The following is a 57671-nucleotide window of genomic DNA, read 5'->3' on the forward strand; positions in this document are numbered from 1 at the left end:
GCGATGCGCCCGCAGCCGCATCGCGACGCCGTAGCTGTCCGCGCAGTCGAGGCACGGCGCGGCCCCGCTGCCCTGCGGCGCCAGCGCGTCCGGATTGGCGCTGAGGTTCGAATAGGATACGGGCTCGCCGGTTCCGCGGCCCAATCGCGTCCCGACGGCCATTTCGCCCAGCAAAGCCCCGCCGGTCACCCCGGCGAGCGCGAGCGCCCACCAACGGAACAGGCGCGCACCCGTGCGGCGACTCGCAGCGAAAGATAATTTCCTCGCCATCGGTCAATTTGGCCATGAACATGCGCCGGATGCAAGCCCGGCGCCATGATATTGCCCCGCAGCCGGCCATTCGTCGACGGATCGACGCGCTTCGTCTGTCAATCGAGCGGCTGTCCGCCCCGATCGATCCAAAGGCGATTCTCATGACGTCCAGGGGGTATCACCCCTTTGCGGGATATCGGAAGACGGTCTCCCCGGTCCGCCAACCGGTATCCCGCATCCTTTTTGAAGAGAGGACTCCCCCATGGCGAAATTTTCTTTCCTGCTGGCAGCGCCGGTTGCGCTGGCCGGTTTTGCGGTTCCGGCCGCGGCCGAAGACGATGGCGAGCGGCATACCGTCGTCGTGCGTTACGATGACCTGAACCTGTCGAGCGCCGACGGCCGCGAGCGGCTGAACGCCCGCGTCAAATTTGCCGTTCAGAAAGTGTGCGGCACCCGTCTGCACTACCGGCAGGGCCTTCGCGAACGTGCCGTTGCCAATCGCTGCGAGGACAGCGCGATGGCTGACGCCGATGTGAAACTGGCCGGCCTGTTCAACGGCGAAAGCGCCCGCCTGGCCGATCGCGGCCGGATTGTCGTCGCCGCCGCGCCCTGACCAACCCCGCCGTATGTTTGTCCCGAAAGGCGGTCATGCCCTTGCGGCATGGCCGCTTTTTTTTTGTTCAGGCGTGCATGATAGCCTTTACATCGTGGAGATAGGTGCGTCCGATGCGGTGGACGCCGCCTTCGCCCAGGTCGACGCTCCACGCGCCGTCGCCATGGTGCTTCAATCCGACGATGCCTTCGCGGCGGATCATTTTCGACCGGTGGATGCGCATGAACTGATCGGGGTTCATGCGCGCTTCCAGCGATTTGATCGTCTGATGGATCAGCCAGCTGCGGCCGCCGACATGCAGGCGCATATAGTCGCGCTCGGCCTCGATCAAATCGACCTGTCCGGCATCGATGCGCAGCATCTCGCCGCGGTTCTGGACCCAGAATTCATTGATCCATCTGCTTTTTTGCGCCGGCGCGCGCTCGGTCGCGCGCCATTCGCGCACGCGCGACAGCGCGCGGGCGAGGCGGTCGGGCGACACGGGCTTGAGCAGATAATCGACCGCGGCAACGTCGAACGCCGCCACCGCATAACGATCGAAGGCGGTAACGAAGACGACCGCGGGTGGGTTGTCGAGCCCCTCGATCGCCGCGGCGACCTCCAGCCCGTTGAGATCGGGCATCGCGATATCGCAGAGCACGAGGTCGGGCGCGAGGGCATCGACCATGCGGAGCGCCGAGGCGCCGTCGCTCGCGGTGCCGACGAGCGATACGCCGTCCTGCTGCCCGGTCAGGATCTGCAATCGTTCGATCGCCAGCGGTTCGTCATCGACGATCAGGGTGCGAAGAGTCTGGATCATAAGGGTCAGGCCCCACTAATTGCACGTTCGAGGCGTCGAAATGGCGAAGATATCGGGTCCGGGTGGACGCAGCGGGTAGCATCGCTACCCGCAAGGCCGCGCGGGCTCGAGATCGAAGCCATTTCGACGTCCCTTCGGGATTTGACCGATTTTGTCCAGTGCCTCGTCGACAAGTCTTGAAATATCGACATATTACTGCGCCTTGCCTCCTCACACTGAACAAAATCGCTTCAAACCTCGATCGCGCAATTAGTAGAGCCTGACCCTTAGCAAGCCTCCCGAGCTAATGGCAGCCACAGCGATACGACAAAGCCGCCGTTGTCCGAAGGACCCCATTCGCATCCCGCGGTGGGACCATAACGGGTCAGCAGGCGTTCGCGCACATTGCCGAGGCCGAGGCCGGTTCCCGAGGCGGGGGCGGGTGCCTTCGGATCGATGTCGTTTTCGATGCGCAGCACCAGCAGGCCGTATTCGGCGCTGGCGGTGAGGCGGACCGCGATCTTCCCCTTGCTTGGTGCGACGCCATATTTGATCGCATTCTCGATGATCGGTTGCAGGATCAGCACGGGAACGCAGGCGTTTTCCAGCTCTTTCGGCATGGCGACTTCCACCTGCAGGCGATCGGGGAAGCGGGTCTGCTCGATGTCGAGATAGAGCCGCTGGAGCGCAATTTCCTCGTCGAGACTGACGAGCTGCTCGGGATCGACCGCGAGGCTCGATCGCAGGAAGGACGCGAGATTCATGATCATCGTCTCGGCCTCGCTTTTCGATCCCTTGAGCACGAGGGTCGACAGCGAATTGAGCGTGTTGAACAGGAAGTGCGGATTGACCTGGTAATGCAGCGCGCGGAGCTGCGCGGTCTGTGCCTCCATTCGGAAATGGTTGGCGCGGCGTTCGAGAGCGCGCATCTCGTTGGCATAGCCGAACGCGACATAGAGCGCGGCCCAGACGGCAAAGAAGAAATACCAGCGGATCGAGCTGTCGAGGATCAGCATCGTTTCCCACGCGACCGAATATTTCGACTGCATTTCCTCGACGATCTTGGCGCTGTCGGAAACCGGAAACCAATAATAGAAAACCATCAGATTGACCGTGGCATAGATGATCACGAGGGGGACCGCGGCGCCGAAGGCGGCCGCCAGCCGGGCGCCGAAACTCTGCGGTTGAGCGCGCTGGAGCAGTTGATAAAGGACAAAGGTGCACAAGATACCGGCGACGACGACGATCGCGCGGCGGCCGGCCGACGGCCATTGCTCGGGCACGCCGGTCAGCATCGCGAGCACCGAGGTGATCAGGAAATAGATCGCCCACATCGCGATGATCGATCCGATCGCGACCCGGGGGTTCACGCGGGCGTCGGAGGCGCGCCAGTCGGGCGCCGCCGCCAACATTTTCGCGCGCTGATCGCGCAGCGCATCCTTGCGGTTTGAGATATTCATTATGCTGGCTTTAGCGCCAAATGCCGATCGATGGCTAGCGGGCACCGGACCGCCAGTCGAAGCTGCGCGCACCTTGGTCGAAAGGCGAAGGCCGGTCAGCCCGCCGGTTGCGGCAGTGCGCGGCGCCAGTTGCCGCGCCGGTAAATCGCCCACGCCATCGCCAGCGAGGCGAGCGACGAGAGCGGAAAGCTCCACCAGAGGATGTCGCTGCCGACCGCCGGATAACCGAAATAATAGATGCCAAGGCGGATCGGGAACATCGACAGGAACAGGATGACGAGCGGCGGCACGACCGAGCCATTGGCGCGCAGCGTGCTGATCAGCACGATCGTCGTGCCGAAGGGCAGGAAGGTCCAGGTCGCGATCAGCTGGATATTGCGCGCGACGTCGATCGCGGGGCTTTCGCTGCCGAGGAAGAGCGCGAGCGCGGCGCGGTCGAAAGCCAGGAGCAGGGCGATCAGGACGCCGGTCATCGCAAGATTGATCGCGATGCCGCTGTTGGTCACCGATGCGACGCGATCCCAGCGCCCGGCGCCGATATTCTGTGCCGCCATCGAACTGACCGCCGCACCGACCGCGAGCGCGGGCATCTGGATATAATTCCACAGCTGGAGCGTCGCACCATAGGCGGCGGCGGTGACCAGTCCCTCGCGATTGACGAGCCCGACCATGACGAGCCCGGCGCCCGAGATCACGAGCATCTGCGCGCCCATCGGCAGGCCGCGGCCGATAATGAAGCGCAGCTCGGACCATTTGGGAAGCAGGTAGGACAGCTCATGCCCGCGCAGGCGCAGCACGTGGTTCTTGGCGTAGAACCAGCCGATCATGCCCGCGAGACTGATCGTCCCTGCGATCGCGGTCGCGAGCGCACTTCCCGCAATGCCAAGGCGCGGGAAGGGGCCGAGGCCGAGGATTAGGACGGGGTTGAAGACGATGTCGAGCACGACCGCGAGGATCATGAACCGCAGCGGCGTCACCGCGTCGCCCGCGCCGCGCGAGGCCATCATCAGCGTCACCGACAGCATCGAAGCGGGAACCGCGAGGAAGGTGACGCGCAGATAATCATGCGCCAGCGCAAAGGCTTCGGGCGGGGTTTCGAGCCAGCGCAATATCTGGTCCGACGCGAACCAGCCGACAATCGCGATGACGACCGAGAAGATGAGCGCGAGGCCGATCACGCCGCCTGTCGCGCGGCGCGCGGCGTCGATATCGCCGCGCCCCATCGACTGGCCGATCAGCACCGTGGCTGCCATGCCGAAACCGAAGAAGGCGCCGAACATCAGGAACATGATGATGTTCGCATTGGCGGTTGCGGCGAGCGCGCTTTCGCCGAGGAACTGCCCGACCCAGATCGCGTTCACCGAGCCGGATAGTGTCTGGAGGATGTTCGACGCGAGCGTCGGCAGCGCGAAGAGGATCAGCGTCTTGGTGATCGGCCCGCTGGTCAGGTCCATTCGCCCGTCGCGCGCGGTCTGGCGCGGCGGGATCGGCCCTGCGGCGGGGTCGGCCGCCGCGGCGACCGGGGTCGGCGTGACGGGCGCCTCTTCGCTCAACCCAGCCGCGCCAATGCGGCGGTCAGGCGGTCGGCCTCGGCCTCCTTGGCGGCGTGGTCGGCGCGCGCCTTTTCGACCGCTTCGGGCTTGGCGCGTTCGACGAACGACGGATTGTTCAGCCGCCCGGCGAGGCCGTCGCGTTCCTTCGCCGCGGCGGCGAGCGCTTTGGTCAGCCGGTCGCGTTCGGCGGCGATGTCGATCACGCCTTCGAGCGGGACGGTGATCGTCTCGCCCTCGACGACGAGCTGCGCCGATGCGCCCGCGGGCGCGGGATCGAAGCTGATCGCTTCGAGGCGCGCGAGGCGATCGAGTTGCGCCGCGAGCTTGTCGGTGCGGCCCTTGAGCGACGCCGGGAAATGCGCGGTCAGCCGCGCGCCGGGGGGCAGGCCGAGTTCGGCTTTTGCGGTACGCAGTTCGCTAACCAGCTTGATGAGCCAGTCGATGTCGGCGCTGGCATCGGCATCGCGTGCCGCGCTCGGCGCGGGCCACTTCGCGGTGATGAGCGGATAGTCGGCGCGGTCGCCGAGGCCGGTCCACAGCTCTTCGGTGATGAAGGGCATGAAGGGGTGGAGCATGACGAGGATCTGGTCGAGCACCCAGCCGGCAACGGCCTTCGTCTCGTCGTCGATCGCGCCCTTGATCAGTTCGAGATACCAGTCGCAGAAGCGGTCCCAGGCAAAGCTGTAGATCGCGTTCGCCGCCTCGTCGAAGCGATAGGCGGCGAAGGCCGTGTCCATCGCGGCGACGGTCGCGGCGACCTCGCCGATGATCCAGCGGTTGACCGGCAGCGTCGCGGCGGGCGCCTCGAAGCTGGTCGACGCCGAAATGCCATTGGCTTCGCAGAAGCGCGCGGCGTTCCAGAGCTTGGTCGCGAAGTTGCGATAGCCCGCGAGACGCGCGTCATCCATCTTGATGTCGCGGCCCTGGCTTTCCATCGCCGACATGAAGAAGCGGAGGGCATCGGCGCCATATTGGTCGATCAATCCGAGCGGGTCGACGACATTGCCTTTCGACTTCGACATCTTCGCGCCATCGGGCGCGCGGACGAGGCCGTGAAGATAGAGCGTCTTCCACGGAACGTCAGACATGAACTCCATGCCCTGCATCGCCATGCGCGCATCCCAGAAGAAGAGGATGTCGAAGCCCGAGACGAGGACGTCGTTGGGGTAGTGGCGCTTCAGAAGCTCAGTGTCCTCGGGCCAGCCGAGCGTGGCGAAGGGCCAGAGTGCCGAGGAAAACCAGGTGTCGAGGACGTCTTCGTCGCGCCAGATGCAGGCCCGTGCGGGATGCTCAGAGTCCGACGTCAAAATTTCATCGAAAGCGTCTTCCGGAGATTTGCCAACGAACACATCAGCTTGATAGTATTTGGCGGCGGCGGCCAACGCCTGCTCTTCGGTCTCCGCGACGAATATCTCGTAGTCGCCTTGGAAGGATGCGCCTCCCTTCCCTTTAATCGCGACGCTGATACGACCGTCATCGTCCCGTTTCGGCCCATACCACGCCGGAATCCGGTGCCCCCACCAGAGCTGGCGTGAGACGCACCAAGGCTGGATATTCTCCATCCAGTTGAAGAAGGTCTTTTCCCACGTCTTGGGTACGATGTTGATGCGCCCGTCGCGCACGGCCGCCATCGGCGGCTGCGCCAGCGTTTCGGCGTCGACATACCATTGGTCGGTCAGCCACGGTTCGATCACCACACCGCCGCGGTCGCCGAACGGGGTCTGGATCGTGCGCGGTTCGAAGTCATGTTCGCCGCCGTCCTTGTCGACATGCGCGATCAGGAAGCCGGCTTCCTTCATCCGCGTCACGACCAGTTCGCGCGCGCCGTCCTTGCCGTCGCGCTTGAAGCGATGGAGGCCGAGATATTCGGCGGGGATCAGCCCGTCGGCGGTCTGGATGACGTTCGCATCGCCATCGAGCATGTTGAGCATCTCGCCGGCCTTGAAACCCGCGCGCTTGCCAACGTCGAAGTCGTTGAAGTCGTGCCCCGGGGTGATCTTCACCGCGCCCGACCCCAGCTCGGGGTCGGCATGTTCGTCGGCGACGACCTTGAAGCGGCGGCCGGTGATCGGCTGGAGGATGTCCTTGCCGATCACGCTCTTGTAGCGCGCATCGTTGGGATGCACCGCGACCGCCATATCGGCGAGCATCGTTTCGGGGCGCGTCGTCGCGACCACGATATAGTCGCGGCCATCATCGAGCGTCACGCCGTCGGCGAGCGGATATTTGAAGTGCCAGAAGCCGCCCTGAATCTCATGCGTCTCGACCTCGAGGTCCGAAATCGCGGTCTTGAGCTTCGGGTCCCAGTTCACGAGGCGCTTGTCGCGGTAGATCAGCCCCTTTTTGTGCAGGTCGACGAACACCTTGACCACGGCCCGCGTGAAATGCGGGTCCATCGTGAACTGCTCGCGGCTCCAGTCCATCGAGCAGCCGAGGCGGCGGAGCTGGCCGGTGATCTGACCGCCGCTTTCGGCTTTCCACTGCCACACCTTGTCGATGAAATCTTCGCGGCTGTAATTGGTGCGCTTGTCCTGCCGCTCTTCCATCTGGCGCTCGACCACCATCTGCGTCGCGATGCCGGCATGATCCATGCCGACGACCCACAGCGCGTCCTTGCCGCGCAAGCGTTCGTAGCGGACGAGCACGTCCTGCAACGTGTTGTCGAGCGCGTGGCCGATGTGGAGCGCGCCGGTGACGTTCGGCGGCGGGTTGACGATCGTGAAGGGTGTCGCATCGGGACGCGCGGGGCGAAACAGCCCGCGGCTTTCCCATTCATGGGCCCATTTCGCCTCGATAGCGGCGGGATCGAACGTTTTTTCCATCGGCATAGCCGGGCGCCTTTGCCAGCCGGGGCGCGAGGCGGCAAGGGGGTGATCGCTTAAACACTCCCTATCTCTCGTCATGCCGGGCTTGATCCGGGGTCCCGCTTTTCCGTCTTGGAAGGAAAAAGCGGGACCCCGGATCAAGTCCGGGGTGACGAGGTAAGGAGAGGCTGACCTACTTCTTCAGATGGCTGCCCAACCAATTGAACACCGTCTGGTGCCACTGGACGCTGTTCGCGCCCTTCAGCACCCAGTGGTTTTCGTCGGGGAAGACGAGCAGCTGCGACGGAATATTCCGGCGCTGAAGCGCGGTGAACGCCGCGAGACCCTGGCTGTAGGGAATGCGGAAATCCTTCTCGCTGGTGATCACCAGCATCGGGGTTTTCCACTTGGTCACATGGTTGACCGGGTTCCACTTTTCGGGGTCGGTGCGTTCCCACCACGGGCCGCCATGGTCCCATTCGTCGAACCAGAGTTCCTCGGTCTCGAACGCCATCGCGCGCAGATCGAACACGCCGTCGTGCTGGACGAGGCATTTGAAGCCGTCGGTCCACTGACCCGCGATCCAGTTCATCATATAGCCGCCATAGGAGGCGCCGAGCGCGCAGGCGTTGGTGATGTCGAGCTGTGCGTCCTGCTTGCCCGCCGCGGCGAGGCCGAGCTTCAGATCCTCGAGCGGCTTGCCGCCCCAATCCTTGTTGATGCTGTCGGTGAACGCCTGACCGTAACCCGTCGAGCCGTGGAAATCGACCGTGACGACGCCATAGCCCTGCTGCGCGAAGACGCGCGGGTTCCAGCGTGTCGACCAGCTGTTGCCGAAGCTCGACTGCGGGCCGCCGTGGACGATGAACGCGACCGGCAATTTCTGAACCGGGCTGACTGGCTTGACGATCATCCCCCACACCTTGTCGCCGTTCGCGCCCGCGAACTGGACGCGGTCGAGTTCGACCGCGTCATACTCGGCGAGGCGCGCGGCGTTGACCGCGGTGAGCTGCTTCACCTTGCCCTTGGCATCGCGGACGAACAGGTCGGTCGGCGCCAGCGCGCTGTTGCGCGAATAGAGGAGGGCGCCGCCGGGAAGCGGCGCAACATCGCCGATATTGCCGTCGAAGGCCTCGTTCGACGCCTTGAGCTTCTCGACCTTGCCGCTCGCGGCATCGACGCGGAAAACGGGGTGGTCGAGCGTGTCCTGCGCGGTGACATAAAGCGACTTGCCGTCGGGCGCCCACGCGATCGAGCCGACCGAACGGTCCCACGCATCGGTGAGTTTTTTCGTCGCGCCGCTTTCGAGATTGCGCAGCATCAGCACCTGCCGGTCGGCCTCATACCCCGGCCGTGCCATCGCGGCATAGGCAAGCCATTTGCCGTCGGGCGAGGGGGTGGGGAGGGTGTCGGTGGCCTGATTGTCCTGCGTCAAATTGGTCGGCATCATCCGGCTGTCGACCAGCCAGCTGTAGATATCGAGATTGGTCGACATCGGCTCGTTTCGGTCGGCCTTGCGCAGCGTGAAGAAGACGGTGCGGCTGTCGGCGCCCCACGCGAGTTCCTCGCCGCCGCCGAACGGCTTCGACGGGCTGTCGCCGATCAGGCCCGCGTCGACCGGGCGCGCCGCGCTGGCCTTGCCGCCTGCGAGGTTGAAAACGAACGGGCGGCTATAGGTACCGGGGGTTTCCCACTCGTCCCAGTGGCGGACGAAGCCCGCGCCATCTTTGTACAGACGGCCGCTGCCGGGGCCAGAGAGCGCGCCCTTGTCCTTGGCGTCGCAGCCGAAATCGGTGCATTCCTTCGCGATATCGCCCCACGCGAGCAGTTTCGCCGCGTCGGGCGATATCTTGAAGCCCGACACGTCGGCCTGGGTGTCGGTCACCTGCGTCGCCGCGGCGCCCGCCTTGGGATCGATCCGCCATACCTGGCTTTTGCCCGAAGCGTTCGAGAGGAAATAGAGAATGCCATCCTTGTCGAAGGCGGGCGCGGTTTCATTCTTGCCCGCGGTGTCGGCGATTTGGGCAGGCTTTGCGTCCTTCGCATTGCGGTCGACGAGCCACAGCCCGGTCGAACGCTTGTACGTCGCACCCTCGGTCTCGGTCATCTGGAACACGACCCATCGCCCATCGGGCGATGCGGTCGGCGCGGCGACGCGCTTCAAGGTCGCAAGGTCGACCTCGGTCATCGGCCGGGCGAAAGCGGGGGTGGAAAGAGCGGCGGCGAGCGCGATCGCGCTGGACAGGATGTGGTTTCGCATGAAAGCGGTTTAGCGATGCGCCGCGCGGGTTCAAGGACGAACCGACCGCGCTCGCCTCGATTTCCCGCTGCCGCTGAAAATCGGGGCTTGGCGATAATAAATCAAACCTCTCTGGCGCCGCCGCGTCCGATGCGCCATCGGGCCGCGTTCAAGGAGATATCTGTGGCGAAGCCGGATTCGAGTCGGATTTTTTTACCGCTGCTGGCGGGCGCGAGCCTGCGCGACCGGGTGGTCGCCAGCGTGGGCGCGCTCGTGGGGATCAGCTTTGCCGGCCTGATCTGCGCGGCGATGTTCCCTGTCACGATGCCGTGGATCATCGCACCGATCGGCGCGTCGGCGGTGCTGCTGTTCGCCGTGCCCGCGAGCCCGCTCGCCCAGCCCTGGTCGATCGTCGGCGGCAACGTCATTTCGGGCATTTTCGGCGTGGTCGTGGCACAGGCGATCGGCGAGCCCGCCTTCGCTGCCGCGCTGGCGGTCTCGACCGCCATCTTGATGATGTCGCTCGCGCGCTGCCTGCATCCTCCGGGCGGCGCGGTCGCGCTCAGCGCGGTGCTCGGCTGGCAGAGCTTTTCGGGACATGTCGCCGATTTCCTTGTGCCCGTGCTCATCAATTCGCTGATCCTCGTGGGCGTCGGCATGCTGTTCCACCGTTTTTCGGGGCACAGCTATCCGCACCGCGCACGGCCCGTCGACGGGAAGGCGGTGCCGCAGGAGCCGGTCGGGCTGTTGATGGACGACATCGATGGGGCGCTCGCCGATCTGGGCGAAACGTTCGATATCAGCCGCGAAGATCTCGCCTTGCTGCTGGCGCGCGCCGAGGCGCACGCCGCGGAGCGCGTCGCCAAGGCGCAGCTTGCCCTGGCGGGCAGCAAGCTTGCGGCGGAAAAAGCGAAAAAGCGGAAGCCCGAAAAGGTCGGTTCCTAACGGACGATCGCGCCGCCCTTCATCACATGGTCGATCTTTTCGAGCACGGTGATGTCGGCGAGCGGATCGGCCTTCACCGCGATGAAATCGGCATAGCGGCCGGGCAGGATCGCGCCGACATCGCCGCGCCCCATTTCCTCTGCCGCGCGCCCGGTCGCGGACTGGATCGCCTGCATCGGCGTCATCCCATATTTGACCATGTTGCGGAACTGGCGCGCGTTGAGCCCGTGCGGATAGACGCCCGCGTCGGTCGCATAACCGATATTGACGCCCAGCTCGACCGCGCGGCGGAAAGCGGCGCGCTGCGCGTCGGTGGTCTCGCGGTTCTTGCGCAGATATTCCTCGGGCCAGCCCTCTTTCGTGCCGACCTCGTCGATATAGGTGCCGTTGTAGATGTCCATCGCGAGCCAGGTTCCGCGCTTTTTTGCAAGCTGCAGCGTCGCCTCATCGGCCAGGCTCGCATGTTCGATGCTGTCGACCCCGGCGTTGATCGCATTCTGGATGCCGATCGCACCATGCGCGTGCGCGGTGACCCTCTTGCCGCGGGCATGCGCGACCTTCACGACCGCGCGCAGCTGCTCGACGGTCATTTCGGGCGCGCCGGGTTCGGTGCCGATCGCGAGCACCGCACCGGTCGCGATCGTCTTGATGAAGTCGGCGCCATGGTCGAGCAGATACGTCGTCTTCGCCGCGGCTTCCTCCGGCGTCGCCGCGACGCCGAGGCGCATGTCGGGGGGCAGCTGTTCGTTCGGGACGACGCCGTTCAGTTCGCCGCCGCCCTTCGGGATGGTGAGATAGGCGCCTGCGACCCACATGCGCGGCCCCGGCACGTCGCCGCGCTCGATCGCATTGCGCAGCGTCACGTCGGTCAGGCCGCGATAGGTGCCGACGTCGCGCACGCTCGTAAAACCCGCGCCCAGCGTCACGCGCGCGTTGCGCGCGCCGACGAGCGCGGTTTCGGCGGGCGATGCCTTCATTGGTGCGGCAAGGTCGGCGCTCTGGCCGAGATCGGCGAGATGGGTGTGGAGATCGATCAGGCCGGGCAGGACGGTAAAGCCCGACCAGTCGACGACCCTCGCGCCATCGGGCGCCTTTCCGCACGCGCCGACCGCCTTGATGCGCTCGGCCTCGACGGTGATGCACTGGCCGGTACGGACCTCGTCCGAGACGCCGTCGATCAGCCGCCCGGTCTGGACATAGAGGGTTTCGGCCGATGCTGGCGCTGCGGCGAGTGCCGCCGCGAGCGCTGCGATCAGCCGGCCGTGCCGAACGCGTCGCACTGGCGCGGATCCCCCGATTGCAGGCCGCGGCGCAGCCAGCTCATGCGCTGTTCGCTCGTGCCGTGGGTAAAGCTTTCGGGCACCGGCCGCTGCCCCGCCGAGCGCATCAGCGTGTCGTCGCCGATCGCGTTCGCGGCGCGCATCGCTTCTTCCATGTCGCCCTCTTCCATGACCGGCTGGCCCGCGCTGTTCTTTGCGCGCGCGGCCCAGACGCCGGCGTAGCAATCGGCCTGAAGCTCCATGCGAACCTGCAGCGCATTGCCTTCGGCCTGCGAGGCGCGCTGTTGCGCGCGGCGGACTTGATCCGAAATGCCGCTGATCGTCTGGATATGATGGCCGACCTCGTGCGCGATCACATAGGCTTGTGCCGCGTCGCCCGCGGCGCCGAATTTCTGTTCGAGTTCGCGGAAGAAGCTGGTGTCGAGATAGACGCCCTGGTCGGCGGGACAATAGAAGGGGCCCATCGCCGAGCTTGCGGCGCCGCAGCCCGAATTGCGCGTCGATTGTTCATAGAAATTGAGCGTCGGCTTGCGATAGCCGGTGATCAGACCCTCCCAAACCGTATGCGTCGATCCGAATACGTTGCAGGCAAAGCGTTCGCTCGCGGTATCGCAGGCGACATTGGCGCCGCTACGGCTGTCCACGGCCGGATCGGCGGTGCCGCCGCCGCCGCTGAGCATATTGGCGCCGGGACCGAGAAGGAAGAAAGCGGCCGCACCGATCAGCAGGATCGTGCCGCAACCCATCTTGCGCCCGAGCAGCATCGGCAGAAATCCGATGAGAAGCCCGCCGAGACCGCCGCCCCCACCGCCGCCGAAACCGCCGCCGCTACCGCGGCCCAGGTCGCGGATGTCGTCACCGGGATCATAGTCGTCGAGGCGCATGGGGCTTCTCCACCGGTAAATGGTCGTCTCGGCGCGAGTGTTACAGCAGCGCCGGGCAATTGGAAGGGGCTTCGCATATAATCGAGCCATTGCAATAGGCTGTGTTGCGGTGCACAAATTGGCCCCGCTCAATCAAGGATCCCCCGAGTCCATGCCACGCCGTGCCGCCCGCGCCGCGCTTCCGCTTCCCGACCTCGTCGTGCTTGTCCTGCAGGGCGGCGGCGCGCTCGGCGCGTTTCAGGCGGGGGTGTATGAGGCGCTGATCGATCTCGGCATCGAGCTCGACTGGGTAGCGGGGATTTCGATCGGCGCGGTCAATGCCGCGATCATCGCAGGGAACGAACGCGATCAGGCCGTCGGCAAGATGCGCGAATTCTGGGAAGGCGTGTCGTCGGCGCTGCCCTCGCTGCCGACGGTCGACAGCGACTGGGCGCGCGAGTGGACGCATATGGCGGCGGCGGGGCAGGTCGCGGCGTTCGGCGTCCCCGGCTTCTTTACCCCGCGCTTCCCGCCGCCCGCCTTTGCCGCGCGGCAGACGCCCGAAGCGGTCAGTTTCTACGATACCGCGCCGCTGGCCCAGACACTCGACCGGCTGGTCGACTGGGACCGGGTGAACAACGGCAAGGTGCGGCTGTCGGTCGGCGCAGTTGCGGTAGAGACGGGCAATTTCCGCTATTTCGACACGAAGCTCGAAACGCTCGATGCGCGGCATATCCTCGCCTCGGGCGCGCTGCCGCCGGGGCTCCCGCCGGTCGAGATCGACGGGACATGGTATTGGGACGGCGGGCTCGTGTCGAACACGCCGCTCGAACATGTCGTCGAGTCGGCGAACGAGGATATGCTGGTGTTTCAGGTCGACCTGTTCCCCGCGCGCGGGGATCGCCCGCACGACATGGAAGAAGCCTGGTCGCGCGAAAAGGACATCCGCTTTTCCAGCCGGACGCGCCGCATTTCGGACGGACTGGTGCGGCGGCGCAAGGAACACCGGCTGATCGACCGGATGCTGCAGAAATTGCCGCCCGAGTTCGCCGACCTGTCCGAGGTCAAGGCGGTGCGCAAGATGGTCGACTGCAAGGCGCTCAACGTCGTCCAGTTGATCCACGAACCGCCGTCATGGCAGACCGGCGCGCGCGATTTCGAATTTTCGCGCTCGACGATGGAGGTCAATTGGGCGCTCGGCCGCGATGCGGTCGAAGCCGCGATGAAAGACGGTCACCTGCTCGCCGAAAGCATCGCCGAAGGGCGGTCGGACAGTTTCGCGGTGCAATCGAACGCATTGCGACCAAAGGCCGAGCCTGACGTTTCCTAGGGTTCGGACCCTTACTCTCTCCACCGAAAGGACTATCTTATGCGCCTCACAGGAAAGACCGCCCTCGTCACCGGATCGACGTCCGGGATCGGACTCGGGATTGCGAAGGCATTCGCGGCCGAAGGCGCGAACATCATCATCAACGGGTTCGGCGAAGCCGACGCGATCGAAACCGAACGCAAGGGGCTGGAAGCGATCAGCGGCGGGAAGGCCGCCTATGACGGTGCCGACCTGACGAAGCCCGAACAGATCGAAGACATGTTCAAACGCGCCGACAAGGATTTCGGCGGGGTCGACATTCTCGTCAACAATGCGGGCATGCAGTTCGTCGCACCGGTCGAGGATTTCCCGGTCGAGAAATGGGACATGATCATCGCGCTCAACCTGACCGCCGCGTTCCACACGATCCGCCACGCCGTCCCCGTCATGCGCAAGAAGAAATGGGGGCGGATCATCGCCACGGCGTCGGCGCACTCGCTCGTCGCCTCGCCATTCAAATCGGCCTATGTCACCGCGAAGCACGGGCTTGCGGGCCTCACCAAGACCGTCGCGCTCGAAGTCGCCGACGCCGGCATCACCGTGAATTGCATCAGCCCGGGCTATGTCTGGACTCCGCTCGTCGAAAACCAGATTCCCGACACGATGAAGGCGCGCGGCATGACGCGCGAACAGGTCATCAACGATGTGCTGCTGGCGGGCCAGCCGACGAAGCAGTTCGTGACCGTCGAGCAGGTCGCGGCGATCGCATCCTTCCTGACCCGCGACGAGGCCGCCAACATCACCGGCGCGAACCTCAGCGTCGACGGCGGCTGGACGGCCGCCTGATCGGCTGCGCCCTTGAGCTATTTCCTTCGCCCTCCTAAGGTTAACGCAACCGGACCGGGGAGTGACGGAGAATGAGGGGTCGTACCAATTTGATTTTAGCCCTGATGATGGGCTTGACTGTCAGCGCCTGTCGAACGGTGCCGCCAGTGCCGCCGTCGGCCGCCGATGCTCCGGCGGAGACGGGCACATGGCGCGGCACCGCGACAACGCAGGACAAGGAGCGCATTCGCAGCTGGTACAGCAGCTGGCAGGCGGCACTGGCCGATGCCCGCGCGAAAGGCTTTGGCGCCGACATCGACCGCGAAGGCGTGCTGCTGCAACCGATGGCGGCATTGCCCAATCCGCATCTGCCCGCCGGCGATTACCGGTGCCGGACGGTCAAGGTCGGGGCGCAGGCGCGCCGCGATCTCGCCTATATCGGCTATGGCTGGTTCCGGTGCCGCGTCGCGCCCGAACAGGGACTGTCGAGCCTGACCAAGATCTCGGGGTCGCAGCGGCCCGTCGGCCTGATCTTTCCCGACAATCTGAAGCGCCAGATTTTTCTCGGCACGCTCGAACTCGGCGACGAGAAGATGGCGGTCAATTACGGCAGCGACCGGATGCGCGACATGGCGGGGCTGATCGAGCGGATCGGCGACAATCGCTGGCGGCTCGTGCTGCCCGCACCGGCCTATGAATCCTTACTCGACGTGATCGAACTGGTCCCGGCGAGCTAAAAGACAACAGGGGAAACAGCATGCGAATTTTGTGGACGAGCGCAGCCGCGCTGGCTCTTGCTGCGCCCGCCGCGGCGCAAACGCTCGGCGGCGAGGTCGAAAAGCAGATGCCGTCGCTGATGGCGATCTACAAGGATTTGCACGCCAATCCCGAGCTCAGTTTCATGGAAGTCCGATCGGCGGGCATCCTCGCCGCCGAGGCGCGCAAGCTCGGCTTCAAGGTCACCGAAAAGGTCGGCGGTACCGGCATCGTCGCGGTGATGGAAAATGGCCCCGGGCCGGTTGTGCTGGTACGCGCCGACATGGATGGCCTGCCGGTCACCGAGCAGACGGGGCTGCCCGGCGCGTCGAAGATACGCGTGACCACCAAAGAGGGCGTCGAAACCGGCGTGATGCATGCCTGCGGACATGACACACATATGACCGCATGGGTCGGCGTCGCGCGGCTGATGGCCGCGAACAAGGCCAAATGGTCGGGTACGCTGGTGATGATCGGCCAGCCCGCCGAAGAGCGCGGCGCGGGTGCGCGGATGATGCTCGCCGACGGACTCTATACGCGCTTTCCCAAGCCGGAGTATGTGCTGGCGTTCCACGACGCCGCACAGTTCCCGGCAGGCAAGATCGGCTACACGCCGGGCTATGCGCTCGCCAATGTCGACAGCGTCGACATCACGGTGAAGGGCGTCGGCGGACACGGCGCCTATCCGCAGACAACCAAGGATCCGATCGTGCTCGCGAGCCGCATCGTCGGTGCGCTCCAGACGCTCGTCTCGCGCGAGATCAGTCCGCTCGACAGCGCGGTGGTGACCGTCGGCAGCTTCCATGCCGGGGCGAAGCATAATATTATTTCGGACGAAGCGAAGCTCCAGCTCACCGTTCGCAGCTATAGCGACGAAGTGCGCGATCATCTTCTCGACGGCATCGCGCGCATCGCGAAGGGCGAGGCGATCGCCGCGGGGATGCCCGACGACAAGATGCCCGTCGTGAGCGTCGACAAGAATGAATATACGCCCTCGACCTTCAACACCCCCGAATTCACCGAAGAGATGGCGGCGTATCTGAAAACGAGCTTCGGCGCCGATCGCGTCGTCCAGATGCCTCCGGTGATGGGCGGCGAGGATTTCAGCCGCTTCGGGCGCGAGGACAAGAGCATCAAAAGTCTGATCGTCTGGGTCGGCGGGGTGCCGCAGGCCGAATATGACGCGGCGAAGAAGGAAGGGCGGACCTTGCCGAGCCTTCATTCGCCCTTCTGGGCGCCCGATGCGCCCGCGGTGATTTCGACCGCGACCGAGGCGCTGACCGCGATGACGATGAAGCTGATGGCGAAGGGTTAAGAGACACCGAACCCGGCGGGGGCACCAACTCGGCATTTACCTAGCGGCGCTGCCGTTTCCCAAATAAATTGGGATGGACCTGCTCGTGAGGCTGTGGTGAGCAAAGGACATGTCGTTCAATGAACCTGCTCCCGGCTTGTCCGCATGCCTCACTGACCGGGAAATGGAAATTCTGCGCCTGTTGGTCGCTGGACATACCGTAAAGACCATCGCAGCGCGTCTGGGCCGTTCGGAAACGTCGATTAACGAGCGTTTGCGCTCCGCCCGCCGCAAGACGGGTGTCGGCAGCAGCCGCGAATTGGCGCGCCTGCTGGACCTCCAAAAAACTTGTGACGAAAATATCGATCTTTCGAGAGAGCGCCCCGCCGTGAAGGACTTGGCGCATGCCGCGACCGTCGGGGTTCGCGGTTCGAAAGGAATGATCGTCATGCTCATCGCAATACCCATGGCCGCTGCCGGATTAATGGTCGCAGTCGCCCCTTCGGCCGATCAGGTCGAAACACCGAACGCCGTTTACAGCGCTGCATCCAAGCCGGTGCCGCTGGTCGGAAGCTGGTCGCTGGACGCATCGCTCATGCCGGAAAAGGAACGCCCTCAACGGGTCACGATGACGTTCCGTCCATCGCAAGATGGCAAATGGACAACGCGTGTCGAAATCGTCGCGCCCGACGGCTCCAGCAGGCATTCGGAATCGACCGCCGCTCTTGACGGCGTCCCCGTACCGATCACCGGAAATATGGATTTCATCGACAGTGTTGCCTTGCGTCAGCCGGCGCCGGACACATTGGTCATGACACTGGGAAAGGCCGGGGCGCGGGTGTCGACGCGCGTCTACACCGTCGCCAAGGATCTGAAATCCATGACCGAAACGATTGTCTGGTCCAGCGACAATCGTCAAAAATTGGAAACGACGCGTTTTAATCGCATCGATTGATCGCGGGTCGGTTTGCACCGCCGGCATCGCGTGGCGCTAACATACCAATCAACCCTGACGCCCCGCGCGTTCCGCAAAGTTGCGGACTTCGCACGCGCGCAGACAATGCCCCTCCCACTTCGACCGCCCGGGCTTGCCCCCGGGCGGTCGCCTTGTCCTTTTCGCGATGCGGAAACGTGCCGCGCGGTGGCAATCCATATCTTTTTCATTCCTCCTTGAAGGCGGCAAAGCTGCCGCCGCGGCCGGCGCCTTCGGTAAAGCGTTTGGCCCCCGCCGCCGCGCCTTCGCGGAGCGCGGCAACCCCGGCATGCGCTTCGTGTGCGAGCGCGCCTTCGATGTCGAAATCCCACTGGCGATACGCGCTGAGCCGGTCGCTGTTCATGCAGATTTGCGGGAAGGCGGCGATCTGTTTCGCCAGCTCGATCGCGGCGACAAGCGCCTGGCCGTCGGCAACGACGCGGTCGGCGAGGCCGATGCGCTGCGCCTCGTCGGCGGCAACCGGGCGGCCGGTCAGGATCATGTCGAGGGCGCGGCCCTGGCCGACGATGCGCGGCAGGCGCACGGTGCCGCCGTCGATCAGCGGCACGCCCCAGCGGCGGCAATAGACGCCGAACACCGCGCTCGTCGCCGCGACGCGCAGGTCGCACCAGAGCGCGAGTTCGAGCCCGCCGGCGACCGCGTGTCCTTCGACCGCGGCGATCACCGGCTTGTCGAGCAGCATGCGCGTCGGTCCCATCGGCCCGGGGCCATCGGGGTCGTAGCGCGACGTGCCGACCGCATTGAGGTCGAAGCCCGCGCAGAAATGCCCGTCGCTGCCGGTCAGGATCGCGACGCGCGCATTTTCGTCGGCGGCGAAGGCCGCGAAGGCATTCCGCAATGCGACGGCGGTATCGGGATCGACCGCATTACGGCGCGCCGGGCGGTCGATGGTGACGATCGTAACGGGGCCATCGCTTTCGACAAGCACGCTCATGCAAACCCTCCTCTTTCGTTCATCGCAGCGTGCCGGGGCGCCGGGGGACTTGCAAGCGGCGGGGCGACACCCTAAATAGAAGAAATGCGGGCCGGGCCCCTCTGGCGTCGGCGGGACATATCCCGCCACGTGATGTCGGACCGCATCGGGTGACTCCGATGCTCTGGCCCTATCTCCCCCCTGTTTCCGGGGTCCCGGCATCGGCGTCACCTGCTTGATTTCTCAATCAGGAGGCCCTGTATGACTTTGAATCCCAATCTTTATCGCCTGACCGTGCTGCATCGCCAACTCGACGATGCCGAGCGCCGCGAGGTGCGCCGGCGCGGCGCCGATCCGTTCCGATTGCTGCGCCTGAAAACGCTGAAGCTCGCGGTGAAGGAACGGCTTGCCGCGCTGACCCTGGCTTCTTTGGGGCGGCCCGCGCTGCGCCCGGCGCTCGCGCGCTAATCCATCATAACTAAGGACCGAGCACGCTGCCGAAAGGCGGCGCGCTCGGCATATCCAGGGAAATCACCATGGAATTTCTGTTTGCCGACTGGTTGGGCACCCCGGCCTGGTTCTGGCTGTCGTTCATCGCGCTCGTTATCGCGCTCACCGCCTTCGACCTTGGCATTCTCAACAAGGAAAACAAGGAGATGGGGATCGGCGAGAGCTTGAAGCTCTCGGCGCTCTACATCGGTATCGCGACCGCGTTCGGCGCGTGGGTCTGGGCCGCGAAGGGCGGCGAGGCCGGCCTGCAATATTATACCGGCTTCTTCATCGAGAAGGCGCTGTCGATCGACAATATCTTCGTCATCTCGCTGATCTTCACGACCTTCGCGATCCCGCCGCGCTACCAGTATCGCGCGCTCCTCTGGGGCATCGTCGCGGTGATCGTGCTGCGCGGCATCATGATCGCGGGCGGCGCGGCGCTCGTCACCGAATATGGCTGGCTGCTCTATATCTTCGCCGCGTTCCTCGTGTTCACCGGCGTGAAGATGCTGTTCGCGAGCGAAAAGCCGATGGACGTGAAGGGCAATCCGGTGGTCAAGTGGCTCTCGCGCCGGATGCCGATCACCGACGAACTGCACGGCGAAAAATTCTTCGTGCGCGTGCCCGATACGAAGACCGGCAAGATCGTGCTCGCCGCGACGCCGCTCTTCCTCGCGCTCGTCGTGATCAACCTCGCCGACCTTGTGTTCGCGGTCGATAGCGTGCCGGCGATCTTTGCGATCACGACCGACACTTTCATCGTCTACACGTCGAATATCATGGCGATCCTTGGCCTGCGCGCGCTCTATTTTGCGCTGTCGGCGATGGTCCACCGCTTCCACTATCTCAAATATGCGCTCGCGCTGGTGCTGATCTTTATCGGATCGAAAATCTTCGTTGCCGACTTCGTGCTGGGCGGAGCGAAATTCCCGCCGCTGGTCAGCCTGGGCGTGACGGTAGCCTTGATCGCAGGCGGCATCATCTGGTCGCTGGTCAAGACGCGCGAGGAAGAAGCGGCATTGCCGCAATAAAAATGTCCGCCGGAAGCGCAAGGGCTTCCGACGGACAGGCTTTCCTCCCCAGGAAAGCTCGGGAGGCACGGGGGTCGGGTCGCTGGCCCCCGCGCCAAGATGGGCGACGCGGGGGTTGCAACGGGCCCCCGCGTCTAACTTGTTTACGCGGCGAACTGGTTCATCGTGTTGTCCTTGCCTGCGGCCTTGAGGGCCGCTTCGCCGGCGAAATATTCCTTATGATCGTCGCCGATGTCGCTGCCCGACATATTCTGGTGCTTCACGCAGGCGATGCCCTGGCGGATCTCGGCGCGCTGGACACCCTTGACGTAACCCAGCATCGCTTCCTCGCCGAAATATTCCTTGGCGAGATTGTCGGTCGACAGCGCCGCGGTGTGATAGGTCGGCAGCGTGATCAGGTGGTGGAAAATGCCCGCCCGCTTCGCCGAATCGCGCTGGAAGGTACGGATGCGGTTGTCGGCTTCGTCGCCGAGCGGCGTGCCGTCATAATCGACGCTCATCAGCTTGGCGCGGTCATAGGCGCTGACGTCCTTGCCGTCCTTCTCCCACGCGTCGAACACCTGCTGGCGGAAGTTCAGCGTCCAGTTGAAGCTCGGCGAATTATTGTACGCGAGCTTCGCGTTGGGGACGACTTCGCGGATGCGGTCGACCATGCCGGCGATCTGTTCGATGTGCGGCTTTTCGGTCTCGATCCACAGCAGGTCGGCGCCGTTCTGCAGCGAAGCGATGCAGTCCATAACGCAACGATCTTCGCCGGTTCCCGAACGGAACTGATAGAGGTTCGAGGGCAGGCGCTTCGGGCGCACCAGCTTGCCGTCGCGGTTGATCAGGACGTCGCCGGGGTTGCCCGCGCCTTCGACCTCTTCGCAATCGAGGAAGCTGTTATACTGGTCTCCGAGGTCGCCGGGCTCCTTCGTGAAGGCGATTTGCTTGGTCAGGCCCGCGCCGAGGCTGTCGGTGCGCGTCACGATGATGCCGTCCTCGACGCCGAGTTCCATGAAGGCGTAGCGGCAGGCACGGATCTTCGCGATGAAGTCCTCGTGCGGCACGGTGACCTTGCCGTCCTGATGGCCGCACTGCTTTTCGTCCGAGACCTGATTTTCGATCTGCAGCGCGCAGGCGCCGGCCTCGATCATCTTCTTGGCGAGGAGGTAGGTCGCCTCGGCGTTGCCGAAGCCCGCGTCGATGTCGGCGATGATCGGCACGACGTGCGTTTCGTGATTGTCGATCGCGGCCTGGATCTGCTTGGCCTTGAGTTCGTCGCCCTCGGCGCGCGCGGCGTCGAGTTCGCGGAACAGGCCGCCGAGTTCGCGGGCGTCGGCCTGGCGGAGGAAGGTGTAGATCTCCTCGATCAGCGCCGGAACGCTGGTCTTTTCATGCATCGACTGGTCGGGCAGCGGACCGAATTCGCTACGCAGCGCCGCGATCATCCAGCCCGAGAGATAGATGTAGCGGCCTTTGACGGTGCCGAAATGCTTCTTGATCGAGATCATTTTCTGCTGCGCGATGAAGCCGTGCCAGCAGCCCAAGGACTGGGTGTAGTTCGCGGGATCGGCGTCATAGGCGGCCATATCGGCGCGCATGATGCGCGCGGTGTAGCGGGCGACGTCGAGGCCGGTCTTGAACTTGTTCTGGGCGCGCATGCGGGCGATGCTTTCGCCGCTGATGCCGTCCCATGTGCCGTCGTAATCGCGGATGAGGCGGCCTGCCTGCGCCATGTCTTCCTGATAACCCATCGTCATATCCTTGTGCGGAGGTGATGGGTGGAAGTTGGCGAAGTTGCCGCCGAAAGTGAAAAGATTTGTCAATAATATTTGTGAAATATGGCCGTTAGGTGTAAATTAGCGTGTAAATTGGTAAAGAAAGTTACAAACGATGGCGGAGCGACGGGTGTTTGCGGGGCCGGCGGTGCGCAAGGTGCGGCGCGAGGCGGCGATGACGCAGGCGGCGATGGCCGATGCGCTCGACATTTCGCCGAGCTATCTCAATCTGATCGAGCATGGCCAGCGTCCGCTGAGCGCGACAGTCATCGTCAAACTGGCTGAACGCTTCGGGTTCGATGCGGCGAAGCTCGGCGCGGAAGACTTGCCCGGTGGGCTCGCCGGACTCCGGCGGCGGCTCGCCGACCCGCGTTTCGCCGACCTCGGCATCGGGACGCACGAGGTCGAGGAGTGGCTTCAGACGGCGCCGGCCACCGCCGCCGCCTTTGCCCGATTGTTCGATGCGGCGCCCGAGGGGCGCGCGGATGGCGAAGGCGATGCGCCCGAAGTTGCCGCGGTGCGTCGTGCGATCGAGAAATGGCGCAACCATTTCCCCGATCTCGACGCGCGCGCCGAGGAGCTGGCCGACGAATTGCGGCTCGCGGGCGGCGATCTTTACGGCACGATTTCGGAGCGTTTGCGCACGCGGCATCAGCTCGGCATCCGCATCCTGCCGAGCGACGTGATGCCCGACCGGCTGCGCTGGCTCGACTGGCACGCGCGGCAATTGATGCTGAACGAACTGCTGCGCCCCGCGTCGCGCACCTTTCAGGCGGCGGCGACGCTGGCGCAGATCGAGGCGAAGGCCGAGATCGACGCGCTCGTCGCGGGCGCCGAATTCGCCGAGAGCGCGGCGGCAAAGCTGTTCGAGCGCCATTTGATCCAATATTTCGCGGCCGCGCTGATGATGCCGTACAGCCGTTTCCTGCGCGCCTGCGACGCGACGGGTTATGATTTGCTGCTGCTCCAGCGGCGCTTCGGTGCGGGCTATGAGCAGGTCGCGCACCGGCTGACGACGCTCCAGCGTGTCGGCGCGCGCGGGCTGCCCTTTTTCATGCTGCGCATCGACCGCGCGGGGCAGGGGAGCAAGCGTTATGCGGGGGCGAGCCAGTCGCCGCTCGTCGACGGCGACGCGCGCTGCCCCTTGTGGGGCGTCCACGAAGCCTTTGCACGGCCGGGCGAGGTGGTTGCCGATCTGGTCGAGCTGGAAGACGGCTCGCGCTGGTTCACCCAGTCGCGTTCGGTCGCCGCCCCCGGCGCGACCGGAAGCGGCACGCCCGCGCGTTTCGCCGTTTGCGTCGGGGTCGATGCCAAGGTCGCCGCGCCGCTCATCGCCGCGCGCGGAATCGACCTGATGCGCAGCCCCGCGACGCCGATCGGGCTCGGCTGCCGCCGCTGCACGCGGACGGGCTGCGTCCAGCGTTCGATGCCGCCGCTCGGCCGCCCGCTGCGCTTCCGCGAAGGCGAGCGCGGGGTGAGCGCGTTCGATTTCGCGGGCGATTGACCGAAAATCGCCGATGCGCGGCTTAAATCGACACGCGCGGTGCCGTATTTGGAACGTGGCGCGGTGATCGGCCGCGACGGGACCGAAAATGCTTGTTCGAATAAGACCAGAAGACGTCGAGATCGGCATGTTCATCCACGCCTTTGAAGGGTCGTGGTTCGACCACCCGTTCTGGCGCCGTTATTTTCGGGTCGAAACGCAGGATCAACTGCAGCGAATTCGCTATTCGGGAATCGACGGCATTGTGATCGACGACGGGCGCGGACTTGGCGCGCCCGAAGATCGGCTGGCGGCTGAAACCCAAGAAAAACCGCGCAGCAAGCGTTCGCCACCAGCGAAACGGCCGGGGAGCGACGCCACGCCGTTCCGCGCCGCCGCCCCCTTTGCGCCGCCGCCGTCGCCCGCGCGCGACGCGCCGCGCCGCCGCCGCGGCTATGCCGGGGAGTGCCGCCGCGCCAAGCGGGCGATCGAGCGGACGTGCGAAGCCGTGGTCGACATGTTCGACGCCGCGCGGCTGGGCCGGGCGGTCGAGGTTCGCCGGATGGTCCAGCTCGCCAGCGCGATCGGCGCCTCGATCGAGCGCGATTCCAAGGCGCTGATCAACCTCGTCCGGCTCAAGGAGAAGGACGAATATACCTATCTTCATTCGGTCGCGGTCTGCGCGCTGATGATCAACTTCGCCCGCCACATGGGGCTTGAACCGCAGGAGGTCGAGGATCTGGGCGTTGCGGGACTGCTCCACGATGTCGGCAAGGTCGCGGTGTCCGACGCGATATTGAACAAGCCCGGCGCACTGTCGAAAGTCGAAATGCGGTCGGTGCGGAGCCATCCGGTCGCCGGTCATCGCCTGCTCGCAAGTTCGCCCGGCGCCCCCGACCTCGCGCTCGAGCTCTGCCTGCGGCATCATGAAAAGATCGACGGGTCGGGTTATCCCGGCGGCCTGAAGGGTGACGAGCTGTCGCTCGCCGCACGCATGGGGGCGATTTGCGACGTCTATGACGCAGTGACGTCGAACCGGCCGTACAAGGACGCGTGGACGCCGTGCGGGGCGCTGACCGCGATGCAGAAATGGACCGGGCATTTCGACCCCATGCTGCTCGACCGCTTCGCCGATAGCCTGGGGATCTTTCCGGTCGGGACACTGGTCCGGCTGTCGACGGGCGAGCTCGGGGTTGTCGTCGGAAGCGCCGGCGATGCGGACGAAGATGTCGTCGTTCGGGTCTTTTTCGACTGCGAGACGCTGTCCGAGATCGAACCCATCGATCGCGCGATCGCGCCGGCGGCCGAGCATCCGCGGATCATCAGTCGCGACAGCCCGAATTTCTGGCGCTTTCAAGATTGGGATGTGCTGCGCGTTCGCATCCTTGCGTCGAGCACGGCGTCGGCCGCCGTGCCGGATCCCGATCATCCGATCGGCCCGCGCGGCGTCGACCGATGAGCAGTTCCAACTGACTCACACGCGGCCGATCGCCTGCTGCGCGCGCATCCTTTCGCGCGGAGGATCGTTGATCCTGCTCCTAGCCAAGAGGACCAGCGCTTGAAACTTTCCCCTTTTTTACCGTGCCTTTTCCTGATCGCCGGTTGCAACGCCGCCCCGGACGATAGCGCCAAAAAACCGACATCATCGACGACCGCCGCCGATCCGGCTTCGCTGGATTTCAAAGATGCCCCGCCCGCCGCGGTTTCATTCAGCGAACCACCGGCGCTTCGCGCACAAGTCCTGCTCGATCGCCTCGGCTTTTCCCCCGGTGTGATCGATGGAAAGGAAGGGCAGTCCTATTCAGCGGCGCTCCGTGGTTTCCAGAAAGCGCATGACCTGCACGACAGCGGCAAACTCGACGCGGCAACGCTGCAGGCGCTGCAGCAATGGCAACAGGTTTCTGCGACGCGGCTGGTGATCATTCCCGCGGGCTTCGCTGCGGGGCCGTTCGTTCCGGCATTTCCGAAAGACGCGGCAGACCAGGCCAAATTGCCCGCGCTGGGCTATCGCAATTTGACCGAAGCGCTCGCCGAACGCTTTCACACCACGCCCGAGACACTGGTTGCGCTGAACAGCCCCTCGACGCTGGTGGGCGCGGGCCGCCCGTTCCGCGTCCCCAACATCCCCGATATCGACCGGGCGACATTGGGCGAGGATGCGCGCGGCTGGAACGGCACGCTCGAACGCCTGGGCGTCGCGCCGACACAGGTCGCAGCCGCAAAGCTGGTGGTCGACAAATCAGAGGGTGTGCTGAAAGTTTATGACGAGGGGGACAAGCTGGTCGCGCAATTTCCTGCCACGATGGGCAGCAGCCGCGACCCGTTGCCTATCGGCAACTGGAAGATTCAGGGCGTCAGCCGCAATCCCGACTTTCACTATAATCCGAAATTGTTCTGGGACGTCAGCGACAGCAAGGAGGCGGTGTTGCTGCAACCCGGGCCGAACAGTCCGGTCGGGGTCGTGTGGCTCGACCTCAACAAGCCGCATTATGGCATTCACGGGACGAGCGAGCCGCATACGATCGGGCGCGCCGAGAGCCACGGCTGCGTCAGGCTGACCAATTGGGACGCGGCGCGTCTGGCCCAGATGGTCAAGCCCGGAACCCCGGCGATCTTCCAGAATTAGCTGCCTTCGGGGCGGCATGGAAGGGTTGATCCCTCGCGCTCACCCACAATGACCCTTCGCCTGCCCTGACAGGCGAAGGGTTTTTCGTGTGGCTCAGCCTTTTTGCGCGGCGACCCAGCGGTCGATCACCGACTCGAGCACCGAGATCGGCATCGCGCCCGCCGACAAAGCGGTGTCATGGAAACCGCGGAGGTCGAACTTGTCGCCGAGCGTCTTCTTGGCCTTTTCGCGAATGCGGACCCAACTCGTCTGACCGACCATGTAGCTCGTCGCCTGACCGGGCCACACGCAATAACGCTCGATTTCGGTGATATTCGAGCCTTCGGGCGTGCCGAGCGTTTCGTTATAATATTGGATCGCCTTCTCGCGGGTCCACCGAAAATGGTGGAGCCCGGTGTCGGCGACGAGCCGCGCGGCGCGGAACATATAGCTTTGCAGATAGCCGAGCCGGCCCCACGGGTCGTTTTCATACACGCCCATCTCGTCGGCGAGCTGCTCGGCATAGAGGCCCCAGCCCTCGGTATAGACCGAGTAAGCGGGGAGGCGGCGGAGGCGCGGGATGCCTGTCGCTTCCTGCGCCAGCGCGATCTGGTGGTGATGGCCGGGTGATGCCTCGTGATATGTCAGCGTCGGAAGCGTCCAGCTGGGGTTTTCGGCGGTATCGCGCAGGTTGATGTAATAAGCGCCGGGGCGCGAGCCGTCGAGCGCCGGGATCTGGTAGTAGCCGCCGGTCGCGCCATCCTCGATGTCCGCGGGGACGCGGCGGATCTCGACCTTCGCCTTGGGCAGGCGGCCGAAGGTCTCGGGCAGCCGCGCCTGGATCGCCTGCATCTGGCTATTGAGTTCGGCGATCAGCTTTTCCTTGCCCGCGTCGGTGTTCGGGTAAAGGAAGCGCGGGTCCTTGCCGAGCGCGAGCATGCGTTCGGCGACACTTCCCTTGGTCATGCCCTGCGCCTTGAAGATCGCATCGGCGCGCGCCGTGAGTTCGGCGACGCGATCGAGTCCCAGCTTATGCACCTCCTCGGCGGTCATGCCCGTCGTCGTCGCGAACCGCAGCGCATAGGCATAATATTCGTCGCCCTTGGGCAGACGCCAGACGCCGGCGTCGTGCGTCGCTTTGGACCGGACGGCGCGCAGTTCGTCGGCCTGGCGGCGCATCGCGGGGTAAATGCGGTCCTTGACGATCGCGGCGCAGCGCCCGGCCCAGTCGCCCGCTATGTCCTTCGTCTTGCCGGCGAGGTTTGTGGTCAGGCCGTTCGCGGCGGGGGCAGGCGCCCAGATTCGGTCGAACTGGCCGAGCGTGCGGTCGATGACGAAGTCGGGCGGGATGATCCCGGCGGCGTGATCGGTCTTGATCCGCCCCGTTTCATTGTCGAGCTGGATCGCGAAATCGGCGCAGCGCGCGAGATATGCCTCGGCGTCGGCGGCGTTCGCGATGCTGTGCTGGTTGATGAGGAAATCGGGAATCGAGCGATAGGTGCCGCTGAGCTGGGTTACCGGATGCGGTTCAGGCCAGCTGTGAAGGCCGTAGCTGAAGGTATCGTAAGCCTTGACATAACCTTCCCATGGACCCCGGAACGTCTCGTAATTGACGAGGTCCATGCCCGAGAGTTTCTTCGGGTCGATCGTTTTCAGTTCCTTGAGCCCGGTGCGATAGAGGTCGTGGGATTTCTTGATCCCGGCGGGCGAGCGGTCGGCGAGTTTCGCTTTCGCCGCGGCGCGGTCGCCCTTGTCGGCGCCGAGCGACGTCGCGAATTCGGGGTCCTGATCGAGCAGCATGTCGTAGATGCGCTCGTAGATTGCGGTCAGCCGCGCGCCTTCGCCGTCGGGCACCGCGGCGAACGCGGTGCGCGGACGGACGCCGGCGAGCATCGAGGAAGCCGCGGCGGCGGCGAGCAGGGTGCGACGGTCGAACATGGGGCGATCTCCAGAACAGCTATGGCGCGCTCCCGTGGAGGCGCCTCATGGGTGTACTGGTATAGCAAGTCACCGCGGGTGCAAGTGCTTGATGCGACTTCGCTCTATTCGCGCGCCTTGGCCGCCGCGCGGACCTCTTGCGACCGCCCGAGCGGGATCACCAATATGTCGTCGCCGTCGACGATCACCGCAATATTGTCCATGCCGAGGATCGACACGCGCTTGTCGCCCGCGCGGACCAGATTGCCGCGGCTTTCGTGGAGAAAGGCGTCGCCCGTGACGGCATTGTCGGCGCCGTCCTTGTCGGCGAGCGCATGGATCGTGTGCCAGCAGCCGAGATCGGACCAACCCATCGCCACGGGGACGACCGCGACGCGATCATCCTTTTCCATCACCGCATAATCGATCGAATCGGACGGCGCCTTCGCGAACTCGATTGCGTCGGCATAGAGCGCGTCGCCATCGCGCATACCCGCCGCGACGGAGTTGTCCGCGGCCTCGAAGATCGCGCGGCAATGCGTCAGCATCGCATCGCGCATCCGTGCGGCGCGGAACAGGAAAATCCCGGCGTTCCAGCTGTATCCGCCGGCCGCGAGCATGGCTTCGGCATCGGCGAGCGGGGGCTTTTCGACGAAACGATCGACCGCGAAGCCCCAGGATTCGTCGGCGCCGCCGAGCGGGCGTCCGGCGGCGATATAGCCGAAGCCCGTTTCGGGGCTGTCGGGCGTGATGCCAAAGGTGACGAGCCAGTCCTGCTGCGCGAGGCGCACCCCCTTGGCGATCGCGGCGTGAAATGCGGGAACGTCGGCGATCACATGATCGCTCGGCATCACGAGCAGCAATGTGTCGGCATCGGCCTGCGCGACCGCGAGCGCGATCGCGGCGGCGGTGTTGCGCGGCATCGGCTCGACGAGCAGCGTTTCCTCACGGTCGTCCATCTGTTCGCGAACCATCGCGACATGCCCGTCGCCGCACAGGACGATCGGGGGGAGAAAGTCGGGACCGGCAGGGGTGCGCTCGACAGTCTGGCGAAACAGGCTGCGCTGGCCGTGAAGCAGCAGGAACTGCTTGGCGCGGGTGCCGCGCGATTCGGGCCAAAGCCGGGTGCCGGCACCGCCGCACAGGATAACGGGCTGGATCATCAGCGTCATAAGTTCGAGTCTATCGCGTTGGAAGCGGCGGGTCACCCTGTCATTGCGGATATGGGGAGTGTAAAATTAACCGACAGTTGACGCCTCGGCTGTAGTATCGAGCGCGCGAAAGGTCCCCATGTTCCGGCTGTTTAAACATTATGTCCCGCACGCCGTCGTCTGGCTGGCGCTGATCGAATTTTTCGCGCTGCTCGGCTCGGCCGAGGGGGCGTGGCATCTTTATGCGCAGCAGGCGGGGTTCGACGCCGGGCCGCTCGCGGGCCGCTGGCTGCCGCTGCTGACCTTCGGCCTTGCCAATTCGCTCGCGATGATGGCGACCGGAATGTACGGGAACGAGGGGCTCCGCTCGATGCGTTTCGCCACCGCGCGCCTGCTCGCGGCGATTTCGCTCGGCGTGATTTTCCTTTCGGTGCTCGGCTTCCTGTTGCCGACCGCGACGCTGTGGCGCGCCAACAGCCTGTACGCGATGATCTTTGCCATCGCGGTGCTGTTCGTCATCCGCCTCGCGCTGACGCAGTCATCGGGGACCGAAGCGTTCCGGCGCCGCATCCTCGTCCTTGGCGCCGGGCCGCGCGCCGCGCGCCTTGCGGCGCTTGCCGACGCGCCGGGGAGCGGGCTCGAAATGGTCGGCTTCATTGCGATGAGTGCGACCGAAAAGACCGTGCCGGGCGCCGTGCCGCGCGAAGCCCTCGACAATCTGTCTGACCATGTTGTGGCGCTGCGCGCGGGCGAAGTCGTGCTGGCGCTGGAAGAACGGCGCAACGCGCTGCCGCTGAACGACCTGCTGCGCGTCAAGACGACGGGTGTGCATGTCAACGATATCGCGAGTTTTATCGAGCGCGAAACGGGACGCGTCGACCTTGCGACGACGAACCCCAGCGGGCTGATCTTTTCCGACGGATTTTCGGCGGGACAACGGATTTCGAAGGTCGGCAAGCGGCTGTTCGACATCCTCGCCAGCCTGCTTGTGCTGGTCGTCGGCCTGCCGCTGATCATCGTCGCGGGGATCGCGGTGATCCTCGATAGCCGCGGCCCGGTCTTTTACCGCCAGCCGCGCGTCGGGCTATTCGGCGAACCCTATGACATCTTCAAGATCCGTTCGATGCGCACCGATGCCGAGGCGGCGGGCAAAGCGGTGTGGGCGAGCGAAAACGACCCGCGCGTCACCCGCGTCGGCCGCATCATCCGCAAGCTGCGCATCGACGAGCTGCCGCAGACCTGGTGCGTGCTGAAGGGCGACATGAGCTTTGTCGGGCCGCGCCCCGAACGGCCGAGCTTCGTCGAGGAACTCGAAAAGAAGCTGCCCTTTTATGCCGAACGCCACATGGTGAAGCCGGGCCTGACCGGCTGGGCGCAGATCAACTATCCCTATGGCGCCTCGGTCGAGGACGCGCGCGTGAAGCTGGAATATGACCTCTATTACGCCAAGAATTATTCGCCCTTCCTCGACCTTTTGATCCTGCTCCAGACCGTACGCGTCGTGCTGTGGCCGGAGGGCGCGCGGTAGCCGTGGGCGCGCTGGCCGGCCTGTCCCAGATCCTGTCGGGCCTTGCGCTGGCGGGCTTTACCGGTGTCACTTTGTGGCTGCTGATGCGGCCGCGCGCGCGGATGGCGGCATTGATGCCGGCGCCGCGGTTGCTCGCCGTAACCGCAGCCGCCACCGCGCTGTGGTGCGCAGCGATGGCCGTCTATGGCGCCGGATCGTCGCAATCTTTGGTCGTGCAGACGGTGCGCGACCTCGCCATGCTCCTCTGGTTGGGGGCAACCTTCTGGTCGCCGCGTGCGCCGATGTCGCGGCCGCTGCGCCTGATCGCACGCATGCTCGCGACGATCTGCCTGCTGGCGCTGCTGCTCGGCGCGGCGGCGCATTTGCGCGCCGGAGCGGCGGCCGAACCATGGATGACGCCGACGCTGGGCTTTGCCGCGACGGTCGTCGCGATCGGTGGACTGCTGATGATCGACGCCGGGGTTCGCCATGCGAGCGCGGGGCAACGCATGCCCGTGATGGCGGTCGCCGGCGGGTTTGCGATGCTGTGGGCCTATGAGCTCAACGTCCAGCTGATCGGTGCGCTGACCGGCGAAATCGCGTCGACGCTGATCGCCCTGCTTCCGGCGATCGTATTGCTCACGCTGCCGGTCTATATCGTCGCCGCGATGGACATCGGGCGCGAGCGGATGCGCCTGTCGCGCACCGCCGCGACGCGCACGCTGATCCTGCTCGGCGCCGCCGCCTATCTGATCGTGATCGCGCTGACCGGTGCCGTCGCGCGCGTCGCCGGCGGCGACTATGCCGAACTGGCGCAGGCGATCTCGTTGTTCGTCGCGCTCGGCACTGGCGGACTGATGCTCGCCTCGGCGCGATCGCGAGCGTGGCTTTCGGTGATGATTTCCAAGCATTTCTTCGAGCACCGCTATGACTATCGCGCCGAATGGATGCGCTTTACCGCGACATTGGGGCAGGGTGCCCAAGGCGATGGGGGCGAGGACGACCGCAATCTGCACCGCCGCGTCGCAAAAGCGCTCGCCGAACTGACCGGAAGCCCCGGCGCGTTGCTGATGCTGCCCGGTGCATCGGGGGGCTTTCGCATCGCCGAGCATTGGCATTGGCCGGACGGCGCGAGCGAGGATGCCATGCTCTCGTTGCGGTCGGCCTTCATGCTGCAGGAAACGCAGCATATCGTCGACCTCGATGCCGAGCGCCGGGGTCATCCCGGCGAGGATCTGGCGATCCCCGAGTGGCTGATCGCCGATACGCGCGCTTGGGTGGTCGTGCCGGTGCTGCATTTCCAGCGGATGATCGCGGTCGTCGTGCTGCATCGGCCCGCGGTGTCACGCGCGCTCGATTGGGAGGATCTCGACGTGCTGCGCATCGCGGGGCAGCAGGCGGCAAGCTATCTCGCCGAATCGCAGAGCCAGCAGGCCTTGTCGGAGGCGCGGCGGTTCGACGAATTCAACCGGCGCTTTGCCTTCATCATGCACGACATCAAGAATCTGGCGAGCCAGATCGGGCTGCTCGCGCGCAACGCCGAGCGTCACGCCGACAAGCCCGATTTCCGCGCCGATATGATCGAGACGCTGAAGATTTCGGCGGGGCGCCTCAGCGACCTCCTCGTCCGCCTGTCGCCGCGCGAGCGCGGGCCAGCGGCAGAGGCGGGGCGGACGCTGGTCGAGCCGGTGCTGAACGAGATCGCGGCCGAAATGCGTCCGCGCCGCGCGCTGTTCGTCGGCTGTCAGGCGGGGCTGTCGGCGTGGGCCGATGCGGGGGCGGTCCGGCAGATCGTGCAGCATCTTGTCGCCAATGCGATCGATGCGTCGGCGCCTGACACCTCGGTCCAGGTGGTCGCGGTGGCCGAACAGGGGCGCGTGCGGATCGACGTGATCGACCAGGGGTGCGGCATGACGCGCGATTTCATCCGGGACGAGCTGTTCAAGCCCTTTGTGTCGACGAAGGAATCGGGTTTCGGGCTGGGGGCGTTCGAAGCGCTGCAGATCGCGCAGGCGATGGGCGGGGCGATCGAGGTGGCGAGCGAGCCGGGCAAGGGGAGCAGCTTCACGCTGTGGCTGCCGCTCGCCGATGCCCGCGGCGACGCGGGGGTCGACGCGCGTGTGATGAAAGTGGGACATAAATGACCGATAGCGGGGCCAATCTGCGCAAATTGCTGGTGGTCGAGGACGACCCGGGGCTGCAGACGCAGCTCAAATGGGCGTATGAGGATTACCAGGTGCTCGTCGCGGGCGACCATGATGCCGCGATCGAGTTGCTGCGCGCCGAGGAACCCGATGTGGTGACGCTCGACCTTGGCCTGCCGCCCGATCCCGACGGCACGCGCGAGGGGTTCCGGACGCTGAAGGCGATCCTCGAAGCCAAGCCCGACACCAAAGTGATCGTCGTGTCGGGGCACGGCGAACGCGCGAGTGCGCTGACCGCGATCGCGAGCGGCGCGTGGGATTTCTATCAAAAGCCGATCGACATCGACGAGCTGGGGCTGATCGTGGCCCGCGCCTTTCATGTGCGCGAGCTCGAGGTCGAGAATGCGCGGCTCGCCGAGCAGGGTTCGAGCGACAATCGCGTGCTCGGCGGGATGATCACCGGGGCGCCCGAGATGCAGAAGGTGGCGCGCACGATCGAGCGCGTCGCGAACCTCGACGTCTCTGTGATGCTGCTCGGCGCGAGCGGCACCGGCAAGGAATTGCTCGCCCGCGGGCTGCACGAGGCGAGCGGGCGGCGCGACGGGGCGTTCGTCGCCATCAACTGCGCTGCGATCCCCGAGAATCTGCTCGAAAGCGAGCTGTTCGGGCACGAGAAGGGGGCGTTCACGGGCGCGGTCAAGACGACCGAGGGTAAGATCGAGCTCGCGCATGGCGGGACGCTCTTCCTCGACGAGGTCGGCGACATTCCGCTGCCGCTCCAGGTCAAGCTGCTGCGCTTTCTGCAGGAGCGGACGATCGAGCGCATCGGCGGGCGCAAGGCGATCGCGGTAGATACAAGGATCGTGTGCGCGACGCACCGCGACCTCGATGCAATGATCGCCGAGCAGAGCTTTCGCGACGACCTTTATTATCGGCTCGCCGAGATGGTCGTAAAGATTCCATCGCTCGCCGAGCGCCCGGGCGATGCGGTGCTGCTCGCGCGGCATTTCCTCCACCAATATGCGCCCGAGATGAACCCCGGGGTGCGCGGCTTCGCGCCCGACGCGTTGCAGGCGATCGACGAGGGGCGCTGGCCGGGCAATGTCCGCGAGCTGGAAAACCGCATCAAGCGCGCCGTGATCATGGCCGATGGCAAGCTGGTGATGCGCGAGGATCTCGATATGGCGGGCGGCGAGGCGGAAGGCGAGGAGGCGTGGCTCAACCTGCGCAGCGCGCGCGAAGCCGCCGACCGCGTCGCGATCCGCCGCGCTATGACGCAGAGCGAGGGCAATATCTCGGCGGCCGCCAAGCTGCTCGGGATCAGCCGCCCGACGCTCTACGACCTGCTCAAACAATATCGGATGCAGGCCTGAATGGATTTAGGCCGCTTCTGGACAAAGGCGCTGCTGCTGGCGGCGCTGCTGCTCGGAGCGTGCGGCGACGGGGCGTCGTCCGCGCCGCGCAAGGCGCTCGCGGAGCGCCGCGCTGCCCTCGAGAACGCCATCGCGAGCGATCCCAAGGTCATTGTCGAGCGTGTCGAGCTGGCGCGCGTCGCGATCAAGCTGGGCGACGGGGTCGGGGCCGAGGCGGCGGTCAAGGGCGCGATCGGCGCGGGCGCCAAGGAAGCGGCGCTGCGCCCGCTCTTGGCGCGCGCCTATGCGATGCAGGATGAGGGGAGCCGTGCGCTCCAGACGCTCGACGACGGCCCGATCATTCCCGAGATGATCGGGGAGGCGGCGTGGGTCGCGGGCGACGTTCACCTCGGTAATGGCGATCTGGCCGCCGCGCGCGAAGCCTATGACCGCGCGGTGCACGAACTGCCGCGCTCGTCGGCCTTGTGGGTCGACGTCGCGCGCTTTCGCGATGCCAATGCCGACACGCTCGGCGCGCGCGACGCGGTCGATTATGCGATCGAACTCGACAAGGCGAACAGCGCGGCGCTGGCGTTCAAGGCGAACCTCGTGCGGACCGAGGATGGGCTCAACGCGTCGCTCGCCTGGTACGAAGACGCGCTTGCCGCCGATCCAGACAATGAAGATGCGCTGATCGAGCAGGCGGCGACGCTCGGCGATCTCGGACGATACCGCGACATGCTCGCATCGCTGCGCCGCGCCGCGACGATCGTGCCGCGCGACCCGCGGCTCTTTTATCTGCAAGCGGTGCTCGCGGCGCGCGCTGACAATTACCGGCTCGCGCGCAGCCTGCTCCAGCGCACGCGCGGCGAACTCGACGCGCAGCCGTCGTTCATGCTGCTGAGCGCGATCGTCGAACTCGAACTCGGCGGCGAAGCGGTGGCCGCGACCTGGGCCGACCGGCTGCTGGCCGAGCAGCCGGAGAATTTTACCGCACGCCGCATCCTCGCGGCCGCCGAATGGAGCGATGGCGACGCCGACGCCGCGCTCGCCGCCTTGCTGCCGCTGGTCCAGCGGCCCGACGCCGACAGCTGGTCGCTGCTGCTCGCATCGCGCGCGGCGGCGGAACTCGGCCGGCGCATCGAATCGGCGGACTATCTGGGGCGCGCGGCGGCGCTGGCGCCCGGCGAGGCGGTGCCCTTTGCCGCCGACAATGACTATGGCCTGCTGACCTTGGCGGCCGATGCCGAGCCGCTCAATCCGGCTAGTGCGATTCCCGCTATTTCGGCCGATTTGACGAGTGGCAATGGCGCGCGAGCGATCGCGCGCGCCACGCGACTCCGCGATGCGAACCGCGGCGTTGCCGACGCGCATATCCTGCTGGGCGATGCGGCGCTGGCGGCCGGACGTACTGAGCTGGCGGTGCAGGCGTATCGCGCCGCGCGCGATCTCGATGCGAGCGAGCGCACCACATTGCGGCTCGCCAATGCGCTGTTCCGCGCGGGGGATGCCGCGGGTTCGGGCGCTGCGATCCTCGCGCTGCAGCGCAGCCAGCCGTCGAGCATCGCCGCCGACCGATTGTCCGGGCATCTGGCGATGGACCTCGAACATTGGGACCAGGCGATCGCGCATTTCGAACGCGTACGTCGGCGGATCGGCAATCGCGACGTCGTGGTGCTCCGCGAACTGGCGCGGGCGTGGGCGGCGAAAGGCGACGATGCGCGCGCGCTGCCGCTGATCGACCGCGCCTATCGGTTGCAGCCGCTCAATGCTGGGATCATGGAGTTTTACGCCGACCTGCTCGAACGCCGCGGCAGCAAACAAGCGGCGACGGACCTGCGCGACAAGGCGGCGCAGATCGGGCGGTAGGTGGAGGAATGTCGGCTAACGACCGATTGCCGCCCTATCTTTCATCGTCATCCCGGACTTGATCCGGGATCCATGACCGTACCACCGTTATGGACCCCGGATCAAGTCCGGGGTGACGAAGCTTGGGGCGAACGGCAGGTCTCAATCCAAAAGCGGAAAAAGGCGTTACGCCTCGGTCAAATCCAGCAACGTCCGCGCGTCGAGGCCGATGCGGCGCATCTGCTGCGCGACCGGCGGCCAGACATTGGCGAGGAAATCGGCGCGCATCAGGTCGCGGAGGCGCTCGGTCGCACCCGCTGCGACAAACATGCCGACCCCGCGCTTCACCGTGACCAGTCCTTCGTCCTGAAATGTCTGATACGCTTTCGCCACCGTCAGCGGGTTGGCGCCTTCTTCGGCGGCGAGCGATCGGACCGACGGCAACATGTCGCCATCGCGAAACTGGCCGTCGAGGATGGCGTTGGCGATGACATCGCGCAGACGCTGGTACACGGGTTTGGACTGATCGAGCATGCCGCCTTAATGCCATAAGACAGCAGCACAGTCAAATTAGGATTATTACAAATTAGGTTCAGAAAGTGAAACTAAATTTCCCAAGCCCGGACGACATCGTCATATTCGGGGCGGGGCCGTTCATCGAGTTCGCGCGCGGGCGTTCCCAGAAAGAAATAGCCGACGATCGTGTCGCCGTCGCCGGCGCCGAACGCGGCGGCGACCTCGGCGCTATAAGCGGCCCAGCCCGTCAGCCAGCTGCCGACAAAGCCGTGCGCGTGCGCGGCGTGGAGCAGGTTCATGCCGACTGCACCCGCCGACATCTGTTGTTCCCAGACGGGGACCTTCGCTCCCGCCACCGGCGCCGAGACGAGCACGAGCAAGGTCGGTGCCTGATGCGCGAACTGGTCGAGCGCCGACAGGTCCATGCCCGCGGCGCCCGGATTCTCCGCGATCCATGCCTTTTTGAGCAGCGCCGCGAACGCCTCGCGCTGCTCGCCGGCGACGGTGACGATGCGCCAGGGCGCGAGCTTGCCATGGTCGGGGGTGCGTAGTGCCAGCGCGATGATGCCCCGAAGCTGCGCGGCGTCGGGGCCGGGGGCGATCATGTCGCGCGCCTTGCCCGAACGGCGGGTGGCGAGATGGGCGAGGAGCGAGGAGGTGTCGTTGAACATGGTGCGCCATGTGGCCTTTCGCGTCACTTTCTGCAAGTGTTGCGAACGGTTCGCAGTAATATTTGGCCCGATCGAGACGGTTTCACGCGCAATTAGATTCTTCCAATACGCAATTTTCGCGCTAGGTTGCCGCATTCGCGCGGCGGGAGGCCGCGCCAGACAATCCTAAAAGGGACGCAACATAATGAAAAATATGGGCTCGTGGGACGAGGGGGACTGGATTGCGGTAATCGCACTTCTGGTCCTCGGCGTCTTCCTCAGCATCGGTGCGCTGATCGCCGGCAGCAAGAAACCCGAATTCGCCGGACATCCCAAGGGCCTCTACATGCTCTTCTTCGCCGAAATGTGGGAGCGCTTCTCCTACTACGGCATGCGCGCGATCCTGATTTTCTACCTGACCCAGCATTGGTTGTTCAACGACAGCAAGTCGAACCTGATCTACGGCGCCTACACCAGCCTCGTCTACATCACCCCGGTGCTCGGCGGCTATCTCGCCGACCGCTACCTCGGGCAGCGCAAGGCGGTGTTGTTCGGCGGCCTGCTGCTCGCCGCCGGCCACAGCCTGATGGCGGTCGAAGGCGTCGGCGGACAGAATGATCCGACGATCAACGTCTTCTGGGCCGCGCTCGCCTTCATCATCGTCGGCTCGGGCTTCCTCAAGGCGAATATCTCGGTGATGGTTGGCCAGCTGTACCGGCTCACCGACATTCGCCGCGATGGCGCCTATACGATCTTCTATATGGGCATCAACGTCGGCGCCGCGCTCGGCACGATCCTCGTCGGTTATCTCGGCCAGCGGATCGGCTGGGGCTATGGCTTCGGGCTCGCCGGCATCGGCATGCTCGCCGGCCTTGTCGTCTTCGTTCTCGGCAAGAGCGCGCTGAAGGGTGCGGGCGAAGCGCCTGCACCGCTGTCGCGGTCGAGCGAGTGGACGCTCTACGCCGTCGGTTTGGGCGCGGTCGCGGTGATCTGGGCGCTCGTCCAGTATCAGGACGTTATCCAGAACCTGCTGCTCGTCTCGGGCATTCTCCTGCTCGGCTATGTCGTCCTCGTGGCGACGTTCCAGCTGCCGTACGGATCGATCGGCGCCGGTCCGCGGAGCCGCGTCAACATCGCGCTCGCGGGCCTCGCCCTGATGCTGTTCCTGCCGCTGGCGCTGATCCTCGGCCTCGGCATCGCCAGCGGACCCGTCGCGCTCGGGCTCGCGCCCGCGGCGTGGGTGGCGCTGTTCGGCTTCCTCCTCCTCCTCGGCGTGATGGTGGTCGAGAAGATGAACCGCGAAGACCATGCGCGCGACCGGATGTTCGCGATCCTGTTCCTGATCGCGTTGAACCCGCTGTTCTGGGGCTTGTTCGAACAGGCGGGCGGATCGATGAACCTGTTCACCGACCGCTATGTCGATCGCGGCGCGGTGCCGGCTTCGATCTTCCAGTCTATCAACCCGATCTATATCATCCTGCTCGCCCCGTTGTTCGCCGCACTGTGGCAATGGCTTGGCAAGCGCGGCAAGGAACCGTCGGCCCCCGCCAAGTTCGGGCTGGCGCTGGCGCAGATGGGGCTTGCGAACCTCATCCTCGTCTGGGGCGCGCAGGCGTTCGGTATCGCGGCGATGACCCCGGTGATCTTCGTTTTCCTCTATTACCTCCTCGCCACGACCGGCGAGCTGTGTCTCAGCCCCGTCGGCCTCTCGGCGATGAACCGGCTGGCGCCGACCTTCGTCGCGTCGCTCATCATGGGTGCATGGTTCTATATGACCGCGGTCGGCAATTTCGTCGCCGGCAAGATCGGCGAAGCGACCGGCGGGCATGGCGGCGAGATGAGCAAGGCCAAGCTGCTCGAGATTTACGAGATGTTCGGCTGGATCGCGATCGGTGCCGCGGTGGCGGTGCTGGCGGTCAGCCCGATCGTCAAACGCTGGATGCACCTCGACACGCTGCGCGACCGCGACGACGGGCTGGCGGGCATCGGCGAGGCCGAGCCGCAGGCGGCCGGCGTTCATCCCGAACCCAAGGGGGCGTAATCGATGATCCGTGGTGTGAAGGGCAGCCTGCTGGCTGCGGTATCGCTGGCGCTCGTCGGTTGCGCGGCGAGCAATGGAGAGACGGCCTCGGCGGGCGACAAGCCCGCCGAAAAGCCGGTGAAGTTCAACAAGGACCCGTATCCGTCGACCTACAAGGCTTATCCCGGGCAGGTCACGGCGGTCCGTAACGTCACGATCTTCGACGGCGAGGGCGGGCGGATCGACAATGGCACCGTGCTGCTGGCGAACGGCAAGGTTGAGGCCGTCGGGGGTCCCGATACGCCGATCCCGGCGGACATCGCGGTCTATGACGGCACCGGCAAGTTCCTTACCCCCGGCATCATCGATATCCACAGCCACCTTGGCGACTATCCCTCGCCCAGCGTCGAGGCGCATTCGGACGGCAATGAGGCGACATCGCCGACGACCCCCGAAGTGTGGTCCGAGCATAGCGTCTGGCCGCAAGACCCGGGGTTCAGCCGCGCGCTCGCCAATGGCGGCGTGACCAGCTTGCAGATCCTGCCGGGCAGCGCCAACCTGATGGGCGGGCGTTCGATCACGCTCAAGAATGTGCCCTCGCGCACGGTGCAGGGGATGAAGTTCCCCGGCGCGCCCTATGGCCTCAAAATGGCGTGCGGCGAGAATCCGAAGCGCGTCTATGGCGGCAAGGGGCGCGCGCCCTCGACGCGCATGGGCAATTTCGCGGTGAACCGCGCGACTTGGCAGAAGGCGGCGGCGTACAAGAAGAAGATGGACGACGGAAAGGCCGTCGACCGCGACCTCGCGATGGAAACGCTCGCGGGTGTGCTGTCGGGCGAGATCCTCGTCCACAACCATTGCTATCGCGCCGACGAAATGGCGCTCGTCATCGATATGTCGAAGGAGTTCGGCTATAAGGTGTCGACCTTCCACCACGCGGTCGAAGCGTACAAGATCGCCGACATTCTTGCGAAGGAAGGCATTTGCTCGGCGATGTGGGCCGACTGGTGGGGCTTCAAGATGGAAGCCTATGACAGCGTCAACGAGAATATCCCGCTGGTGTACAAGGCCGGGGCGTGCACGATCGTTCATTCGGATGATGCGAACCAGATCCAGAGGCTCAACCAGGAAGCTGCGAAAGCGCGTGCCGCGGGGCGCCGCATCGGCATCGACGTCAGCGATGAGGTGGCGTGGACCTGGCTGTCGTACAATCCAGCCAAGGCATTGGGCATCGCCGACAAGACGGGCAGCCTGAAGCCGGGCAAGATGGCCGACGTCGTGCTGTGGAACGGCAATCCGTTCAGCGCCTATACGCGCCCCGAAAAGGTGTGGATCGACGGCGCACTGATGTTCGACGCGAACGACCCGAAACGGCGTCCGGTGAGCGATTTCGAGCTGGGCCAGCCGGGCGAAGGAGACGTGAAATGATGCGCGCTCTTCTTCTTTCCGCCGCAGCGCTGATCGCGGTTCCGGCCGCTGCGCAGGACGTCGCGATCGTCAATGCGAAGCTCGTCATCGGCGACGGCAGCGCGCCGATCGAGGGCGGCACCGTCGTCGTGAGCGGCGGCAAGGTGGTCGCGGCGGGTGCGGCCGTTGCGGTGCCCGCGGGCGTCGAGCGCGTCGATGCGCAGGGCAAATATGTCACGCCGGGCATCGTCGCGGCGTTCAGCCGCGTCGGGCTGACCGAAGTCGATGCCGTCACCGGCACGAACGACCGCTCGGCCCCGCGCACGCGTTTCTCGGCGGGGCTCGACATCGCGCCCGCGTTGAACCCGATGGGCTCGCCCGTCGCGGTCAACCGCGCGTCGGGCGTGACGCGCGCGATCGTCGCGCCGGGCAGCAGCAGCAATCTGTTCGCAGGCCAAGGCGCGGTCGTCGACCTCGCCGACGATATGGACATGGTGACCAAGCCCCGCGCGCTGCAATATGTCGCGTTCGGTGAGGATGGCTCGGCAAAGGCGGGGGGCAGCCGTGCGGCGACTTTCCTGCTCTTCCGCGAGCAATTGCTCGCGGCGCGCAGCTATGCGAGCAATCCCGCGACGCTCGCCGAATGGGGCAATGACGCGATGATCCAGCGCGCCGACGCCGATGCGCTGGTGCGCGTGATCGACGGCACGACGCCGCTGTTTGTACGCGTCGACCGCGCCGCCGACATCGTCAACGTCATCAAGCTGAAGGGCGAGTTCCCCGCGCTGAAGCTCGTGCTCGTCGGGGTGACCGAAGGCTGGCTCGTCGCGCGCGACATTGCGGCGGCAAAGGTTCCGGTGCTCGTCTCGCCGCTCACCGACCTGCCGTCGACCTTCGAACAGCTTGGCGCGACGCAGTCGAACGCGGGCCGGCTCAAGGCCGCGGGCGTCGACGTGTCAGTCGGCGTGTTCGACGACGATGACGCGCACAAGATGGGCTATGCGACGCAATATGCCGGCAACCTCGTCGGCCTCGCGCGCGTGCCGGGTGCCAGCGGGATGACGTGGGATCAGGCGTTCGCGTCGATCAGCAGCGTCCCGGCACGCGCCGTCGGCATGGAAGGCAGCATCGGCTCGCTGCGTCCGGGCCGCGCCGGCGATGTCGTGATCTGGGACAATGACCCGCTCGAACTCGGCAGCCGGCCGACGGCGGTGTGGATCGACGGCAAGGCGCAGTCGCTGACGACACGGCAGGACCGCCTGCGCGATCGTTATGCAACGCCGCAGGAAGGGGCATTGCCCAAGGCATACGATCGATAGGGCTGGGCAGGCGTTTCGGCGCCTGCCCATCGCCCACCCTTTATGTTGACACTGTTATCTTTGTCGCGCAATCGTTGGCACCCGGCGCATTCCGAGTCGCGCAGCGGCGAGCCGGGCGATAAATGATGAGACATTGTTGGAGGAGGGATTGGTCATGCAGCCGATGTCGCTTTTGATCGCGACCTGCGTCCTGTTCGTCGGCTCGCACCTCATGCTGTCGCATCCGCTTCGCGACGGGCTCGCGGGGCGGCTCGGCGAGCGGGGGTTCCAGATCGTCTATTCGATCGTCGCGATCGCGACCTTCATCATGGTGGTGCAGGCGTGGCGCGGGATGCCGCCCGAGCCGCCATTATGGGTGGTCGACGATCCGCTGTGGATACTCACGTCGCTGATCGTACTTTTCGCCAGCATCCTCTTCATCGGATCGCTGATCGGCAATCCGGCGCTGCCCGCGCCGGGCGCGGCGAAGGCGGCACAGGCCGCGCCGCGCGGCGTGTTCGCGATCACGCGGCACCCGATGATGTGGGGCTTTGCGCTGTGGGCTTTTGCGCATGTGCTGGTGATGCCGACCACGGCGCAGATCATCCTGTCCGCGACGATTATCTTCCTCGCCCTCATCGGTTCGGCGGGCCAGGATGCGAAAAAGGCGCGGCTGATGGGCGGTGCCTGGCGCCAGTGGGCCGCGCGGACAAGTTTTGTGCCTTATGCGCGGCAGGTCGGCGGGGTAACGCCATGGGCCGACACGATCCCGCGCCCGCACGCGCTGCTCGGCGGGATCATACTATGGCTTGTCGCGACCTGGGCGCATGGCGCGCTTGGTTATATGGTCGCCGGGATCTGGCGTTGGGTGGGATAGGAGCCGAATGAACGCGGACACACATCTCAACGACCTGTCGCTGCGGCTGCTTGGCCGCGCGTTCGACGAGCTCGATCCCGAGGAATCGCGTGTGGTCGCGTCGATCGCAAAGCGCGCGCCCAGCAGCCGCGACGCCGCCGATATCGAGGATGCGCAGGCGAGCACCGGCGACCGGCTGGCCGACCGGGTCGCGGCGGTCGGCGGCTCATGGGGCTTCATCATCGTCTTTGCGCTGATCCTGTTCGGCTGGATGCTGCTCAATTCGGAGGTGCTCCAGCGCTTCGGCCTCGCGTTCGACCCCTATCCCTACATCTTCCTGAATCTGATGCTCTCGACGCTCGCCGCGATTCAGGCGCCGATCATCATGATGAGCCAGAACCGGCAGGCGGCGAAGGACCGGCTGACCGCGAGTGTCGATTACGAGATCAACCTGCGCGCCGAGCTGGAGATCATGCGGCTGCATGAGAAGCTCGACCAGATGCGGATCGCCGAGCTGACGGAGAAGGTCGACGCGCTGTGTGTGCGGTTGGACGGGAAGAGATAGTTACTTCGTCATCCCCGCGAAAGCGGGGATCCCGCTTGGCCGCGGCGAGAAAGAAGCGGGATTCCCGCCTTCGCGGGAATGACGGGAAACGGTCGTTAGCCGTCAGTTCGACGGTGCCCCTTACAACCGCACCATCCGCATTCCCACCTCGCCGTAACGCGGCCCGCTTGTCCCGCCCTTCGGTGCCGCCGCGTCGATCGCGGCGAGGTCGTCGGCGGTTAGCGTGACCTCTGCCGCCGCAACGCTGTCTTCCATCGTCGCGCGGCGCTTGGTGCCGGGGATCGGGACGATATCGTCGCCCTGCGCGAGCAGCCACGCCAGCGCGACCTGCGCCTTCGACACGCCATGTTTGTCGGCGACCGCGCCGATCGCGTCGACGATCGCGAGGTTGGCGGGCAGATTTTCGTCCGAATAGCGCGGATCGTTGCGGCGCCAGTCATTCTCGGGTAGCTCGTCGCGGCTGCGCACCGCGCCCGCGAGGAAACCGCGGCCGAGCGGCGAGTAAGGGACGAAGCCGATGCCATTCTCGCGGCACGCGCCGAGGATCTCGTCCTCGATGTCGCGCTCCCAGATCGAATATTCGCTCTGCAGCGCGGTGATCGGCGCGGCCTTTGCGGCGCGGCGGATCGTGTCGGGGCCGGCTTCGGAGAGCGCGATGTGGCGGACCTTGCCCTCCTTCACCAACTCCATCATCCCGCCGACGGTTTCCTCGATCGGCACCGACGGGTCGACGCGGTGCTGGTAGAAGAGGTCGATCGTGTCGATGCCGAGCCGCTGGAGCGAGCCTTCGCACGCGGCGCGCGCATTGGCGGGCGAGCCATCGACCCCAGTGATCGCCTTGCCCTCAAATTTGAATCCGAACTTCGTCGCGATCACGAGCCCGTCGCGCTTGCCCTTGATCGCCTCACCGAGCAGCTCTTCGTTGCTGAACGGGCCATAGATTTGTGCGGTGTCGAAGAAGGTGACGCCGAGGTCGATCGCGCGGTGGATCGTCCGCGTCGATTCGTCGAGGTCGGCGGCCTCGCCGTAGAGGATGTTGCCGCCCCTGATCATCGGCATGCAGCCGATGCCGATCGCCGACACTTCGAGGCCGTGGCCGAGCTTGCGATATTTCATGGCGTTTCTCCTGTTGCGGGGGCCGCGTCGTCGACCCCGTCGGCGGCATATTTGGTCGCGGCGACATCGCCGACGACATTACCTAGGGTTCGGAAGATATCGGGAAAAGTCTCGACCGCGACGAGCAGCCCGAGCGGCGCGACGGGAACCCCCATCGACACCGCGATCGGCGCGATCGAGGTCACGAAGCTGATCGAGCCGGGCAGGCTGACCGAAGAGAGCGCCGCGGCGATCGCGACCGCAAGGCCGACCGCCATTTCCCATGGGGTCAGCTCGACACCGAATAGCCACGCGACATAGACGACGACCGCGAGGTTCATCGCCGGGCTGGTGAAGCGGAACAGGGCGACCGCGAGCGGCAACACGACGTCGGCCTTTTTGGGATCGACGCCAAGCTCCTCCGACGACTTCAGCATCGCGGGCAGACTGGCGAGCGAGCTTTGCGTGCTGATCGCGACTGCGAGCGTCGGGACCATCGCGCGGATGAAGCGCGGCAGCGGAATGCCGACGACGAGCCACGCGAGCAGCAGGCCGAGGAGGAGGCAGCTGATCCCGATCGCCGAGAGGATCAGCACATAATGGATGAGCCCGCCGAACGCCGCGACCCCCGCCTTGACCGCGAGCGCATAGCCCAGCGCGAAAACGCCGATCGGTGCGAGCGCGAGGACCCAGCCGATGACGATTAGCATCGCGTCGCCGAGCGCCTTGAACAGCCCCGACAGCGTCGCGCGTTGCACGGGTTCGAGCTTCGTGATCGCAAAGGCGAAAATCGTGGTGAAGACGATCAGCGGCAGGATCGCGGTCTCGGCCGCCGCGGCGATCGGATTGGTCGGGATCAGCGAGAGCAGGAAGTCGCCGAAAGTCGGCGACGGTCCTGTCTGCGTCGTGCCGCCAAGGCCGTGGCGCAGCGCTTCGGCGGCGTCGGGGGAGAGCGGGAAGAGGCGCAGCAGCAGCGGCGCCAGAAACAGTGTCATCAGCCCCGAAAGCGTGATCGCGCCGAGGAAGATCATCACCGCGCGAAAGGCGAGCTTGCCTGCGCGCGCGGCATCGGCCGTGGCGGTGATGCCGGTAATCAACAGCGCGACGACGAGCGGGACGATCGTCATCTTCAAGGCGTTGAGCCAGAGCAGCCCGATCGGTTCGACAAAGGGAAGCGAGGCGGTTCCGGCATCGGGGGACACCAGCTCGACGCCGATTCCCAAAAGCATGCCGGCGACGAGCGCCGAAAGGATGAACCAAGCGGATTTCAAGACGGATTCTCCCGGCGTTTTTTCTGGCCTGCTTGCCAAGCAAAAGAGGGTGACTTAGAGCACCTCCCGAAAGAAACGGGAACCGGTTTTTGGGCCGGGAAATGCTCCGCGGGGGCCATCCCGTGGGAAGCCGGGGCAGGCATTTGCCGGGCGATGGTTAGGTAGCTGAGGGAACATGCGCAAGTTTTTCGGAACCGACGGGATTCGCGGCCTGACCAACCAGGTCCCGATGACCGCCGAAGTCGCGATGCGCGTCGGCATGGCGGCGGGCGCGCACTTCCTGCGCGGCGACCACAAGCATCGCGTCGTGATCGGCAAGGACACGCGCTTGTCGGGCTATATGCTCGAAAACGCGCTCGTCGCAGGTTTTACCAGCGTCGGCATGGACGTGGTGCAGGTCGGGCCGATGCCGACCCCGGCGATCGCGATGCTGACGCGCTCGATGCGCGCCGACCTGGGCGTGATGATTTCGGCGAGCCACAACCCCTATCGCGATAACGGGATCAAGCTGTTCGGTCCCGACGGGTATAAGCTGTCCGACGAGGATGAGGCGCAGATCGAGCATTTGCTCGGGCAGGAACCGAAGCTCGCCGAACCGAGCCACATCGGACGCGCCAAGCGCATCGACGATGCGCGCGGGCGCTATATCCATGCGGTGAAACAGAGCCTGCCCGAATCGGTCCGCCTCGACGGGCTGCGCATCGTGCTCGATTGCGCCAACGGCGCGGCGTATAACAGCGCGCCGACCGTGTTCTGGGAACTCGGCGCCGACGTGGTGGCGATCGGCGTCGAGCCGAATGGCACGAACATCAACGACAAATGCGGATCGACCGCGCCCGGGCTGCTGCAGGAAACGGTGGTCGCCAGCGGCGCCGACATCGGCATCGCGCTCGACGGCGACGCCGACCGGCTGATCGTCGTCGATGAAAAGGGACGGATCGTCGACGGCGACCAGATCATGGGACTGATCGGCGCGAGCTGGGCGCGGCAGGGGCGGCTGAAAGGCGGCGGCGTCGTCGCGACGGTGATGTCGAACCTCGGGCTCGAACGTTTCCTCGAAGGCGAGGGACTGCGGCTCGAGCGCACCAAGGTCGGCGACCGCCATGTTCTCGAACGGATGAAGGAGGGCGGCTTCAACGTCGGCGGCGAGCAGTCGGGGCATATGATCCTGTCGGATCATGCGACGACCGGCGACGGCACGCTCGCGGCGCTGCAGGTGCTCGCCGAGCTGATCGCGTCGGGCAAGCCCGCGAGTGAATTGCTGCACCAGTTCGACCCGGTGCCGCAGCTTTTGAAGAATGTCCGCTTTGCCGGCGGCAAGCCGCTCGAAGACAAACAGGTCATCGCGGCGATCGCCGAAGGCGAAGCCACGCTCAACGGCCGCGGCCGCCTCGTCATCCGCCCGTCGGGCACCGAACCGCTGATCCGTGTCATGGCCGAAGGCGACGATGCCGGACAGGTCGAGCAGGTCGTCGACATGATCTGCGACGCCGTGCGCGCGGCGACGGCATAACCATTTGATTTTTAGAACCGAAAGAGACTTATCATGCTTGAAATGCGACCCGATTGCGAAAAATGCGGACGCGATCTGCCCGCCAACCTTCACGGCGCCTTCATCTGCTCGTTCGAATGCACCTTCTGCGCGAACTGCGCCGATAAGCTCGACGAGATTTGCCCCAATTGCGGCGGCGACCTTCTCGACCGGCCGCTGCGCGAGGGCGCGGCGCTGGCGAAATTCCCCGCTTCGACGGAGCGAAAGCATAAGGGGTGACCGTCCACTTTCACGTCATCCCAGCGAAAGCTGGGATCGGGTGCGTCATGACGCGGCTTATGCCCGATAGCGGTCCCAGCTTCCGCCGGGACGACGGAGTGGTTCGGTGACCGCGCGCGTCCTGATCATCGCCGGCTCGGATAGCGGTGGCGGTGCGGGTATCCAGGCCGACATCAAGGCGGTCACGATGCTCGGCGGCCATGCGATGACCGCCATCACAGCGATCACCGCGCAGAATACGCTGGGGGTGCAGGGCGTCCATCCGGTCCCGACCACGATGGTCTTGCAACAGATCGACAGTGTCGCGTCGGACCTCGGCGTCGACGCGGTCAAGATCGGGATGATCGGCAGCGCCGAAACCGCGGCCGCGGTTGCGGAGCGATTGTCGCGGCCCGATCTCGCGCAGGCGGCGCTTGTGTTCGATCCGGTGATGATCGCGACGAGCGGATCGGTGCTCGCCGACACGGCGACGATCGACGCGTTTCGCGCGCTGCTCGATCGCGCGATGGTCGCAACGCCGAACCTGCCCGAACTGGAAGCCTTGGGCGGCGAGGATGCGGTGCTCGCGCACGGCTGTTCGCTGCTCGTCAAGGGCGGCCATGCCGAGGGCGAGACGGTGATCGACCGGCTGCTCGAAACCGGCGAGGGCGAAGTCGCGCGCTGGGAAGCGCCACGCATCGACACGCCGCACAGCCACGGCACCGGCTGCACGCTCGCGAGCGCGATCGCGACCGGGCTGGCACAGAGCATGCCGCTCGAACCCGCGATCGCGCGCGCGCGCGATTTCGTGCGGCTTTCGCTGCACGATGCGCCGGGACTGGGGCAGGGGCATGGCCCGATGGGGCAGCAATATGTGCGCAACGACGGGCTGTTCACCGGCCCGGCGCTGAATCAGGTCACGCTGCCCGCGAACGACTATGCGGTGTCGGTCGCTTTCTACAAGCAGATGGGGCTGACACAGATCGTCGATAGCCCCGACAATGGTTACGCGCGCTTCGAGGCCGCCAACGGGGTGACCCTGTCGATCCACGTCGGCGACGGCGCGGCGGGCGGGGTGACCGCTTATCTCGAGAGCGGCGCGCTCGATGCGTGGGTCGCCTATCTGGCGCGGCGCGGGGTGCGCTTCGATCAGATGCCCAAGGACGAGGAATGGGGCTGGCGCGAGGCACGGCTGGCCGATCCCGCGGGCAATCGCCTGTGCCTGTACCAAGCGGCCGAATATCGGAGATATCCGCCGTGGCGGATATAGCTCCCCTCCCGCTTGCGGGAGGGGTTGGGGGAGGGCATGTTTCGACAGCGCCGAACCTCGACAGGCCCTCCCCTAACCCCTCCCATAAATGGAAGGGGAACAAGTGATCGTCGGCGTCGACGAAGCCGGGCGCGGACCACTCGCAGGGCCCGTCGTCGCGGCGGCGGTGCTGCTCTGCGAGGGCGGCATCCCCGGCCTCGATGACAGCAAGAAGCTCACCGCCAAACGCCGCGCCGAACTCGAAGCGCAGATCAAGGCGCGCTGCCGCTGGGGCGTCGGCGAGGCGAGCGTTGCGGAGATCGACCGCGTCAACATCCTGCAGGCGACCTTCCTTGCGATGACGCGCGCGGTCGAGGCGCTGGGGTTCGAGCCAGCCGAGGTCCTCGTCGACGGCAACCGGCTGCCGCGCTGGCGCTACACCGCGACCGCGATCATCGGCGGCGATGCACTCCACCCGTGCATTTCGGCGGCGAGCATCATCGCGAAGGAGCATCGCGACCGTTTCATGGTCGCCGCGGCGCGCGACTTCCCCGGCTTTGGCTGGGAAACCAACATGGGCTATGGTACGGCGCAGCATCTCGCGGCGCTGCGCCAGCATGGCCCGACGCCGCACCATCGGACCAGTTTTGCCCCGGTCGCACAAATGCAGCTGGTCTGACCGCCCGAAGCCTAAAAGCCTAAGAGGGGAACAGGCGATGAGCAGAGGATTTTCGGCCGACGATGTCGGTACGCAAACAGGGCGGCGTTTCCTTGTTACCGGTGCCAATGCCGGAATCGGGTTTGAAGTTTCCAAAATCCTCGCGGCGCGCGGCGCGCATGTGATCCTTGCCTGCCGCGATGAGGACAAGGCCGAGGTGGCGATGAACCGCATCTGGGTCGACGTGCCAAAGGCCGAACTGTCGTTCCAGCCGCTCGATCTCGCCGACCTCGACCAGGTGCGCGATGCGGCGAAGGCGGTGCTCGCGGGACCGCGGATCGATGTCCTCATCAACAATGCGGGGGTGATGATCCCGCCCCGGACGCTGACCAGGCAGGGGTATGAGCTGCAATTCGGGGTCAACCACCTCGGCACCTTCGCGCTGACCGGGCTGCTCCATCCGCATGTCGACGACCGGATCGTTATCACCGGCAGCATCGCGCACCGCAACGGGGCGATGGATTACAGCGACCTGTCGGCGTCGCGCAGCTATCACAATTGGGCGCGCTACCAGATGAGCAAGCTCGCGAACCTCCTCCATATGTTCGAGCTCGACCGGCGGCTCAGCGCCGCGGGGCGCGCGACCCAGGCGATCGGATGCCACCCGGGGGTCGCGCTCACCGAACTGACGCGCCACTTGCCGCTGCCGCTGCGCACGATGACCCCGCTCGCCGCGCCCTTTTTCAACAGCGCGGCGCAGGGCGCGTGGCCGACCTTGCAGGCGGCGACGGGCGCGCGCGTGCAGGGCGGCGACTATCTGGGGCCGCAGGGGCTCGGCGAGGTGTCGGGTCGCTCGGGCCCGGCGCGCGCAACGCGCGATGCGCGCGATCCAAAGCTCGCGCGCGAACTGTGGCAGCGTTCGATCGACCTGACGGGGGTCGAGCCGGGGCTCTGACCCCGAGACGCAAATTTTTTTCGCCAGTGAGTCTTCATCGCCACACCACCAGTGGTTGAGTCTCCGAGTCGCGGCCGACTCCATATGGTGTGCCAGACTCCTTTCGTTCTCATCGCGTTAACCAGTTAGAGAGGCGGATTCCTTAGACTCCTGCGCTTGACGGCGGACTCCGCTGGACTCATCAGGGCCTTCTTACGAGCAAGGAACGGGGTGAAGCATGGGTGTGATGGAACGGGTCAAGGCGCCGGCGACGAAGAAGCGGACGCCGAAGGTCGACCCCGCGGACCTGCCGCTCGACAGCATTTTGCAGGGCGATTGCGTCGAGATGATGCGCAGCTTGCCCGCCGCGTCGGTCGACATGATCTTCGCCGATCCGCCGTATAATCTCCAGCTTGGCGGCGACCTCCTGCGCCCCGACGGCAGCCAGGTCGACGCGGTCGACGATGACTGGGACAAGTTCGACAGCCTCGCGACCTACGATCGCTTCACCCATGCCTGGCTCAAGGAAGCGAAGCGCATCCTCAAGCCGAACGGCAGCATCTGGGTGATCGGCAGCTATCACAATATCTTCCGCGTCGGCACCGCGTTGCAGGACAATGGCTATTGGATCCTCAACGACATCGTGTGGCGCAAGGCGAACCCGATGCCCAATTTCAAGGGCACGCGCTTCACCAACGCGCATGAGACGCTGATCTGGGCGTCGATGGGCGAAAAGTCGCGCTACACCTTCAACTATCGCACGATGAAGACGCTGAACGACGAACTGCAGATGCGTTCGGACTGGCTGATCCCGATCTGCGGCGGCCAGGAACGGCTCAAGAAGGGCGGCACGAAAGTTCACCCGACGCAAAAGCCCGAGGCGCTGCTCTATCGCGTCCTGCTCGCCTGTTCGAACCCCGGTGACGTGATCCTCGATCCCTTCTTCGGCACCGGCACGACGGGTGCGGTCGCAAAGCGCCTTGGTCGTCACTTCATCGGCATCGAACGCGAGGATGATTATATCGCGGCCGCGCTGGAACGTATCGAGCTGGCGCTGCCGCTCGACGAAAGCGCGGTGAAGACGATGATGGCGCCGAAGGCCGCGACGCGCGTCGCGTTCGGCACGCTCGTCGAATGCGGCATGATCGCGCCGGGAACGATATTGACCGATACCAAGCGCCGCTGGAAAGCCAAGGTGCGCGTTGATGGCAGCCTCGATTGCGAAGGCCAGCCCGCAGGCTCGATCCACAAGGTCGGCGCGGGCCTGCAGGGGGCGCCGAGCTGCAATGGCTGGACCTTCTGGCATGTAGACAATGGCAAGGAACTCCGTGTGATCGATGCGGTGCGGCAGGACTGGTTGCTGGCGAACGAAGCGTAAAAGACCGTCGCCCCCGCGAAGGCGGGGGCCGTAATCGGCTTGCCACGACGTGGCGGCTTTATAATGCCAGCGGCCCCCGCCTTCGCGGGGGCGACGAAGGGACCGGGCATGTTTTCACCTCTAACCAAGCCCGACTTCGGCGCCGCGTCGGCGGATGCGCAAATCTATTGCCGCCCGACCTGCTTCGTCGACCGCCCGCACGAACTTGACGACGATTGCCTGCGGATCGCCGACTCGATGGTATGGTTCGCGGCATGGCACATCAGCCTGCGCGACGGTCTGACCGTCAAATCGGCAATTGTTCCCATTCCCGAGTGGGATGGCTGGATCGCGGCGATGCCCGACAGATTGGCGCAGGCGGCAAATGCGCAGCGCGCCGGCGTCGTGCGGCCGCGCGGTGTGCTGCAACTCGGCGAGCGGAAGATCCGGCTGAACGAGCCGCAGCTCATGGGCATTTTGAACGTCACGCCCGACAGTTTTTCGGACGGCGGCAAGCATGTCGATACCGTCGCCGCGACCGAAGCCGGTTTCGCGATGGGCGCCGCGGGCGCGGCGATCATCGATGTCGGCGGCGAATCGACGCGCCCCGGCGCGCCGCTGGTGTGGGAAGGCGACGAGATCAAGCGCATCGAAGGCGTGGTGTCGGCGCTCGCGCGGGGCGGCGTCGCGGTGTCGATCGACACGCGCAAGGCCGCGGTGATGGAGGCCGCGCTTGCCGCCGGCGCGCGGATCGTCAACGATATTTCGGCGCTGCGCTACGACGACCGCGCGATGGAAGTCGTCGTGCACGCGGGTTGCCCGATCGTGCTGATGCACGCGCCGTCAGCGAAGAGCGACCCGCACGAGGGCGGCAATTACGCGCATGTGCTGTTCGACGTCTACGACATGCTCGCCGAGCGTGTCGCGGCGTGCATCGCAGCGGGGGTCGATCCGGCAAAGATCATCGTCGATCCGGGGCTCGGCTTCGGCAAGGGCGTCGGCGACAATCTCGCGCTAATCAACGGCCTCGCGCTGTTCCACACATTGGGCTGCCCAATCCTGTTCGGTGCCAGCCGCAAGCGGATGATCGGGGCGCTCGATAATGAGGCGGCGGCCGACCAGCGGCTCGGCGGCACGGTGGCGCTGCATTATCAGGCGGCGACGCAAGGCGCGCAGTTGCTGCGCGTGCACGACATTGCCGAGAACCGGCAGGCGCTGCGCGTCTGGCGCGGGCTGCGCGATGCGGCGCTGACGGTTTGATCTTTTCCCCCTCCCGCTTGCGGGAGGGGTTAGGGGGGGGCATGTCGAGGTCGTCCGCCGCCGAAACAGGCCCTCCCCGACCCCTCCCTAAAGGGAGGGGAGTTATTCTTCCACCCGCCGCGCCTTCTTCCCGCGCGCCACTTCGGTCGCGAGCGCCTCGAACCTTGGCTCCCACGTCCGGCGGAAGCGTTGGACCCATGCGTCGATCTCGTCGAATCGCTCGGGCGCGATGGCGTAGAGCCGCCGCCGCCCGTCGGCACGCGACGTCGCGAAGCCGCTGTCGCGAAGCACGCGCAGATGCTGCGACACCGCGGGCTGCGAGATGGCGAATTCGGCGGCGATCACCTCGACGATCTCGCCCGACGCGCGTTGGCCGTCGGCGAGCAATTCCAAAATGCGGCGGCGGACGGGATCGCCGAGGATGTCGAAGGCGTGGCTCATTGGGGGCTCATTCGGGTGCTTCGGCGCCCGTGTAAAACGCGGTCGTATTGGCGCCAGCGCGGTTCGCGGCCGCCTCCGCGGTGCCGTAGGCGATCGAAGCGGCGGTCCATGCCTCGCTGCTCCATGTCGCGAACGCCTTGCCTTCGTCACTCAGCGCCCAGGTTTCTTCGGCGAAACGTTCGTTGCTCTCGCCGGTTTGGATATGCCAGCCAAGTCCCATCAGCGACAGATCCCAGCCCACGCCGACCGCGCCGGGGCCGAACCTGTCCCAGAATTCCTCGGATTTGTCGTCGAGTGGGGCGATATGCCTCAGCGTCAGGCGCGTCCTGTCGCCGCCCGCCGCGGCCAGTTCGACCTCGACCCAGCTTACCCCGCCACCGAATTCCCATGTCAGCGCAAAGCTGCGCGGCGGGTCGCACGCGGTGATGGTGCCGCCGGCATTGCCCTTGATCTGATATTTTCCCCCGAGCGTGAGGTCGCCGTCGACCGGCGCGAACCAGCGCGGGATGCGGTCCTTTTCGGTGATCGCATTCCACAGATCGGCGATGTCGGTGGGATAGTCGCGCGAGGCGACGACTGCGCGCGCGGGTTGGCCCTCGTGCGTCACATCCTCGACCTTGCGGACGACCATGGCGGCTTGGGCGACGGTATCGAACGACATGATGATTCTCCCGATTGAATTCGGAGAACAAATAAGTCGTCAATTATATAAGTCTAGACTTATATTAAGCAGCCGTGTCGATCCCCAGGTCGCTCAATTTGCGATAGAGCGTCGAGCGTCCGATCCCCAGCCGCCGCGCGACTTCGCTCATGCGGCCGCGATAATGGCCGATCGCGAGGCGGATGACGTCGGCCTCGATCTCCTCGAGCGGGCGGAGATTGCCGTCGGGCAGGTAGAGTGTGACGCCGATCGCCTCGCCGTTGATCGCGATTTCGCCTTCGCCGCTCGGGCTGCCGCCGCCGAGCGTCGCCTCGATCGCGCGGAAATCGGCGCTGGTGAGGACATCGGTGGTGCTGTTCACCGCGGCGCGGAACAGCACGTCCTGCAGCTGGCGGACATTGCCCGGCCAGGCGTAGGCGGCAAGCAGGCGCAGCGCGTCGTCGGTGACCCCGATCGGCCCCATGCCCGGCAGGCCGCCGATGCGTGCGAGCAAATGGCGCGCGAGCGGGCCGACGTCGCCGCGGCGCTCGGAGAGCGAGGGCAGGGTGAATTGGGCGCTCGACAGCGCGTAGAATAGGTCTTCGCGGAAGTGGCCGGCCTCGATCAGCTTGTCGAGCGGGCTCGTGCTCGTCGCGATGATGCGCACGTCGACGCTCTGGCGGATCGATCCGCCGATCATCTGCACCTCACCCGAATTCAGGAATTCGACGAGCTTCGCTTGCGTTTCGAGCGGGATGCATTCGACATGGTCGATGATGATGCTGCCGCCGTCGGCCTGGACGAGCCGCCCGACCTGGCGGTCGAACGCGCCCGCGAAAGCGCCGCGTTCGTGGCCGAACAGCCCCGATCCGATCAGCCCCGGCGACACCGCCGAGCAATCGACCATGACGAGCTGGCCCCGCGCGCGCGGGCTCGCGCTGTGGATCGCGCGGGCAAAGACTTCCTTGCCGGTGCCGGGCTTGCCGTTGATCATCACTGGTACGCGCGCGCGCGCGGCCTTGGCGGCGATCGCCAGCGCGCTGCGGAAATTGGGGCTCGACCCGATGATTTCCTCGAAAGCGAGCGGGGCGCGCAGCTTTTCGGTGAGCGGACGCAATTCGCCCTGCGGGCCGCTGGTCGACACGACGCGGTCGAGCGCTTCGAGCAGCCGGTCGGGCGCGATCGGTTTCTGGACGAAGTCGCTCGCCCCGGCGCGCATCGCGCCGACCGCGACCTCGACCCCGTTGCGCATCGTGATCACGACGAGCGGCAGCGCGGGGCGCCAGCGGCGGAGTTCGCCGACGAATTCGGAAATATCCATCCCCGGCGCGCCCTGGTCGACGAGAACGGCGTCGAGCGCCATGCCTTCCTGCGTGCCGAGTTTGGCAAGCGCGGTGTCGGTGTCCGCGGCGATGACGCTGCGCCAGCCGCCGCGCGATACAAGGGCCGCCAGAAAGCGCTGCTGGGCAGGCTCGCTGTCGACGATCATCACCATTCGCGTGTCGCGCGTGTTCGTCATCGTTCCGAATCTGCCCCCTGAACCGACATTGCTATGGGTTTGTTCTGCTGAGGGCTGCATGTGTATCCGATAGGGGTAAAAGGGCGATTAAGGGCATTCGTCTTTTCCCACTTCGAAGTCTAGGGCGCAAACCCGCACTTGAGCATCGCGGGGCGCGTGGCTAAGACCGGCGCGATAACCGATTCTGGGCGCGGCGCTGTGCGTTTGCGCACAGCAAATGACCGTTTAAGGGGAAAAGCGATGGCACAGCAGGAAATGAAGGCAGCCGAAGAAACCTATGCGGGTTTCATCAGCCTGTTCAAGATCGGCTCGATCATCACCGCGGTCGTCGTCATCGGCGTCGTCCTTCTCATCGCGTCCTGATCGAACGGCATGCGCATCGCTGTCCTGAGGGAGCTCGCCGAAGGCGAGACCCGCGTCGCTGCTACCCCGGAAACCGTGAAGAAATTCATCGGCTTGGGCGCCGAAGTTGCCGTCGAATCGGGGGCAGGTGAACAAGCCTCGATTGCCGATGCTGATTATAGCGCCGCGGGCGCGAGCGTCGGCAGCCGCGCCGACGCGCTGAAGGGCGCGAACATCATCCTCGCGATTCGGGGGCCCGATCCCAAGGGGCTTTCGGGCTTTGCCGAGGGCGCCTGGCTCGCCGCAGGTCTCAACCCGTTCGGCGAGCGCGAACGCGTCGATGCCTATGCGAAGCTCGGGCTCGAAGCGCTTGCGATGGAATTCATGCCGCGCATCACCCGCGCGCAGTCGATGGACATCTTGTCGAGCCAGGCGAATCTCGCGGGCTACAAGGCCGTGCTGATCGCGGCGAACGCCTATGGCCGCGCCTTTCCGATGATGATGACCGCCGCGGGCACCGTCAGCGCCGCCAAGGCGTTCGTCATGGGCGTTGGCGTCGCGGGGCTGCAGGCGATCGCGACCGCGCGCCGCCTCGGCGCACAGGTCAGCGCGACCGACGTGCGCGCGGCGACCAAAGAACAGATCATGTCGCTCGGCGCCAAGCCGATCTTCGTCGAGAGCGTCGCGGGGATTGAGGGCGAGGGCGCGGGCGGCTATGCCACCGAAATGTCCGACGAATATAAGGCGGCGCAGGCCGAACTCGTGTCATCGCACATCGCCAAGCAGGACATCGTCATCACCACCGCGCTGATCCCGGGGCGCCCCGCGCCGCGGCTCATCAGCGACGCGCAGCTCGCGACAATGCGCTCGGGCAGCGTGATCGTCGACATGGCGGCCGAAAGCGGCGGCAATGTCGAAGGCTCGGTCTCGGGCGAGGCGAAACGCCTCCACGGCGTGACCGTGATCGGCGCGAAGAATATCGCGGCGTTGATGCCCGCCGACACCAGCGCGCTGTTCAGCCGCAACCTGTTCAACTTCCTCTCTGCCTTCTGGGACAAGGAAGCCGGCAAGCCGGTGCTCGACGAGGAAATCGGCAACGCCGTGCGCCTGACTCAGGGCGGCAAGGTCGTGAACGAGCGGTTGCTGGGTTGAATATCGTGTTGCGCGCGGCGGTAATCGCTTTCGCAGCCATCAGCAGTTTCACCAATGCGCAGGCAGAAGTCGTCCATACCATATGGGAGATCGCGCCGCCGAAAGGCGTGGCCGAGGTGACGGCAATGAAGGGTAAAACCTTCCTCGAGCAACGTCTGATACCTATTCGTATGGTACGTACGACCGATGCCGCGCTGGACGGTCAGGTTCCGGCGGGGACCCCGCTTTATTTGGTTTACAACGACGCCGAACAGATCGGTTTTTGCACCGTGATAGACCGGAGTCCTGGCAAAGCAGGCAAAGGGCTCTTTATACCGGCAGGAAATAAGCGACCCTGCTTTACCGACCGCGACAATGACGGAAAATTTGACGCGACCTTTCAAGTTTTTGACTTGCTCACGAGCCCGCCCAAGGTTGGCGGGAGCATTGCCAATGCCCAGCCCATGCCCAGCCAAGTCGGTTTTGAAGAAATCGACCGGCATCTCTACCCTGAAAATATGCTTATGCTTTTTAAGCATAGCGG

General features: G+C 65.5%; 50 protein-coding genes (1 of these 50 running past the window's edge). 31 read left to right on the forward strand and 19 right to left on the reverse strand.

What is annotated here, in order from left to right:
• A partial coding sequence (locus ACTJI5_RS00005; RefSeq protein WP_440858991.1) for a hypothetical protein occupies window positions 1-270 on the reverse strand: 270 nt, incomplete at its 3' end.
• 244 nt (window positions 271-514) lie between these two features.
• Here ACTJI5_RS00005 and ACTJI5_RS00010 point away from each other — a divergent pair.
• A complete protein-coding gene (locus ACTJI5_RS00010) occupies window positions 515-865 on the forward strand; it encodes a UrcA family protein (RefSeq protein WP_439512029.1) in 351 nt (116 codons plus the stop codon).
• Between the two features lie 67 nt (window positions 866-932).
• On the opposite strand, the gene ACTJI5_RS00015 is transcribed toward ACTJI5_RS00010, so the two are convergent.
• The 5 genes from ACTJI5_RS00015 to ACTJI5_RS00035 form a co-directional block, all read right to left on the reverse strand.
• A complete protein-coding gene (locus ACTJI5_RS00015) occupies window positions 933-1664 on the reverse strand; it encodes a LytR/AlgR family response regulator transcription factor (RefSeq protein ID WP_056374183.1) in 732 nt (243 codons plus the stop codon).
• A gap of 266 nt (window positions 1665-1930) precedes the next feature.
• Complete coding sequence (locus ACTJI5_RS00020; RefSeq protein WP_058538233.1) at window positions 1931-3103, reverse strand: sensor histidine kinase; 1173 nt, start codon at window positions 3101-3103, stop codon at window positions 1931-1933.
• A 95-nt stretch (window positions 3104-3198) separates the two neighbouring features.
• On the reverse strand, window positions 3199-4656 hold the full coding sequence (locus ACTJI5_RS00025; protein WP_440858992.1) for an MATE family efflux transporter: 1458 nt from the start codon (window positions 4654-4656) through the stop codon (window positions 3199-3201).
• Window positions 4653-7484: a valine--tRNA ligase gene (locus ACTJI5_RS00030; RefSeq protein WP_440858993.1), complete on the reverse strand. Its 2832-nt coding sequence runs from the start codon at window positions 7482-7484 to the stop codon at window positions 4653-4655. The genes ACTJI5_RS00025 and ACTJI5_RS00030 overlap by 4 nt, the downstream gene beginning before the upstream one ends.
• Window positions 7485-7653: 169 nt before the next feature.
• Window positions 7654-9720 carry a prolyl oligopeptidase family serine peptidase gene (locus ACTJI5_RS00035; RefSeq protein WP_440858994.1) on the reverse strand — a complete coding sequence of 689 codons (2067 nt, stop codon included), beginning with the start codon at window positions 9718-9720 and terminating at the stop codon, window positions 7654-7656.
• A 162-nt stretch (window positions 9721-9882) separates the two neighbouring features.
• Between ACTJI5_RS00035 and ACTJI5_RS00040 the strand changes: the two genes are divergently transcribed.
• A complete protein-coding gene (locus ACTJI5_RS00040) occupies window positions 9883-10644 on the forward strand; it encodes an HPP family protein (protein WP_310253163.1) in 762 nt (253 codons plus the stop codon).
• Here ACTJI5_RS00040 and ACTJI5_RS00045 read toward each other — a convergent pair.
• Window positions 10641-11924, reverse strand: a complete 1284-nt coding sequence (locus ACTJI5_RS00045; RefSeq protein WP_440858995.1) for an amidohydrolase family protein — start codon at window positions 11922-11924, stop codon at window positions 10641-10643. The genes ACTJI5_RS00040 and ACTJI5_RS00045 overlap by 4 nt on opposite strands.
• On the reverse strand, window positions 11897-12808 hold the full coding sequence (gene ypfJ / locus ACTJI5_RS00050; protein WP_440858996.1) for a KPN_02809 family neutral zinc metallopeptidase: 912 nt from the start codon (window positions 12806-12808) through the stop codon (window positions 11897-11899). Before ypfJ ends, ACTJI5_RS00045 begins: the two co-directional genes overlap by 28 nt.
• Before the next feature lie 151 nt (window positions 12809-12959).
• Between ypfJ and ACTJI5_RS00055 the strand changes: the two genes are divergently transcribed.
• The 5 genes from ACTJI5_RS00055 (at window position 12960) to ACTJI5_RS00075 (ending at window position 17926) form a co-directional block, all read left to right on the forward strand.
• Window positions 12960-14117, forward strand: coding sequence for a patatin-like phospholipase family protein (locus ACTJI5_RS00055; RefSeq protein ID WP_440858997.1), 1158 nt, complete (start codon window positions 12960-12962; stop codon window positions 14115-14117).
• A gap of 39 nt (window positions 14118-14156) precedes the next feature.
• The gene (locus tag ACTJI5_RS00060) at window positions 14157-14942 is read left to right on the forward strand and encodes a 3-hydroxybutyrate dehydrogenase (RefSeq protein WP_440858998.1); all 786 of its coding nucleotides are present in this window, start codon (window positions 14157-14159) and stop codon (window positions 14940-14942) included.
• A gap of 104 nt (window positions 14943-15046) precedes the next feature.
• Window positions 15047-15658, forward strand: a complete 612-nt coding sequence (locus ACTJI5_RS00065) for a DUF4893 domain-containing protein (RefSeq protein ID WP_310253172.1) — start codon at window positions 15047-15049, stop codon at window positions 15656-15658.
• Window positions 15659-15678: 20 nt separating this feature from the next.
• Window positions 15679-16992, forward strand: coding sequence for an amidohydrolase (locus ACTJI5_RS00070; RefSeq protein ID WP_310253174.1), 1314 nt, complete (start codon window positions 15679-15681; stop codon window positions 16990-16992).
• Window positions 16993-17101: 109 nt separating this feature from the next.
• Window positions 17102-17926, forward strand: coding sequence for a helix-turn-helix domain-containing protein (locus ACTJI5_RS00075; protein WP_310253177.1), 825 nt, complete (start codon window positions 17102-17104; stop codon window positions 17924-17926).
• 205 nt (window positions 17927-18131) lie between these two features.
• Here ACTJI5_RS00075 and ACTJI5_RS00080 read toward each other — a convergent pair whose 3' ends face one another.
• Complete coding sequence (locus tag ACTJI5_RS00080; protein WP_310253179.1) at window positions 18132-18899, reverse strand: crotonase/enoyl-CoA hydratase family protein; 768 nt, start codon at window positions 18897-18899, stop codon at window positions 18132-18134.
• Window positions 18900-19139: 240 nt separating this feature from the next.
• Between ACTJI5_RS00080 and ACTJI5_RS00085 the strand changes: the two genes are divergently transcribed.
• Both ACTJI5_RS00085 and ACTJI5_RS00090 read left to right on the forward strand, forming a co-directional pair.
• A complete protein-coding gene (locus ACTJI5_RS00085; RefSeq protein WP_058538074.1) occupies window positions 19140-19346 on the forward strand; it encodes a DUF465 domain-containing protein in 207 nt (68 codons plus the stop codon).
• A gap of 68 nt (window positions 19347-19414) precedes the next feature.
• Complete coding sequence (locus ACTJI5_RS00090; protein ID WP_440858999.1) at window positions 19415-20401, forward strand: TerC family protein; 987 nt, start codon at window positions 19415-19417, stop codon at window positions 20399-20401.
• Window positions 20402-20544: 143 nt separating this feature from the next.
• On the opposite strand, the gene ACTJI5_RS00095 is transcribed toward ACTJI5_RS00090, so the two are convergent.
• Window positions 20545-22137, reverse strand: coding sequence for an isocitrate lyase (locus ACTJI5_RS00095; RefSeq protein WP_440859000.1), 1593 nt, complete (start codon window positions 22135-22137; stop codon window positions 20545-20547).
• A gap of 139 nt (window positions 22138-22276) precedes the next feature.
• Here ACTJI5_RS00095 and ACTJI5_RS00100 point away from each other — a divergent pair, with 139 nt between their 5' ends.
• The 3 genes from ACTJI5_RS00100 (at window position 22277) to ACTJI5_RS00110 (ending at window position 26270) form a co-directional block, all read left to right on the forward strand.
• Window positions 22277-23665: a helix-turn-helix domain-containing protein gene (locus ACTJI5_RS00100; protein WP_440859001.1), complete on the forward strand. Its 1389-nt coding sequence runs from the start codon at window positions 22277-22279 to the stop codon at window positions 23663-23665.
• Window positions 23666-23753: 88 nt separating this feature from the next.
• Complete coding sequence (locus ACTJI5_RS00105) at window positions 23754-25103, forward strand: HD-GYP domain-containing protein (protein WP_440859002.1); 1350 nt, start codon at window positions 23754-23756, stop codon at window positions 25101-25103.
• A 99-nt stretch (window positions 25104-25202) separates the two neighbouring features.
• Window positions 25203-26270 carry a L,D-transpeptidase family protein gene (locus tag ACTJI5_RS00110; RefSeq protein ID WP_440859003.1) on the forward strand — a complete coding sequence of 356 codons (1068 nt, stop codon included), beginning with the start codon at window positions 25203-25205 and terminating at the stop codon, window positions 26268-26270.
• A gap of 93 nt (window positions 26271-26363) precedes the next feature.
• Here the strand turns inward: ACTJI5_RS00110 and ACTJI5_RS00115 are convergent, their stop codons facing one another.
• Both ACTJI5_RS00115 and ACTJI5_RS00120 read right to left on the reverse strand, forming a co-directional pair.
• A complete protein-coding gene (locus tag ACTJI5_RS00115) occupies window positions 26364-28187 on the reverse strand; it encodes a DUF885 domain-containing protein (protein WP_439512046.1) in 1824 nt (607 codons plus the stop codon).
• A gap of 104 nt (window positions 28188-28291) precedes the next feature.
• Window positions 28292-29338 (reverse strand): mannose-1-phosphate guanylyltransferase, encoded by a 1047-nt coding sequence (locus tag ACTJI5_RS00120; protein WP_440859004.1) that lies wholly within the window; start codon window positions 29336-29338, stop codon window positions 28292-28294.
• A 118-nt stretch (window positions 29339-29456) separates the two neighbouring features.
• On the opposite strand from ACTJI5_RS00120, the gene ACTJI5_RS00125 reads away from it, so the two are divergent.
• The 4 genes from ACTJI5_RS00125 to ACTJI5_RS00140 are packed head-to-tail and all read left to right on the forward strand — an operon-like array spanning window position 29457 to window position 36189.
• Window positions 29457-30845 carry a TIGR03013 family XrtA/PEP-CTERM system glycosyltransferase gene (locus ACTJI5_RS00125; RefSeq protein WP_439512048.1) on the forward strand — a complete coding sequence of 463 codons (1389 nt, stop codon included), beginning with the start codon at window positions 29457-29459 and terminating at the stop codon, window positions 30843-30845.
• A gap of 2 nt (window positions 30846-30847) precedes the next feature.
• Entirely contained in the window at window positions 30848-32968 is a 2121-nt protein-coding gene (gene prsK, locus ACTJI5_RS00130; protein WP_439512049.1) for an XrtA/PEP-CTERM system histidine kinase PrsK, read from the forward strand.
• Complete coding sequence (gene prsR / locus ACTJI5_RS00135; protein WP_137887786.1) at window positions 32965-34341, forward strand: PEP-CTERM-box response regulator transcription factor; 1377 nt, start codon at window positions 32965-32967, stop codon at window positions 34339-34341. The genes prsK and prsR overlap by 4 nt, the downstream gene beginning before the upstream one ends.
• Window positions 34342-36189, forward strand: coding sequence for a tetratricopeptide repeat protein (locus tag ACTJI5_RS00140; RefSeq protein ID WP_440859005.1), 1848 nt, complete (start codon window positions 34342-34344; stop codon window positions 36187-36189).
• A gap of 165 nt (window positions 36190-36354) precedes the next feature.
• Here the strand turns inward: ACTJI5_RS00140 and ACTJI5_RS00145 are convergent, their stop codons facing one another.
• Both ACTJI5_RS00145 and ACTJI5_RS00150 read right to left on the reverse strand, forming a co-directional pair.
• Window positions 36355-36702, reverse strand: coding sequence for a GntR family transcriptional regulator (locus ACTJI5_RS00145; RefSeq protein WP_056374231.1), 348 nt, complete (start codon window positions 36700-36702; stop codon window positions 36355-36357).
• Between the two features lie 71 nt (window positions 36703-36773).
• The gene (locus ACTJI5_RS00150; protein ID WP_440859006.1) at window positions 36774-37355 is read right to left on the reverse strand and encodes a nitroreductase family protein; all 582 of its coding nucleotides are present in this window, start codon (window positions 37353-37355) and stop codon (window positions 36774-36776) included.
• A gap of 184 nt (window positions 37356-37539) precedes the next feature.
• On the opposite strand from ACTJI5_RS00150, the gene ACTJI5_RS00155 reads away from it, so the two are divergent.
• The 5 genes from ACTJI5_RS00155 (at window position 37540) to ACTJI5_RS00175 (ending at window position 43480) form a co-directional block, all read left to right on the forward strand.
• Window positions 37540-39375 carry a peptide MFS transporter gene (locus ACTJI5_RS00155; RefSeq protein WP_058538062.1) on the forward strand — a complete coding sequence of 612 codons (1836 nt, stop codon included), beginning with the start codon at window positions 37540-37542 and terminating at the stop codon, window positions 39373-39375.
• A gap of 3 nt (window positions 39376-39378) precedes the next feature.
• Window positions 39379-40782 (forward strand): amidohydrolase, encoded by a 1404-nt coding sequence (locus ACTJI5_RS00160; protein ID WP_440859007.1) that lies wholly within the window; start codon window positions 39379-39381, stop codon window positions 40780-40782.
• Entirely contained in the window at window positions 40779-42080 is a 1302-nt protein-coding gene (locus tag ACTJI5_RS00165) for an amidohydrolase family protein (protein WP_440859008.1), read from the forward strand. Before ACTJI5_RS00160 ends, ACTJI5_RS00165 begins: the two co-directional genes overlap by 4 nt.
• Before the next feature lie 154 nt (window positions 42081-42234).
• Complete coding sequence (locus ACTJI5_RS00170; protein WP_440859009.1) at window positions 42235-42936, forward strand: NnrU family protein; 702 nt, start codon at window positions 42235-42237, stop codon at window positions 42934-42936.
• A 7-nt stretch (window positions 42937-42943) separates the two neighbouring features.
• Complete coding sequence (locus ACTJI5_RS00175) at window positions 42944-43480, forward strand: DUF1003 domain-containing protein (RefSeq protein WP_439512054.1); 537 nt, start codon at window positions 42944-42946, stop codon at window positions 43478-43480.
• 120 nt (window positions 43481-43600) lie between these two features.
• Here the strand turns inward: ACTJI5_RS00175 and ACTJI5_RS00180 are convergent, their stop codons facing one another.
• Together ACTJI5_RS00180 and ACTJI5_RS00185 are read right to left on the reverse strand one after the other, a co-directional pair.
• Window positions 43601-44596 (reverse strand): aldo/keto reductase, encoded by a 996-nt coding sequence (locus ACTJI5_RS00180; protein WP_440859010.1) that lies wholly within the window; start codon window positions 44594-44596, stop codon window positions 43601-43603.
• Window positions 44593-45846, reverse strand: coding sequence for a dicarboxylate/amino acid:cation symporter (locus ACTJI5_RS00185; RefSeq protein WP_440859011.1), 1254 nt, complete (start codon window positions 45844-45846; stop codon window positions 44593-44595). Before ACTJI5_RS00185 ends, ACTJI5_RS00180 begins: the two co-directional genes overlap by 4 nt.
• Window positions 45847-46021: 175 nt before the next feature.
• On the opposite strand from ACTJI5_RS00185, the gene glmM reads away from it, so the two are divergent.
• The 7 genes from glmM to folP all read left to right on the forward strand — a co-directional run bounded on the left by glmM (window position 46022) and on the right by folP (window position 53054).
• Window positions 46022-47359: a phosphoglucosamine mutase gene (glmM, locus tag ACTJI5_RS00190; RefSeq protein WP_440859012.1), complete on the forward strand. Its 1338-nt coding sequence runs from the start codon at window positions 46022-46024 to the stop codon at window positions 47357-47359.
• 33 nt (window positions 47360-47392) lie between these two features.
• Entirely contained in the window at window positions 47393-47617 is a 225-nt protein-coding gene (locus ACTJI5_RS00195) for a DUF1272 domain-containing protein (RefSeq protein ID WP_037510600.1), read from the forward strand.
• A 106-nt stretch (window positions 47618-47723) separates the two neighbouring features.
• The gene (gene thiD / locus ACTJI5_RS00200; RefSeq protein ID WP_440859013.1) at window positions 47724-48866 is read left to right on the forward strand and encodes a bifunctional hydroxymethylpyrimidine kinase/phosphomethylpyrimidine kinase; all 1143 of its coding nucleotides are present in this window, start codon (window positions 47724-47726) and stop codon (window positions 48864-48866) included.
• A gap of 88 nt (window positions 48867-48954) precedes the next feature.
• Window positions 48955-49524 carry a ribonuclease HII gene (locus tag ACTJI5_RS00205; RefSeq protein WP_058538055.1) on the forward strand — a complete coding sequence of 190 codons (570 nt, stop codon included), beginning with the start codon at window positions 48955-48957 and terminating at the stop codon, window positions 49522-49524.
• Window positions 49525-49561: 37 nt separating this feature from the next.
• Window positions 49562-50458 carry an oxidoreductase gene (locus ACTJI5_RS00210; protein WP_440859014.1) on the forward strand — a complete coding sequence of 299 codons (897 nt, stop codon included), beginning with the start codon at window positions 49562-49564 and terminating at the stop codon, window positions 50456-50458.
• 217 nt (window positions 50459-50675) lie between these two features.
• Window positions 50676-51815, forward strand: a complete 1140-nt coding sequence (locus tag ACTJI5_RS00215) for a site-specific DNA-methyltransferase (protein ID WP_058538053.1) — start codon at window positions 50676-50678, stop codon at window positions 51813-51815.
• A gap of 108 nt (window positions 51816-51923) precedes the next feature.
• The gene (gene folP, locus ACTJI5_RS00220) at window positions 51924-53054 is read left to right on the forward strand and encodes a dihydropteroate synthase (RefSeq protein WP_440859015.1); all 1131 of its coding nucleotides are present in this window, start codon (window positions 51924-51926) and stop codon (window positions 53052-53054) included.
• A 102-nt stretch (window positions 53055-53156) separates the two neighbouring features.
• On the opposite strand, the gene ACTJI5_RS00225 is transcribed toward folP, so the two are convergent.
• From ACTJI5_RS00225 to ACTJI5_RS00235, 3 genes are all read right to left on the reverse strand, one after another.
• Window positions 53157-53495 (reverse strand): ArsR/SmtB family transcription factor, encoded by a 339-nt coding sequence (locus ACTJI5_RS00225; protein WP_058538051.1) that lies wholly within the window; start codon window positions 53493-53495, stop codon window positions 53157-53159.
• A 7-nt stretch (window positions 53496-53502) separates the two neighbouring features.
• Window positions 53503-54156, reverse strand: a complete 654-nt coding sequence (locus ACTJI5_RS00230) for an SRPBCC family protein (protein ID WP_440859016.1) — start codon at window positions 54154-54156, stop codon at window positions 53503-53505.
• 64 nt (window positions 54157-54220) lie between these two features.
• Complete coding sequence (locus ACTJI5_RS00235) at window positions 54221-55654, reverse strand: sigma-54-dependent transcriptional regulator (RefSeq protein ID WP_058538049.1); 1434 nt, start codon at window positions 55652-55654, stop codon at window positions 54221-54223.
• Window positions 55655-55894: 240 nt separating this feature from the next.
• On the opposite strand from ACTJI5_RS00235, the gene ACTJI5_RS00240 reads away from it, so the two are divergent.
• The 3 genes in view from ACTJI5_RS00240 to ACTJI5_RS00250 are tightly spaced (at most 9 nt apart) and all read left to right on the forward strand, a layout consistent with a single transcriptional unit that may run on beyond the window.
• A complete protein-coding gene (locus ACTJI5_RS00240) occupies window positions 55895-56017 on the forward strand; it encodes an aa3-type cytochrome c oxidase subunit IV (RefSeq protein WP_056374262.1) in 123 nt (40 codons plus the stop codon).
• Between the two features lie 9 nt (window positions 56018-56026).
• Entirely contained in the window at window positions 56027-57148 is a 1122-nt protein-coding gene (locus tag ACTJI5_RS00245; RefSeq protein ID WP_440859017.1) for an NAD(P) transhydrogenase subunit alpha, read from the forward strand.
• A protein-coding gene (locus tag ACTJI5_RS00250) for a hypothetical protein (RefSeq protein WP_440859018.1) crosses the window boundary here: on the forward strand, window positions 57145-57671 show its 5' portion. Its footprint extends 253 nt past the window's final position; the window shows 527 of its 780 coding nt (coding positions 1-527); its start codon is at window positions 57145-57147; its stop codon lies beyond the right edge, outside the window. Before ACTJI5_RS00245 ends, ACTJI5_RS00250 begins: the two co-directional genes overlap by 4 nt.

This window comes from Sphingopyxis sp. 22461, assembly GCF_052044915.1.
Classification (GTDB): Bacteria; Pseudomonadota; Alphaproteobacteria; order Sphingomonadales; family Sphingomonadaceae; genus Sphingopyxis.

Coding starts and splice junctions, on each gene's coding strand:
- ACTJI5_RS00010 (WP_439512029.1), top strand. CDS start 515: ATGGCGAAATTTTCTTTCCTGCTGGCAGCGCCGGTTGCGCTGGCCGGT.
- ACTJI5_RS00015 (WP_056374183.1), bottom strand. CDS start 1,664: ATGATCCAGACTCTTCGCACCCTGATCGTCGATGACGAACCGCTGGCG.
- ACTJI5_RS00020 (WP_058538233.1), bottom strand. CDS start 3,103: ATGAATATCTCAAACCGCAAGGATGCGCTGCGCGATCAGCGCGCGAAA.
- ACTJI5_RS00030 (WP_440858993.1), bottom strand. CDS start 7,484: ATGCCGATGGAAAAAACGTTCGATCCCGCCGCTATCGAGGCGAAATGG.
- ACTJI5_RS00035 (WP_440858994.1), bottom strand. CDS start 9,720: ATGCGAAACCACATCCTGTCCAGCGCGATCGCGCTCGCCGCCGCTCTT.
- ypfJ (WP_440858996.1), bottom strand. CDS start 12,808: ATGCGCCTCGACGACTATGATCCCGGTGACGACATCCGCGACCTGGGC.
- ACTJI5_RS00055 (WP_440858997.1), top strand. CDS start 12,960: ATGCCACGCCGTGCCGCCCGCGCCGCGCTTCCGCTTCCCGACCTCGTC.
- ACTJI5_RS00060 (WP_440858998.1), top strand. CDS start 14,157: ATGCGCCTCACAGGAAAGACCGCCCTCGTCACCGGATCGACGTCCGGG.
- ACTJI5_RS00065 (WP_310253172.1), top strand. CDS start 15,047: ATGATGGGCTTGACTGTCAGCGCCTGTCGAACGGTGCCGCCAGTGCCG.
- ACTJI5_RS00070 (WP_310253174.1), top strand. CDS start 15,679: ATGCGAATTTTGTGGACGAGCGCAGCCGCGCTGGCTCTTGCTGCGCCC.
- ACTJI5_RS00075 (WP_310253177.1), top strand. CDS start 17,102: ATGTCGTTCAATGAACCTGCTCCCGGCTTGTCCGCATGCCTCACTGAC.
- ACTJI5_RS00080 (WP_310253179.1), bottom strand. CDS start 18,899: ATGAGCGTGCTTGTCGAAAGCGATGGCCCCGTTACGATCGTCACCATC.
- ACTJI5_RS00085 (WP_058538074.1), top strand. CDS start 19,140: ATGACTTTGAATCCCAATCTTTATCGCCTGACCGTGCTGCATCGCCAA.
- ACTJI5_RS00090 (WP_440858999.1), top strand. CDS start 19,415: ATGGAATTTCTGTTTGCCGACTGGTTGGGCACCCCGGCCTGGTTCTGG.
- ACTJI5_RS00095 (WP_440859000.1), bottom strand. CDS start 22,137: ATGGGTTATCAGGAAGACATGGCGCAGGCAGGCCGCCTCATCCGCGAT.
- ACTJI5_RS00100 (WP_440859001.1), top strand. CDS start 22,277: ATGGCGGAGCGACGGGTGTTTGCGGGGCCGGCGGTGCGCAAGGTGCGG.
- ACTJI5_RS00105 (WP_440859002.1), top strand. CDS start 23,754: ATGCTTGTTCGAATAAGACCAGAAGACGTCGAGATCGGCATGTTCATC.
- ACTJI5_RS00115 (WP_439512046.1), bottom strand. CDS start 28,187: ATGTTCGACCGTCGCACCCTGCTCGCCGCCGCCGCGGCTTCCTCGATG.
- ACTJI5_RS00120 (WP_440859004.1), bottom strand. CDS start 29,338: ATGACGCTGATGATCCAGCCCGTTATCCTGTGCGGCGGTGCCGGCACC.
- ACTJI5_RS00125 (WP_439512048.1), top strand. CDS start 29,457: ATGTTCCGGCTGTTTAAACATTATGTCCCGCACGCCGTCGTCTGGCTG.
- prsR (WP_137887786.1), top strand. CDS start 32,965: ATGACCGATAGCGGGGCCAATCTGCGCAAATTGCTGGTGGTCGAGGAC.
- ACTJI5_RS00140 (WP_440859005.1), top strand. CDS start 34,342: ATGGATTTAGGCCGCTTCTGGACAAAGGCGCTGCTGCTGGCGGCGCTG.
- ACTJI5_RS00145 (WP_056374231.1), bottom strand. CDS start 36,702: ATGCTCGATCAGTCCAAACCCGTGTACCAGCGTCTGCGCGATGTCATC.
- ACTJI5_RS00150 (WP_440859006.1), bottom strand. CDS start 37,355: ATGTTCAACGACACCTCCTCGCTCCTCGCCCATCTCGCCACCCGCCGT.
- ACTJI5_RS00155 (WP_058538062.1), top strand. CDS start 37,540: ATGAAAAATATGGGCTCGTGGGACGAGGGGGACTGGATTGCGGTAATC.
- ACTJI5_RS00160 (WP_440859007.1), top strand. CDS start 39,379: ATGATCCGTGGTGTGAAGGGCAGCCTGCTGGCTGCGGTATCGCTGGCG.
- ACTJI5_RS00165 (WP_440859008.1), top strand. CDS start 40,779: ATGATGCGCGCTCTTCTTCTTTCCGCCGCAGCGCTGATCGCGGTTCCG.
- ACTJI5_RS00170 (WP_440859009.1), top strand. CDS start 42,235: ATGCAGCCGATGTCGCTTTTGATCGCGACCTGCGTCCTGTTCGTCGGC.
- ACTJI5_RS00175 (WP_439512054.1), top strand. CDS start 42,944: ATGAACGCGGACACACATCTCAACGACCTGTCGCTGCGGCTGCTTGGC.
- ACTJI5_RS00180 (WP_440859010.1), bottom strand. CDS start 44,596: ATGAAATATCGCAAGCTCGGCCACGGCCTCGAAGTGTCGGCGATCGGC.
- glmM (WP_440859012.1), top strand. CDS start 46,022: ATGCGCAAGTTTTTCGGAACCGACGGGATTCGCGGCCTGACCAACCAG.
- ACTJI5_RS00195 (WP_037510600.1), top strand. CDS start 47,393: ATGCTTGAAATGCGACCCGATTGCGAAAAATGCGGACGCGATCTGCCC.
- ACTJI5_RS00205 (WP_058538055.1), top strand. CDS start 48,955: ATGGAAGGGGAACAAGTGATCGTCGGCGTCGACGAAGCCGGGCGCGGA.
- ACTJI5_RS00210 (WP_440859014.1), top strand. CDS start 49,562: ATGAGCAGAGGATTTTCGGCCGACGATGTCGGTACGCAAACAGGGCGG.
- ACTJI5_RS00215 (WP_058538053.1), top strand. CDS start 50,676: ATGGGTGTGATGGAACGGGTCAAGGCGCCGGCGACGAAGAAGCGGACG.
- folP (WP_440859015.1), top strand. CDS start 51,924: ATGTTTTCACCTCTAACCAAGCCCGACTTCGGCGCCGCGTCGGCGGAT.
- ACTJI5_RS00225 (WP_058538051.1), bottom strand. CDS start 53,495: ATGAGCCACGCCTTCGACATCCTCGGCGATCCCGTCCGCCGCCGCATT.
- ACTJI5_RS00230 (WP_440859016.1), bottom strand. CDS start 54,156: ATGTCGTTCGATACCGTCGCCCAAGCCGCCATGGTCGTCCGCAAGGTC.
- ACTJI5_RS00235 (WP_058538049.1), bottom strand. CDS start 55,654: ATGACGAACACGCGCGACACGCGAATGGTGATGATCGTCGACAGCGAG.
- ACTJI5_RS00240 (WP_056374262.1), top strand. CDS start 55,895: ATGGCACAGCAGGAAATGAAGGCAGCCGAAGAAACCTATGCGGGTTTC.
- ACTJI5_RS00245 (WP_440859017.1), top strand. CDS start 56,027: ATGCGCATCGCTGTCCTGAGGGAGCTCGCCGAAGGCGAGACCCGCGTC.